Raw genomic sequence first — 55316 nt, 5'->3', positions numbered from 1 at the left:
CACGTCTAATTTCAATTCTATCTGATTTGATCGCCTGGGTTTGCGCCGGTAGCTAAAACTAACTTAGGCACATCTCCTGCGGCGCATATCATACCTTCGCTGATGCCGAACTTCATTTTTCGAGGCGCTAAGTTCGCGACCAGCATCACTATTTTACCGACCAATTCTTCGGGTTGAATGTGGGGTCTTAAGCCGGAGAACACATTGCGCTTGCCGAGTGGGCCTACATCCAGTGTTACAGCGATTAGCTTGTCTGAGCCTTCTACGGCTTTGGCTTCTACGACCAAGGCGGCTCTTAGATCGACTTTCATGAAATCGTCAATGGTGATGTTGAGAGATTCGGGGACTGGGTCCCGGGTCGGTGCCCGGGACGACATTGGGGTCTGGTCGATTTCTAGCATTTGGGTGACCTTTTTTGAGTCGATGCGTTCGAATAGGCGGGTGTAGGTTGCCAGTGCTTGGTCTGTTGGCAGCGGGGTTAAGATATTGGCGAAAGTAAAAGCGCTTAAGCCAAGCATCTTTTCGGTTTGCTCTGCGACTTGTGGCAAAATGGGTTTTAATAGACCAACACAAACCTTGCCGGCCCATAGGGCGGTGCTGAGTTGCTGGTGCGCTTGCTCGGGCGTGTTCTTTTTCCCGTCCCATGGGCTGTTATCTTGCAAATACTTGTTGGCGATGTCCGCAATTTGCACGACGTCTCTTACCACCTGCATGGTATCGCGGAGTCGGTAGGCTTGCTCAATATTGGCTGCTGCTGCGCTCACTTCGCTGACGATTTTTAAATCCAGCGCACCGGGTTTGCCGGCGTAGCCTTTGTGCAACAGGGGCACTGTTCGACTGATGAGATTGATGATCTTGTTTACTAAGTCTGCATTCACGCGTCCGATAAAATCTTCGAAGCTTAAATCGATGTCTTCGATTCTGGCTGATAGCTTACAGGCCAGATAGTAACGAAGCGCTTCAGGCTCTAGATACTCTGCGTACCTGTCCGCAAGAATAAACGTGCCTCTGGATTTGGACATTTTCTCGCCATTTACCGTTAGCATGCCATGCACCGCAATTTGGCTTGGCAACGTGTACCCTGCCCCCATCAACATGGCGGGCCAAAACAAAGTGTGGAAATAGACGATGTCTTTGCCGATAAAATGGATAATCTTGGTGTCTGGATCGCTCCATCGCTCAAGCATGCCGGCTGCTTCACTTAAGCTGATATAGCCAACAGGCGCATCCAGCCAAACATAGAAATATTTATCGGACTCGCCAGGAATCAGAAATCCGAAATAGGGAGCATCCCGGCTGATATCCCAGTCTTTGAGACCGTCGGCAAACCAGCCTTGCAGGGAGTTTTGGACTTCCGCAGGTAGCACGCCAGCTTTTTGGGTCCAAGCTTTAAGCTTGTCTGCATATTTACTCAGTTCAAAAAAGTAATGCTTCGAGCTTTTTAAGATCGGCGTTTCACCAGTAAGCGTGCTTTTGGGGTTAATCAGCTCAGTCGGACGATAAGTACTGCCGCATTTTTCACAGCTGTCGCCATATTGATCTGGCGCTTGGCATTTGGGGCACGTTCCTTTAATCAGCCTGTCGGGCAGGAAGCGACCTGCCTGTGGGTCGAAAAGTTGGTCGATGTCGCGTACTTTGATATCGACTTTGGCATTTAATTTGTTAAAAATATCTTCGGCATGTTTGCGATTTAAATCCGTGTGTGTGCTGCCATAACCATTGTCAAACATGACACCAAATCGCGCGAGGGTGGTCTCGTGGCGTGCTTGCCAAGATTTCACATAGCTGGCTGGATCTTCGCCAGCTTTCGCTGCATTGATTTCAATCGGCGTGCCGTGACTGTCCGCACCGCAAACAAATGCGACGTCTTCACCAGCCATGCGCAGTGCTCTTACGAAAACATCTACTTGAACATGTTCGACCATATGGCCAAGATGAAGGGGACCGTTCGCGTAAGGAAGAGCGGGGGTCACGAGGTATTTCATTGGTGGGCGCAACAGGATTCGAACCTGTGACTTCTACCGTGTGAAGGTAACACTCTACCGCTGAGTTATGCGCCCGAACTCGGCGGCTAAAATGCTTATAATTTATGATTTATGTCAATGGGCCTCAGGCCAAGCCCAGCTCTATCAAGCGCTCCTGAAGTAAATCACCCACCGTCCGCTGAGGGGTCAAATAAACCTCAGGTCTTGCATGCATAAAAAACGGCATGGAAAACCTAGGCTTGCTCGCCAATGGGCCTTGAGGATTCACCACCTGATGTGTGGTGGCTGGGTAGTAGCCACCGGTAGCAATATCCAACATTTCGGCAATGTTAACAATTAACGCCCCAGGATCGCAATCAAGCTCATGCCAGACACCCTCAATATCTTTTACCTGGAGGCCAGGCGCTGTCGATGCAGGCAACAACGTGATAAAATTAATATCTTCATGGGGCGCGGCTCGCAGCGCGCCCTCCACTTCTGCGCCAGTAAAGGCCGGGTAATGCATTGGTCTAAATAGATGCTTCGTACTGCCCGCGACCATTTGAGAAAGCGGCTCCGAAAGCTTTTGCTGCACCGCGGGCGGCATCTCCTGCTCAACCCAAGCTAAAAGAGCATGCGCAACCTTCAACAGCTCAGCGCGCAAGCGGCGCGTATTCTCTAGTGCATGCGGGGGGCAAACACCGCCTTCATAATAGTTAAAGAACTCTTTGAGATCAATATGATTGTAGCCCTTGGCTTTTTCTGAAAGAGCCGCAGGCCGATATCCTGTCTGACTCGCCTGATCAAACAAATAATTAAACCGACTGGGCAACGCAAAAAACCGCTGCCAGTCCGCGTAGGTATTGGCGATTAAATCTTTGGAAACCGGATGATTTACCAGCACAGCAAAGCCCGTTTGCAAAAAGGAGCCATGAAGCTGCCGCGATGCATGCGTACTTAAATAGTCAACTTTGCCTAGCATAGACTGCGCAGCATCCATGCCGTCTTTTCATGGATCTGCATGCGCTGGGTGAGTAAATCAGCGGTCACTTCATCATTCGCATCAGAAGCGAGCGGAAACATCTCTCTACAAAGCCGAATCACTGCTTCATGACCTTCAACCAATTGGGAGATCATTTCCCCTGTCGCAGGCGACTCATTAAAAGTGGGAATCTCGGTATACTTAGCTTTCCCGCCAATCGCCCGAACCCGCTCGGCAATCAAGTCAGTCGCAAGCCAAATTTCGTTATACTGACCTTCAAACATGATATGAAGCGATTGAAACTGCGGACCAGTCACATTCCAATGAAAGTAGTGTGTCTTTAGATAGAGCGCGAAGGTTTCAACCAACAAGCCATTCAACCGATCAGCAATTTCGCGACGAGACTTTTCGGCAATGCCGGTATTGATTTCCATACCGGCATTTTAGACTTAACCGGCAGTTTAAATCAAGTTATTGATGACCCTTCAAGATACTCATATCAGGATTAAGCTTTAGCTTCTGGGTGGATTCATTCGGACCGAAAAAGTTCAGATAATTAATTAAATTGTTGTTAATTTTTTTTAAGCTCTCTTTTCTGGGCGTTGGAAGCATTTTAATCACAGCGCGAGGAGTCATAAATCTCCAAGAATACATAGAATTAGGCCTATTTGCATAACCTTCAACCCTGGAAGCAAATGGTTCCCAATCAGTAGTCTGCCCTACTGATAGACGTCGCAGCTGTTCATCTCGAAACACCGCGAATGTCACCGGCTTGCCGTTCAAGGTAATGGTTGAGTTAAAACCGATAAACTTTTTAGCAAGACATAGAGGAACTGCATCGTAAAACACCCCTATTACCTTTCCCGTTCCTGGTTCTAAAGACACCTGTTGCATATTCTTTTTTATGTAGCCCATCAATTTTTCATTGCCCTTCAAGTTAGCCAAAGTATTCAAGAGCCTGGAATACCCATCTTTTTCTTGTCCGATCTCCCTCACAAACGATATGATATTATCCTGAAGCGCGCCGGCTGGCGTTTCCCTAAAGGAACAATTGTCAATCATATCTTTGAGCTGCTTAAGCTCATCTGGATTAAGCTGAGCGGCGCGATCTGATACGGGTTGATCAGAGGTAGCGTGACTAGAGGCCCTGTGACCAGGTGACGGTGGCGCCTCTTCTATAAAAGCGCTTTGATGCTGCGACGATTCCTGCACGGATTTACCATCTGATTCATCCTCATCAGGCTCATTTAAACTGTCTGATGGCGGCTGGCGAACACTTTGATCTTCTTGAGGACACGCAGTTAACAACAATGATATTGATAGCAGGTATATTAATTTCACAACCATATCTCCATTAAACAATCATAAAACAATAAATATTTGAATTTCAAATAGAATATACTTTTATGTGGAGCTAAGGTGTATTTTGCCCGCGAATTGTGGCGGGCAAAAGAGCAATTAACCGCTTAAAGTTAAAGCGAGCTGAGATTTTGAAGCTTCGAGCCTTGATTGAGCTTCTCTTTGATAAGCTTGTTCAGATCTTGCAATTCGACTTTTTTTGGCATCGGCAAAATTTCTATCACCGCTTCTGGGGTCAGGCCCTTGAAAATTGGTATTTCGCCCAGCTCATGATAATTCGCACGTCTTTCAACTATATCTATTAAATGGCCCCAATCTGTTGAACCCGTTTTCAGAATTTCTTCCAAATGCCGATCACGATAAGCCACCAGATTGTCAGCGGCCCGACTTGGATCAATAACAGGGTCCAAGGCGATAAATTGAGCTGCTTTGCACTCGGGGCCTACTTTTCTAAAACCTTTTTTGACACGATCCTGCATTAAGCTGCGCTCATTGTAGACTCGAAGCTTCCACGCATTAATTCCCTCTAATCTGGATGGGATAGCATTTGCAAACATTGCGGCTACCGGTTGATGCACCGAAGGTTTGCCGTCAAACTCGGTTGGCCAATTTTTTAAACTGTTAATGATCTTTTCAGTACCAATTGGGTCCCTTTGCAAAGATAAAAAGAGGTGGTTCAAAGAGCTCTGGGCGCACTGCTCAACAGCACCCCTAAGCGAAGCAAACTGATTTTCGTCCAGCTGATAGTCTGTATTTAATGGCTCAGCTAAAGCATATTTTGCCTGCGCAATTTTCTCCCCTTCTGCCATTCTTCGATTTGGGCTCATCCATTTGAAATAGCCTTCCGCTTTGGGCACTGATTCTCTTAAAAGATCTCTATCGAAATCATCTGATGATTGCGCCAAGCAGCTTTCAAGTTTATCATCATCATCTTCTGTCGCACTGGTATCATCGGTTAGATTGCAAGTTTTTGAAATTTCGCTAAATCGAGTGCTGAAACTGGATTCATCGGAACTACTGTCTTCTTCGACTAATTCAGGGTGCTCATCTGGGGGAGCAATTTCTGACGGCACGGTTTCCGTTGTCACCGGCTCTGGTGCAGCGGGCAGGTTTTCTTGTTGTCTATTGCCGGACGAACAAGCAATAAAAATGAGTGGGTATATTAGCGATGTCAACTTGATTAGCTTCATAACGCCTCCTTAGCTAATCGTAGTACGATAAATTCCTAGTTCAATAGATTTTTCGAAACAGTGCTCTGGTAAAAGCCCGGCGCGCGTTTGCGCTTAAACCCGTAATCCAGCCGAGCACCAAACTTAAATGATCTGCCTGCAATACACCCAGATCGACGCCTATGTCTGGATGCATCTGAGCCGCGGTGAGTAAAAAACCGTCGTTCGCGCCTTTGGCCTTTAAGTCGGAACGGGCCACTTTTAGGCCCAGACGGATGGAAAGGCTGAGATTTTCCAGCTCTTCCTGGGTACGCACATAGTAGATGCGACTGGAGATATTTTGTTGTTGCGCTTTCGTGGTCTGAGATAGATAGCTCTCGAAGGCTTCAGCAAATACCCTTCTGGCTTCTATTTGGCTTAAAGCAATCGCGTTGAAGTCTATCCATCGACTTAGATATTCGTAGGCAAACCAGCCATTTGGCTCGTTCGCGAGCGGCGTTCCCCCGATGGCGCCTTGGATGAGCACGATTTTTTCGATAAGGTTGTCTAACATGAACGCGGGCTGCTCGAGAACTAGGTAGAGGATCTCGGCTGCACCTTTGCTGTGGGCCAAAATCACTAAGGGTTTTTGCCCATTTTCAAAGAAGGCTTTAAGGACCTGGTCCCTTAAAATCACCGCGTTTTCACTGATAGAATTTTTGGATGGCGGACCGAAATAGGAACTTTTGCCGCCCAGTTCTTTTTCAACACTTTCCCTGCAATCGACAAAATAGCCTGGAATATAGCTCACCAGCTCATTCATCACCCCTGACACAAACAGGACATGTTTGTCGGCGAGTATATTTGGATCTGAGTCGGCTAAGTCGAAGTCCAGCTCTTCCTGCCACAGGTCCGCTAAGGTTGGTGTGGTAGCAAATACTGTCGCTGACAGTAAGAAGCTATATAATAGTCTGACCATCAGACCTAAACCTATTTACAACCTAGCCTATTCCCAGCCTTACCTTGGTGTTCAATTGTCTGCCGTCCATGCAACTGTGAATCGCATTGATGTCTACTTGCACCCAGTGAGGGGCTAACTCATTATATATTGTCTCGGCTATTTGCAGCGTCAGGCGCTCTTGCAGCTGCATTCTGCGGGCGAAGGCATGAATTAGTTTTTCAATGCAGCCAGCACCAATGATTGACTGGTTTGGCGAAAAATGGACGGTTACCGTGCCTAAAAACGGTAAAAAGGTATGTTCGCACAGAGATATGAAAGGTATGTCAGGGAGTTCAATGCTGCCGTTATAGCCCTTCGGTGTGCGCATGAGCTCCTGCGCAATGAGAGACTGCGGGTTCACGTTGTAGCCTTGGCTCAGCTGCTCAAAAGCTTTGGCTGCCAGCAAGGGTGTGGCCGCCAATTCGGGGCGATCTTTGTCATTGCCCATGTGACTTAACAGTTGTTCGAAGCATTCAATCATGTCTTGACAGCTAAAGGATGGCCTAGGATTAGTCTATGGGATGAATTCCATTCGATTTGAGCATATTCCTGAAGTTGGCATCACCAAGACAGAACGCCTCAGCATCGCTCAAGTCTCTGAGCTGTTGGACGAGCCGGGCCGAGAAATGGCTTTTAAAGCCCTGGCGGAAACTGAATTAAGTTTGCAGATAGACCGAAAAGGCGACAATGCAACGATCACGGGCCGGGGTGTGTTTTCTCTGTCGCATCCTTGTGTGCGATGCTTGGAGGAGATTGTGGTCGGTCTTGAGCTTGATATGAACTTGGAACTTGAAAAGCCAGACGTGATCGATTTAACCGAAGTGCTTCGGGAAGAGATGTTTTTGGAGCTGCCCCACTACCCTGCTTGCGAACCGGTTTGCATTTCACTGTGAAAAACTGGCTTTTGGCCGCGCGGCCTAAAACGTTAACGGTGGCCTTAGCGCCTGTCTTGGTAGGCAGCGCCTACTCTTGGCGAGATGGCTTTTTTTCCGCAGAGTATAGTGCGCTTATTTTTGCTACGGCGATACTCATCCAGATTGGTACCAATCTTTGCAATGACTATTATGACTTCAAAAAAGGGGCGGATACTGCGGCGCGTGTGGGGCCGGTGCGGGCGAGCGCTGGCGGTTTGATTTCGCCATTGGCCGTTCGAAATGCATTTATAGGCGTGTTTGCGGTCGCGGCGATGCTGGGCCTGGTGCTGGTTTTTAGAGGCGGCTTGCCAATCTTGGTGATCGGTGTTTTCTCGATTGCTGCTGGGATTGCTTACACAGCGGGACCTTATGCGCTGGCCTATGTTGGCCTGGGTGAGCTATTTGTGCTGATTTTTTTTGGCCCTGTTGCCGTGGCTGGAACTTATTATGTTCAAAGCTTGGCATTTAGCTGGGAGGCGGCGCTGGCTGGCATAGCCCTTGGGCTTCTTGCTTGCGCCATCTTGGTGGTTAATAACTTGCGCGATATCGACCAAGACAAAATCGCTCACAAAAAAACTTTGGCTGTTCGCTTTGGTCGGCAGTTTGCCCATGCGGAGTATGTATTTTGTTTGTTGGCGCCGGCGCTTATTGTCTGTTGGCTGGCAGCATATGGCGCGGCGTTGCTGGTTATCGTGGCATTATTTTTTATGAGAAAAAGCAAGCTCGCCCAGCTCCTGCCGCAGACGGCTTTGTTGGTGCTGGGGTTTGGCATCGTGCTTGCTTTAGAAATTACACAAAAAAGTCCGGAATCAAGTCTGTCGTTCCCGGCACACATGCGTATTGATCAAAATCCGTAATGCCTTGGGATTTTAGGAAATCATCGTCTATCAGCCACTGACCGGTTATTTCACCGCCTGGTGTCAGAAATAAGGCGTGCGCGGCATCGGACACGATGGCCGGTTTACGAGATTTATTCATTGCATCTTCGCCCATCAACATATCAATGGCAGCGGTCCAAATGGCTGTTCTTGGCCATAGTGAGTTCACGGAGATACGCTTGTCGCGAAACTCCGCTGCCATACCCACGGTGCATAAGCTCATGCCGTACTTGGTCATGGTGTAAGCCAGGTTATTTTGAAGCCATTTTGGCTCAAAAGTAATGGGCGGCGATAAATTTAAGATGTGCGCATTTTGCGATTTTTCGAGATAAGGCAAGCAGGCTTGCGAACAAAAAAACGTAGCTCGGGCATTCACGCCCATCATCAGATCGAAAGATTTGGCTGGGGTTGCATCGGTGCTGGTGAGCCTGATGGCGCCAGCGTTGTTTACCAAAACGTCAATACCGCCGAAGTGAATGGCTGCTTTTTGAACAACCTGGGCGATTTGGTCTGTGTCGCGAACATCTAGCTGGAGGGGTAACGCTTTGCCCCCGGCTTCTTCTACTTCTTTGGCCACCGAGAAAATGGTGCCTGGTAATTTAGCGTGTGGTTCGGCGCTTTTGGCAGCGATGACAATATTGGCACCGTCTCTAGCGCATCTGAGTGCGATCTCGCGGCCGATGCCACGGCTTGCTCCGGTAATAAAAATTGTGTGGTTTTTAAGAGTTTTCACGATTAATCTCCTTGATTATGACGCATTCAGAGAACGCTTTCGCGACCCGATGTATTCACGCCGGCCAACATCCTGACCTTGAGACCGGGGCCATCATGACTCCGATCTATCTGTCCTCCACCTATGTCCAAGAATCTCCCGGGAAACACAAGGGCTATGAGTACACCAGGTCGCATAATCCAACTCGAACGGCGCTGCAGGATAATTTAGCTGCGCTCGAAGGCGGCGATCACGGCTTTGCCTTCTCTTCTGGCTGCGCTGCCATGACCACTTTGTTCATGTGTCTGTCGGCAGGTGATCACATTGTGGCAGTCGATGACTTATACGGCGGAACCCGCCGGCTATTAACACAGGTATTTGGCCGCTTAGGCATTGAAAGCACTTTCGTGGATTTGAGTGATGTGAACAAGCTGGGACCTGCCCTGCGAAAAAACACCAAGCTAATTTGGCTTGAAACGCCCACCAATCCGATGCTGAAGTTAGTAGATATCGCAGCCGTATGCCAAATCGCCCATGCTCAAAAAATCCCCGTGGCAGTGGATAATACTTTTGCTAGCCCGTATTTGCAGCAACCTCTAGCGCTTGGGGCAGATTTGGTCGTGCATTCGACCACTAAATATTTGGGCGGTCATAGCGATGTGCTCGGCGGCGCCATCGTGACCAGCGATGCGGGCTGGGCTGAGCGAATCGCATTTGTTTCCAACTCAACCGGAGGCGTAGCAGCACCATTTGATTGTTTTTTAACGCTCAGAGGAACCAAAACGCTGGCCGTTCGCATGAAAGCACACTGTGAGAACACTCAAAAGATCGTCTCATTTTTAGAGAATCATTCTCAGGTCGAAAAGCTAATTTATCCAGGCCTAAAAAATCATCCGCAATACGACCTTTGCCTGAAACAAATGAAGCTACCAGGTGCTATGATCTCCTTTGTAATAAAAGGAGGCTTAAGTAAGGCTAAACAGTTTACTGAATCAACTCGATTATTTCAGTGCGCGGAAAGTTTAGGAGGCGTAGAAAGCCTAATTGGGCTGCCTGTTATGATGACCCATGCATCAGTGCCTTTGGAAGTAAGAAAAGAGCTCGGAATAGTAGATGGATTAATTCGTCTTTCAGTTGGAATAGAAGACCCAGTTGACTTATTAAAAGATTTAGACAACTCTTTTCTCGGTTTATAACAAAGAGGAATTTATGGCTACAGAAAAAACAAAAAATAAAAGAACTTTGGTTTCTTTTAAAGACATCCAAATTGCATATCTTATTGAAGGTATGGATGGCGTTGAAAGGTTATTGAAGGGTAGAAAAAACATTGCCTCTTTGCTTCGCAGAGCAGTTAAAGAGTTAAGAGCTGCCGGCAAGAAGACCGAAACTTTGGATGCTTACATTAATAAACACCACGGTCCTGGTACACGCGGACGTTCGGTGCCTTCTACCGGCCAAGAACGCTTGTACAAAGCCCAGCGCATTCATGCCGGTGGCCCTTTCTTGCGTTTGCCTTTGGCACCGCTTGGAACGGACAAAGGTGGTGTGGTTTTGGTTCGTTTTGAACGTGACCAAATCCTTGTTCGCAATGTTCCTTAACCTACCCTAATCAGCTATCCTGATTTGCTGGCTGCAAAAAGTTTTCAAACTTTTTAGCAGCCATTTTCTTATCCCATTTTCAGGGTTGATTAAAACCACCCGCTTTTGGTGTTTTGCAGCTTCTAAAGCCAAGTGCCTAAGCGCCTGTTCGAAATCCGAGAGCTTGCCGGGCATCCAAAACAAAGAATCTAATATCAACAGATCAATGCCGGGCGTTGCCAGCAACGCAGAACTCATTGCCAAGGCGCCGGTTAAACTTTCGGGTTTGCTTAATAGTAGATCTAGGCCTTCAAAGCCTGAGCCTAAATTGCCAAAAGGATCTAAATACGCAATAATTTCGCCCGATGAGACTTCTTTCAATGCAGTAAATGCCAATGGCATCTCGACTGCACCATGAAATTCCATTAACCAGCAAGCCGGGCCCCCGGCTCCCAATAAGGAATCCGAAAAATGATTCAGAATATTTTGCAAATTAAGCATCAATCCCATTTAGAGCCCTCTGAAGAACTGTCTGTCAGTCTATTAAAAGATAAGGACGGATTTTGGCTCAAAGCCCTTTTAGGAACGTCAAAGCGCGCGCATGAGTTTGTATTCGTCAGCGAAGACGCTGACCATGAGCTGCTCACTGAATATTTCGACGGCGTCTTAACTGAGTTCTTCGCTGCAGACAGACGCGCTTATTTGCCCTTAGACTTCTCCAAACGGACGTACGACGGCAAAGTTTTATGGGCTAAACAAGAATTTAGAGACTTCGAAGCAGAAGAACTTGCGGAAAAATGGTTGGGACTCTCTTGATTTTTTTCTTTGCACCGTGTTTTGATTCCCGATATGGAGAATTCCAATGGATGAAATTGAGTTAATTGCCACTTTTGATACTGATGAAACTTCGAAACAAGCCGCCAAAGCACTAAATAGCTGGTTCTCCTGGATCATGGAAGGCGACCATGAGGAAGATGTTCCTGATCTGTTCGAAGATTTCGGTGTTGCCGCTGACGAATATATTATTGAAAAAGACGAAGCCAATTGGGAAGATGCGCCGGTTGCACGCTCCAGAAGCAACCGCGTGACAATCACCTTGGATTCTGCCAATGCAGTAGATGCGCTAGAAGAGCTATTGGAAGCCTTGGGCGCATACGACGTTACAGTTTCAGGCGAAGAAGAATAATATCTAAGCAACTATGCAAGTGCAGAGCTATGATACAATAGATTTGCATGGCTGAACCAATTCGCCCGAAATCCCCTGAAATGCTTCACGAAGAAGGGCCGGACAAACCTTTGGGCACTGGTTCTGGCTTTTCATCTTTCGACTCCAATGATACCGAGCCCTACAGAGTTTCACCTTCAGAAACACCTGTCGCGGAGCCTAAAAATCCTGGTTGGTTGCAATGGGCAGCGAATTTGGCAACAGCACCTCTAAAAGCTGGCATTGACTATTTAAGCTCTATTAGCGCGCAAGCCAAGCAAGTCGGCGACCTTATCTCTGGCAAATGGAGAAGCAATCAAACGCCTGCGATTGAATATGTATCTGAGGAACATCGATTAAGAAGCGAACTCGGCTCACGAATTCCCAACACTCCTCTTGTTACTGACTCATCCAAATTGGTAAATCCAGAGGATTTATTGGCACCGCAGGTAGCCTATTTCTCAGATAAACCATCTCAGCTCCACCACCAAATCAGCAAAGACTTAAATCGGACAATGATTGTACAAATCAACAACACCCAGTTGCCGAAGGGTGATTTTGATCCGCAGCAATACCATACGCTCATGGGCGATACTGGCGCCACGGTACTGGAAGCGGACAAATACGCTCATCTTCTACACCAAGGCAGTTTCGCCCATGACGTTGGGCTTTTATTCCACCACTTTGAACCTCTGGGAATACACGTCATGCCAGATAGAAATGCTCGAATGGCCATTTCTGTCGCCGGCACAAATGGAATGCTCTCATTCACCAGCGAATGTGGTATCAGATTGACCAGTGCAGAAAATCCGGAAGTGACAATCGCAACGGGTGTATGTAAAACCACCATCCCCGATCTACACCACCCAGATCAGTGGCACAGCGAAACAGCCTTTAAGAAGCTCTAGATTGACTATTTTCTAGATAAGCCTATTTAATAGGCGCGCCATGAAAATTTGGTTTTTTATCATATTAACGCAAGCTTTAACTGCATTCGCCTTGAATCAAGCGGAAGCAACTTATAGACAGGCCGAAAAGCTCGAGACGAGGCTTTTGCTTCCGAAAGCAATTGTTAAGTATCGAGAAGTCGTTGAACAAAAGGACAGGATCTGGAGTAGACGGGCTGCTTTTAGAATGATCTGTCTTATACGCGATGTCCATTTTGCTGCCGGGCGCTCTGAAAATGTACGTCGTAAAGTGGTTTCCTTGTATAAAAGTGTCTTAGCAGACTTGCCTAATTCGAGGCACGATCCAGAACTGCAGGCGGCGCTGCTGCATGAAATCAGGTGGACGCGCCTGGGCCTTACCGCTCCAAAAATGCTTTTTTAGGTTGGTTGGGGCTTGCCAAGCTAAAAACAGTGAGCTAAGATGCCTGGCTGTTAGAACGCTTCATTCGAGTCTGTTGGCATGGTGCTTAACCTCCGGAAGCGGTCCCTATCCCCAGGAGGTGTTATGGGTAAAAAGTTATACGTTGGTAATCTCCCTTTTTCTGCCACAGACGATACATTGGCTCAAGCTTTCGCAGCATTTGGCCAAGTCGATTCAGCTCGCGTCATTATGGACCGTCATTCCGGCCGTAGCAAAGGCTTCGGTTTCGTGGAAATGTCATCCGATGATCAAGCTGAACAAGCGATTCAAAGATTGAACGGCTCAAACCTTGAAGGTAGAGCAATCACAGTTAATGAAGCACGTCCAATGGCTCCTCGTGACGACAGTCGCGGTGGTGGCTACGGTGGCGGCGGTGGTGGCGGCGGCGGCGGTCGCGGTGGAAACCGTGGCAGCGGCGGTGGCGGCGGCTACGGCAGAGATTCTTCACGTTACTAAACCAAAATTGGTACCAATATTTGCCCAGCTCATTTGAGCCTTTGACGTTTAAAACTTGGTACCGGGCTCTTCTGGTTTTCTTTGGAAAACCAGAAGGGGCTGGGCTTTTTATTTTTAAATGTCTGAAAAAGAACCCTTTTTAAAACCCCTAGGCCCCCTAGAACAAAAGATCGCCGATTACGTTGAGCCTATCTTAGCTCTCGAAAACTGCGAACTTGTATCCCTTAAAGTATCTGGACTTAAAGGCAGACCTTGTCTGGCGCTGTTTATTGACCGCTCTTCTATAGAAGAATTGAGCAGTTTAAGTCGCCTGCTCTCTAATGCCTTGGATGTCGGCAATGCCGAAGCCAATTGGTTTGCCGGAGCCTATCAACTGGAGCTTTCAAGCCCTGGCCTCGATAGACCGCTGACCAAAAAAAGCCATTTCACCAATGGCATCAGCCAAATGGCACGTGTCAAAACATCTTCAGGTACCCTGCGCGGTGTTTTGAAAAGCGTAGACCCTACCACAGGAATTTCACTCGAAGTCGACACAGTTTCAAGCCCAATTGCTTGGCATGATATTCGAGAAGCAAACATCATATATACCCCGGAGAGAGCGAAAAATGGAAAGTAGAACAAACTTAGATTTGAAGTCAGTTATTGAGCAAGTTGGTAAAGAAAAGAATATTGAGAAAGAAATTATCATCAGTGCGCTTGAATCCGCGATGCTCTCTGCTGCCCGAAAAAATCTCGGTCCCTCTGCCGATTTGGAAGCTAGATACAACCCAGACGCAGGTGAAGTCGAAGTTTACGAATTCAAAAAGATCGTTAAAGAAGTTTTAAACCCAAGCGTCGAAATCGCTTTCGAAGCTGCTAAAAAATTAGACGCAGGCCTCACCGAAGACGCCCTGGGCGAAGATTTGGGCATCAAGTTGGACTCTAACGAGTTTGGCCGTATCGCTGCGCAAAACGCCAAACAAATTATCGTTCAAAAAGTTCGCGAAGCGGAACGTTCTTTGGTCTACGAAGAATACAAAGATCGCAAAGACGAACTGGTCACCGGCATTATCAGACGCTTTGAAAAAGGCAGCGTGGTAGTAGATCTCGGTCGCGCCGAAGCCATTATCCCAACCCGCGAACAAGTGATGAAAGAAAACATCCGCGTGGGCGATCGCATTGTCGCTTATGTGCTGGATGTTCTCGAAGAAGCACGCGGCTCACAAATCATTCTTTCCAGAACGCACCCGAATGTGGTGGTGAAGTTGTTTGAACAAGAAGTGCCCGAAATCGCAGAAGGCATTGTCAGCATCGAAGCTGCAGCCAGAGAGCCAGGCTTTAGAAGTAAGATCGCGGTTCGCTCAAAGGACTCCGATGTTGATCCAGTAGGCGCCTGCGTGGGTATGAAAGGCGCTCGCGTTCAAGCTGTGGTGCAAGAGCTCAAAGGTGAGAAGATCGATATCGTTCCCTACGATCAAGATGATGCTCGCTTTGTGTGTAACGCTCTTGCTCCAGCGGAAATTACCCGCGTGCTCGTCAACGAAGCCGAACACACCATGCAAATTATCGTCCCCGATGATCAGCTTTCGCTAGCGATCGGACGAAGAGGCCAAAACGTTCGTTTGGCTGCGGAGCTTACCGGTTGGAAGATTGATATCCATTCCGAATCCAAAGCTGCCAAGGAAAGAGAAGACGCACAGTATTCGCTGTCTCAAGTCGAAGGCTTGACCGAGCTACAAATTCAAACTTTGTACAACCACGGTTTTAGAAAAGCTGAAGATATTGCTGGCGCTGATCCTGAACTGCTCAAAGGCTTGCCTGGCATGCAAGAAAACTTGATTGAAATGATTCAAAAAAGTGCTGGTTCTATTATGGCCGAAGAAAAGCTGCCTGTTTCTAGACAGAAAGCAAAATTACTTTTTGCTTTGGAAGCAAAGCCAAGTAGCGATATTAATTTACCCGAACTTAGCGCAGAAGATTTAGAAGTTCTAAACAATGCTTTTTATGCCGATTTAACGGATATCGCTTTAGATACGCCTGACCATCTGGCACAAGTGACGGGCTTTTCGATCGAAAAATCGATCGACTTGTTGAATCAAGCCAAAGAGCAGCTCGGAATTTGAAGTTGATTACTCGTATGTGCATTGCTTGTCGGTCTATCCGTGAGATAGACCAGCTGTGGCGTTTTTATCGCTTAGGTGATGGATCGGTGCAAACGGATAAACTCCATGTCCTAGATGGGCGAGGAGCTTATACGTGCAAAACTATCAAATGTTTTGAACAAGCAATTCATAGAAAAGCTTTCGCAAGGGCTTTTAAAAAGCCAATTTTGGGTATAAGCATTCCAACGGATCAGGAGTTATAAAAGAATGGCGAAAGTACGGGTACATGAACTAGCTAAACGGTTTGGCCTCTCAAATCAGGAGTTACTGAACAAGTTGGCGGTTAAGGGCATCGTCGTGAAATCGCATTCGAGTAATATCGACGAAGATCAAGTCGCAAACGCCTTGCAAGGTGGCGTCGACACTTCTGCCAAGCCCCGAACGCTTCTCAGACGTCGTAAAGACGAGCCCGAAGAAGTTGTTCCTGCTGCGGTTGAGCCTGTTCGCGAGCCCGTGCAAGAAGTATCCGCACAGCCTCAGTTTCAAACACCTACTGCACAGGCGCCATCTGAATCTGCTCCAGCTGTCAGAGCGCCCGTGACACAGGTTGCCACAAACGCTCCTGCCGCTCCAGCGACAGCGGCTGTTAACGCTCCTGCTGCGCCAGCAGGCACCGCTGCAGCGCCCCTAAAACCCCCTTTATCAGCACAAAACGTTGTGCGCGTGATTGATCCAAACGCCATCAGGGCACGACTCGCTGGCGAGAATCGTTCATTCAGACCAAGACCGCCTATGGGTGGCCCGCGTCCGGGACCATTTACTCAAGTTCGCGAAATTCGCATTGGCGCCCAGCCACCCTCCGGTGGCCCATCTGGCCCCGGCGGCCCTCCACGTCCAGGCATGCGCCCAGCCAAGAAAAAAGGCGGCACATCTTTCGGCGGAGGCCATAACAAAGATCAGCGCTCTGAAATGGGTTCTGGTGGTTATGAACTCTGGTCGAACTCTGGCAAAAAACGCCGTGGCGTTCGAAAACCTGGCAAAGCGACTGTCTTAACGCAAGCCGCTGCTCATAAACGTGTGGTCGAGCTTTCAGGGCCGATTACTGTTAATGATCTAGCGCATCAAATGTCTGTAAAAGCAGGCCAATTGGTCACCAAGCTGATGAGTATGGGCATGATGGTTACGGTCAATCAGCCGATTGATCCAGATACCGTCTCTATTATTGCCAGCGAGTTCGACTACGAAGTTAAAAATGTGGGCTTTGAAGAAACCACGTTGCTCAAAGGCGTGGAAGATACTTCTGAAAATCTCACCTCCAGGCCCCCTGTGGTTACTGTCATGGGTCACGTCGATCACGGTAAAACCAGCGTGCTGGACGCTATCCGTCAAGCCAAAGTGGCAGCAGGCGAAGCTGGTGGTATCACGCAGCATATTGGTGCTTATACCGTTCAAACCGCGCGCGGCCTGGTCACTTTCCTCGATACACCTGGCCACGAAGCATTCACCGAAATGCGTGCTCGCGGTGCTCAAGTCACCGATATCGTTATTTTGGTTGTGGCCGCTGATGATGGGGTGATGCCTCAGACCATCGAAGCCATTAATCATGCTAAAGATGCGAAGGTTCCGTTAATCGTTGCCATTAATAAAATGGACTCCGGCAATGCGAAACCAGAACGCGTCTTGCAGCAGCTTTCTGAACACGGCGTTGTCGTAGAAGAATGGGGCGGCGATACCCAAGCATTTAAAGTATCGGCTTTGAAAAAGACCGGTCTAGACGAGTTGTTGGATGGTATTTTGACTCAGTCCGAAGTGATGGAACTCAAAGCCAACTACGACAAGCCAGCCATCGGTGCTGTTATCGAAGCGAAGCTCGATAAAGGCCGTGGTCCTGTCGCAACCGTATTGTCCGAAGGTGGCACTCTGAAACAAGGCGATTGCATTGTTGCAGGCGAGCATTTCGGTCGTGTCCGCGCCATGTACGACTCCACAGGTAACCGCGTGGAATTTGCAACACCTTCAATGGCTGTGCAAGTCTTGGGTCTCTCCGGTGTTCCAATGGCCGGTGATAAGTTCAACGTGGTCGCTGACGATAAAGCGGCGAAAACCATTGCTGACCATCGCGCCATTAAGATTCGTGAACAAGAACTGCTCAAGTTCTCCCGCGTTACGCTGGAAAACTTCTTGCAAAGCTCGCCAAAAGACAAAGGCCAGTCATTGCGCTTGATCGTCAAAGCTGATGCTTACGGTTCTGTTGAAGCTTTGGTATCCTCCTTGAGAGGTCTGTCCACCAGACTGGTGACGGTCGACATCGTCCATTCGGGCGTGGGTACCATCACCGAAAACGACGTCAACTTGGCGCTTGCTTCGAAGGCGATTATCATTGGTTTTAACACCAAGCCAGACAGCAAAGCACACACGCTGGCAATGCAAGAAAAAGTGGACATTCGATCCTACAGCATTATTTACACCATGCTAGACGAAGTAAAACTCGCCATGGCAGGTATGCTCGCTCCGGTATTCGAAGAAAACTATCTCGGTAAAGCCGAAGTACGTGCGGTGTTCCCAGTGGATAAACTTGGCAAAATCGCGGGCTCTTATGTCCTCGATGGTAAGATTATCCGTTCAGGTAAGATCAGAGTCAAGCGTGGTCCTAAGACCATGCACGAAGGCACCATTGCAAGTCTTAAGCGCTTCAAAGATGACGCGAAAGAAGTCACCAATGGTTACGAGTGCGGTATTGGTCTTGATCACTTCGATGACGTGCAAATCGGCGACATTTTGGAATGCTACGAACTCAAACAAGTGGCTGCTAAACTGGACCGTGCGATTAAAGACGAGCCCAAAGTTAAAGCCCCAGCACCTGAGCAAGGAGCACAGGCTTAAATATGTCCATCCGTCCTAAACGCGTCGGGTCTGAGATCCAAAAGGTGCTCTCAGCAAAGCTTTTAAAAACCCCAGCGTTTTTGACGATCCTGGATGTAGAAGTAACGCCTGATTTAAGTGCCGCCAAAGTATTCTTTTCGCTTTTTGGCTCTGACGAAAAATGCCAGCAAACGCTGGTTTATTTGGAACAAGAGAAAAAAGCCTTAAGGCAAGAAATCGGTCGTCAGGTAAAACTACGCCTGACACCTGAGTTAATCTGGATCAGGGACGATACGCCAGAACGTGCTGACCGCATTCATCAACTGCTGAAATAATGCTCCTGACGAATGAAGGTTGCTCATATCTACCGCCACTGATATGGATTTCTGTATCCAATGCAAGACGAAATCCAACAACTCGAAGACCAGATTCGCCAGCATAATCATGCTTATTTCGTTCTCAACGCACCGACTATTTCTGACACTGAGTTTGACAGACTGGTTGAGCGTTTGCGCTCCTTGCATCCCAACTCCCCGGCATTGACCGATGTTGGCTCCGATTTAACCGGCAACCAAAAACGTATCGTCCACAGCAGGCCCATGCTTTCGCTGGATAAATGTTACGATTTAGACGCTTTCACTAAATGGTTTGACAAGATTCAGGGCGATGTCCTTGCCATGCCTAAAATCGATGGCATTGCTTGCGCCATACATTATGATGACGCAGGCCGGTTAAAACTGGCGGCCACGCGGGGAGACGGAGATCAGGGTGAAGATATCACGGCGAATGTCCGCAGGATTGCAGGTATCCCGCAGCAAATCACTTTAAAAAAAATCGAAGTTCGGGGAGAGGTTTATATGACCCTTTCCCGTTTTAGAAAGTTTTATGAAGACGAATTTTCTAACCCTCGCAACTTAGCTGGCGGCGCTCTTAAACAAAAAGAGCCAGACAAATCCGCAGCTTACGGCTTATCATTTTTTGCCTATGATGTTGATGGAAGTGGCCTTGCCACTGAAGTCGAAAAGTTTGCCTGCTTAAAAGCGCTGGGCTTTGACGCGATGCCAGTCGCCGCGCTTCATTCGCCTGATGAATGCGAGCAGGCTTATCTCGATTACAAGGAAAAACGGGCCGAGTTAGATTACGAAATCGATGGTGTGGTGTTCAGAGCCAACAACGTCAGCGAGCACGCCAGGTTAGGCATCACCGCCCATCACCCCAAATGGAGCATCGCTTATAAATTTCAAGGCGAAAGCGCCCATACCCAGCTAACAGATGTCGAATGGTCTGTGGCACGTACGGGCGTCATCACGCCGGTGGCGATTTTTGAACCCGTATGGGTCTCTGGCGCGATGGTGTCTAGAGCTTCTTTGCACAACCTGACTTTATTTAGCGCTTTAGGTTTAAGTCGCAGCGCGGTGATTGAAGTGGTCAGACGCGGGGGCGTTATCCCGCATGTGGACCAAGTCATTGAATCGGTCGGTGAGCCGCTACCCTACCCGCTGACCTGCCCCTCTTGCGGCAAAATGACAGTGATTGAGGGTGAGTTTTTACATTGCCCGGAGCCTGGAGTCTGCCCGGACATCATTGCATCTAGACTGCTACACTTTTGCTCGGTACTGGAGCTTGAAGGCTTTGGCGATAAAATCGTGCGTAAATTAATCGAAGCAGATTTACTCAAAGAACCAGTGGATTTATTCAAACTTACCCTTGAGCAACTGCTTTCTCTGGAGCGCATGGGCGAAACCCTAGCTAAGAAGCTGCTTGCTCAAATCGAGCAAAAGCGCACCATCTCATTGCCTAATTTCCTGACTGCGCTGGGTTTCGACGATTTAGGCCCCACCATTGCAGAGACCATTGCCAATCATTTTGGTTCGCTAGAGCGCTTGCGCCAAGCCAGTTTCGAAGAATTTACGAGCATCTATGGCATAGGTGAGTCTATCGCTCGCTCCATCCCCGCGGGATTTAAGGCCTTTGACAAAGAAATCGACGCGTTGCTTGGGCACATAACCATCGCTAAACCCGTTCAAGCAACGTTTGATAATACGCATCCGTTATTTGGCAAAAGTGTTGTCTTTACAGGCACACTCACGCTGTTGGATCGGAAAGAGGCTCAGAAAAAAGTGCGAGCCGCCGGCGGTCAAACCCCTGCTAGTGTCTCCACAAACACAGACTATTTGGTCGTTGGGGATGGTCCGGTCAGTACCAAGCAGAAGGCAGCTCAAAAATTGGGGGTTCCCGTGGTGACGGAAACCGATTTTGTCAAGATGATGCAATAAAAAACACTCTACTTGACGCGCAAATCGAATATGACACAATAAGACAATGTTAAAATTCGCTATATTTTACATTTTTATGTTTTCAGTCGTTGGTTCTGCGAATATTCGATCTGATTTAGTTAAACCCTTAACTGAGCTATTAGAATTAGGACCTAACCACTGGGTAAAACTGCCGACAAACCCAACCGGAAAGTATATTTACCAACGTGGCCTAAGCGGCGGCACGCTCGAAGCATTAACACTCCTATTCGGTCAAATGGAATCTACGCCTCGCACTGTGTCCTTTGTTGCGGGGATGCATCTATCAGACATTTTCGCGAAAAGCGTTAGTGCTTGGTACGGCCGGCCGTTAATTATTAGAGGACGCACCGACTCCTTCGATAAAACAACTTATTATACCGACATTGAAAATACGGACCTGCCCAAATTGCTACAGGATATCAATTTTAACAAGGGAAAATTCAACTCGATTGGCAGCCGCGCAGGGGAAATTCAGCAAATTTCAACCGGAAATACAATTGAAACTGTCGAAAGCATTGGCATGTTTTTAGGTAAGGCTCATGAAGACTTCCCTGATTGGGCGTTAGGTTACGTCTATTTTTTCGACACAATGCTAAACTTGGGTATCAGGCCAAAAATCGATAGCCGTGGCTATGCGCTCTATCAAGATCTGGTTAGAGCCGGAGCGAATGCGGAACAGCTCATAGCCATTTTCCGCAAGCTAGTGGGCTGCATCTCCTCCGTTACCCTCGATGCCATTGCGCCAGCATCGATGCATGTTTTGATCAACCATTCCAATGATTCAGGAAAGTGCTGCGTAAGCATTAAAGGCCAGTCTTTTTCCGAATGCCAAACCCAAGAATTAATCGAAAAACTACTACAAGAGAATGCTCCTCTATTTTCGGCTGAAGAAATAAGCGATTACGAACTCTGCTCTTCTATCGCTAAAAAGGACCCGACTACCCAAGGCGGTCGTTATTTTTACTCATATGTTTCATATGGTGAGGAACCGGGCGCTCATTTCTATTCCGCTTCAGATATTGGGAAACCTCGATGTAATATCAAGGCGAGCGGTAGCGCCAGATCCTTCTCCTTGTCTCGTGATCAAGACTTATAAATTTTGTGTTATCTTCACGCATGCCCGAAGGACCTGAAGTCGAAACCATCCGTCGCGATATCGAATCGCTAATTTGCGGCCGTCAAATCGTCGATATTCGCCTGAGTGGCAAAGCTTTGCGAACGCCCATATCCCTTAAAAGCTTAAAACCACTTATTGGCCAAACCATTCAGGCAGCCAATCGGCATGGAAAGCTTTTATGGTTGGAGATTAATGAAACCACCGGCGTTTTCTTCCGCTTAGGCATGACGGGCCGCATTCATATACACGAACAAAATCATCCGGGCGAAGCTCATACTCACGTTACGCTGCGATTTGATAATAACGAAGAGCTTAGGTTTATCGACCCCAGGCGATTTGGCTCTGTGGTTCCTTATTTTTCAATCGAAGAAAAAAAAGCCGAATTTGCCAAAATGGGGCCCGACCCGCTCGCGTGGGGTAGCAAGCCTCCGGCCGAAGTCGCACAGAAAATGTGCGAAAGCGCACGCCTGTTAAAAGTTTTGCTGATGGACCAAAAGCTGATTGCTGGCGTAGGCAACATCTATGCCAGCGAAGCTCTATTTTTAGCCGAGCTTTCCCCTTTTAAACGGGGCGATCAAATCACCATCAAACAAGCAACCCGTCTCTTGCAATGCTGCAGGAAAGCTATGCAAACCGCTGTAGATCAAAGAGGGACGACTTTTATGTCCTACGTGGACGGCTTTGGGCGAAAAGGTGATAACCAAAGCAGGCTGTTTGTATTTTCCAGAGCAGGAAAACCTTGTAAAAAATGCCAAACACCTATTAAGAAGTCCATCCAAGCGGGTCGGAGCACTTTTTACTGCCAAAGCTGCCAGAAATAGGGGTAGAAATGATATTGTTAATAAATGGGGTTTATGCCGGATATTGGTAGGGCGGATGGCGGGTTTCAAGACCGGGCCGCAGAGGACCTCGCAGATACGGCTACGCCTCGCCCATCTGTGACTGAAACCCCTGACAAAGCTGTTTTTGAGCCGTCTCAGCCTGTTTTAACAGTAAGAGCTCCCTTAGAAACATTTCAACATTTAAGAACCGAGGCTCATAAACAACTAGACGCCCTCAAAGAGGAAACAAAAAGTGTCGTCAAAAAGTACAGGGACGCTGAACAAACTTACACAGAAACTTCCAGCAGCTTAGGTCGATGGGTATTAAGAAAATTCCAACGTTCAAAGCTTGTTGGCTTAACTGAGAACGACTTTAAAGATTGGGAAAAATGGAAAAAGGCGAATCCCAAAGAAAATCACCGCGAATGGTTTAACGTGAAAACCGCCGATATCGGTAAGGCGAATTCTATCAGACCATATGAGACTGAAATCCAGCACCTAGATGATTTAAATGAGCACTTGCAAACGATTAACCAAAATCAATTAGCCGAAGAGGCAACTGCGCATTTAGAAAAAGGAAAAGAACTTGATGACCTTACGAAGCGTTTGGATGGCCTCAACAAAAAAAAAGAAGCAGTGGAAAGAGCTGCCTCTTTTAGTACCCCAGCATCAGACCTAGAGGCTCAGATTAAAACCTTAAGAGCAGAGCAAGACAATTTAGTTCTCTCAGACTCCAAAAAAAATCAGCGGCTCCCGTTCGCAGTTGATACCCGAACCAATCAATCCGGCCTATACGTGTTTTTTGAAAATGAATCTGATAAAAATAGCTTCGGAGTATTAGCAGACCAGATCAAACACCTAGAGGTCAGGCAGGGCCTGATCCAAGAACGAAACACCTTCGCAGGCGTCATTAAAATAGAGGCGACTAGAGCAATCCACTCGTTAGAAGTAGCAATCGCAGACGTCGGTCGAACATTAACTTTCGCTCGGGATTTTCAAGAACAAATAGATGCACTTGTGCCGGGGAATGAGCATTTCTTGACCGACAGGAAAAATATTGAGACCGCTATAAATCAGAACCGGGACATTTTATTTAATGAAAAGCAGAGGCTAATGGGACGTTTGAACAACCAAAAGTCCCGGCATCAAAAAATTCTCGAAAATCGACAACAGATTAGCAAATATATAAGCATACAAAAGGACCTGTGGGAAAAAGCGATGGGCCCCATACAAACCCATCCAGATATTCAGAGAATCTTGAATGAGTTTGACGAGTTAGAAAATAAACAAAAAGGAGAGAGCAGTCTCGGCATAGTTCAGTGGAAACTTGATGACGAAATTAGGCAAATTTCAATTAAGTTAAACAACGCGTCGGCAAAAGCTCTCGATGAAGTATACTCTCAACTTCTTACTCAATCGCAATCTGAGGTCATCCAACATGCAGCGGATTTGGCGAGCCGAATTATGAGGTCTTCTGAAAGCATGAGAAGTTTAGAGGCGCGTTTTGCAGAGGCCGAAAAAACGCCATCTCTCGTCGGGAATTTGGTTCCGAGCATCGATACTGAAAAGGATCTGATCCCTGAACATCGAAAGATCCTAAAGGAACGTGTACGTATTTTCGACAGAGCAGCAGAAAGTGCAGCCAAACTTAAAGAAGGTCAGAATACACCACTGGATCTGCCTGACGATGAAACAGAACTAAACTTGATCGGCAAGATGGCAGCCAACACTCTAGGAACTCAGACAAGTGCGAGCGAACTGCTCGAACGCATGGGCCTGTCACATAGTATCATTGGTAACTGGAGTTCGACCAACCGAGCGAACGTCATCTACACACCAGTGGATGCAATATCAGAAAAAAGCTTTCGGTTGAGTAGGCAACAAGCAACCGTCTTAAAAGCTTACCTCATCCAGCGGCAATCATTACTTCCTGATACTCAGCCGCTCCTAAAAACAGAATGCGAAGATGACCTGGCTCAACTGAGTGACCTTAATCAATTCACCCCAGCATCGTCTCAAATAAAAGCGCCTGCGCCTCTATCTACCGAGACCGAAAGCGATACGATTCGAGTCGTTCGCCGGAATGTAAGAAGAGCTAAACCTTAAGACTAGGCTCCCACCACATATTGCCTTTTTAAATAGAAAGCCTCAATGTGCCATCGTTCGCTTCAGTGCGAAAGATGGACGCTGGTTTGGCAACAAACGAGAGGAAAGTCCGGGCACCGTAGAGTAAGGGTGCCGGTTAACGACCGGTCAAGGTGACTTGAAGGAAAGTGCCACAGAAAATATACCGCCCGCCGAAGCTTTATGCATAGGTGGGTAAGGTTGAAAAGGTGCGGTAAGAGCGCACCGCGGGCTTGGAGACAAGCTTGGCAGGGTAAACCCCACCCGGTGAAAGATCAAGGTGAGACTCGTCGTCCTGCTGCTCGTAGGCTGAGTTTCTAATGAGATCGCTCGAGGGTTTTGGCAACGAAACCCCTAGACGAATGGCCATCTATCCTGTGGGAGCAATCCCTGGGTGGACAAAACCCGGCTTAAAGACCACTGAAACGAATGAAAGCTACCCAATAAACGCGAGTTTGGTGGGTGGCTTTTTTTATGCGAATGGATTGGGAATGGGCCCCAGCATCTTTTTAATAAATGGCAGATGCGGTATCGTTTCTTTGTAACCATTTTCAATGGCCCGAGTCAGTTCAATCGGCGAAGGCACAATGTTAATGGGCGATAGCACGCGCTGATAGGCAATGGTCAGATGAGCGGTTTTATAGCCTTCTTTACTGGATTCGGCAGCAATGCGCATGAGGGGCAAAAATAGCCAATGTCTTTTCCAATTCGGCGAAAAGCCATCTAAAGCCAGCACAAAAGGATCTGTCAAACAACTTTGAGCCTGCGCTGCGGGCAAATTATCCACAAAGCCACCGTCCAAAAAGCGGCTGACACCATGTTGGTGCATCACTTCTCGAATGAGCGGCACCATATGCGGATCATTACGCAGCACATCGTAATGAAACAAGCCCGGAACAGCAGCCGAAAAGCCAACGGCATCTAAAACATCAAAATCTTTGGTTAAGTCATCACCGCCCAGATAAATGGCTTTCAGAGACTTAGTCGCAACCTGCAGCAAAGCCTGGATAATGCCCTGCTCTCGCTTTTTGAGCTGGCTAGCATTAACGGTCTCCTCTTCCTCCAACCACTGCGTCTGTGGCAATTTCTGTACATCTTGATCAGACATGCCTGCTAAAGTAACCCTGAGAGGAATTTCAAGCTCGGACAAATACATGGTCCGATTGCCTTTTTGAAATTCTAAGCCAAACACATCGTGAAGATTCAGTCTAAAGCTAGCAGAAAGTCCAAATCGGCTGCCTTGCTCACCGTTTTGCGTCAGCCTGCTCCAAACGGTAGGGCCAGCTAAGCTCTTTAAACGATCCAAATCAAATTCACGATATTTAGCACGGTACAAACCGAGCACAGCGCCCATAGAGCTGCCAGCGATGGCATCAGGGATAATGCCAGCTTCATGCAGGGCGGCGAATGCCCCGGTGAATACGAAAGAAGTACCGCCTCCACCACCTAAAGCGAGCGCCAAGGGGCGTTTCGAAACCGCGTCCTCCAAAGCTTTCACATCTAAGCGACTGCCATACAGAGCCAGAAGTTCCTGTTGTTCGCTTAAAGCAAGTTTATAAATGGCTGGAATACATTCCTTAATGCCTGACCAGTTGGGCGCGTTGGTTAATAGCCCGAACAGCTTGGTGCGATAGATGTCTGTACCAGGGCCAATCTCGACTGGCTTATCGCCTAACACTTTGGATACTCGCCCAAGCGATAGCGCCCATCTTAAAACAGACTCGTCTTTTGAATTCAGGATCAACGAGCCGTCCACCATCCCTCGAACCACGCGGCATTCCAAATGCGTTAGTTCTTTAATAAAAGCTCTGGTATCCTGACTCACCAACTTAGTTTACCCAATCAAACACCCATATGACAAGCATTGCATTTTTAGATCTCACAGTCATCCAAGGACCAGACACTGGAATGCGCTATAGCATTCCCAAGGACAGCTTCCGCTTGATAGGGCGTTACGAGCCAGGCCTCATTGCTGATGAGAGGCTATTAAACCCTGATCAGCGTGAGCTGGTCATGAAATATGTACCGAAAGAAATCCTTATAAATCAAGGGCCTGATATCCTTTTAGAGGACGCCATTCTAAATCCGGTGCAGGGGCTGGTTATTTTTTGTGACCGTGGCAGAGTATGGGTTGATTTATCGATTGAAGAATCCAGGCTTCTGCAAAGCTCAGATTCTATCTCCATTGGCAACACCAGATTGAAAGTATCATAAATATGTCTCAACTCTCTTTTTTTGAAAACTCCGCGCCTAAAGATCCTCATTGGTCAGACATGCCCTTTTTGGTGGTTGATACCGAAACCACGGGCCTCAATCATCAGCAGAACCGTGTGATTGAAATTGCTTGGGTCTTATTTGACAAGCAACTCGAAGTGGCGTCGGATGCGAGGCTCTGTGCCATTGAAGGTCCTTTGCCTGCCGAAATTACGACTTTGACTGGCATCCATAGCGATATGCTTGTTGGCCAGCCGGCATTTTCGGACCATATGGCTGATTTTTTGGAGGCTTGCTCCAAGGCTTCATACCTGGTTGCGTACAACGCGAATTTTGATCGATCTTTTATCGAATCCGAGTTTGGGCGTGCTGGGCACACTTTCCCGGAAGTACACTGGGTGGATCCATGCATTCATATCCGTGAAATCGACCGATATAAAAAAGGCAAGCGACTGAGCGATGCCGCTGCTCGTTGGGGCGTGCAAATGGACGGCGCTCACCGGGCGTTGGCAGACGCCAAGGCCGCTGGACATCTGTTTTTGAAGCTGGCCCCCCATTTGAAAGCCGCCTCACTTAAAGAACTTTTGATTTTGGAAAACGGCTGGCGTAGCGAGCAAGAGCGCCAATATCGTGCTTATAAAGCGCGCAACCCTTCCTAAAGATTATCCACAGCAACGCGAGCAGTATCAAAGTGAGATTGGATACTTGTGTGCTCGCGCAACCTGTGGCCAATTGGCGTTTTTTCATGCCAGTTTGCAAAGAGACGGTTTCTGCTTCTAGCGAGCATTCACGCCAAGGCGAAGCGATATTATTTTCACAAAAGCCCAATGGCAGACCTGGCGATGCGAAAAAGCCGGGGCTTAACTCACAGGTCTCTGTTATCCAGGAACCGGGGATGAGATTTCGAGAATGATCTTTTTCGATTTTCTTTGAATCAGACAAAAGACTGCAGCTCTCTGCCTCCCCGTCAGGCATGATACATACGCTTTGGGTTCCTGAAGCTTTGAACGCAAACTGCTTTTCTTTTACTTCGAGAACTGTGATATCCGAGCAGAGCATTCTGCCAAGATCTCCGCGTTGCGCGATGATGGCATATTGGCGAGGTGCTAAATGCAAATCATTAAAGGGAAGCGCCACGCGCCAAGCCTCTTTTTGGTCTTTTCCGTCTAGCCTTCTTAAAGTGGCAGCATTTAAGTTAACGGGCTTTTCGCTGACATTTACTATTTCCAACCATTGTCTGCCCTTTTTTCGCTCATTGCCATGCACATACACTTCTGTGATATATACCGGCCCAAGCAACAATAGAGCCAACAGCGTCATTTAAATATTGCTTTCGAAATGGAAATATTCCAGACAAGCTTTCTGTTCACAAGGCTCCCCGTTCACTCACTAACATTTCGGGCACCCAGTGCTGGGTCGAATATTTACACTGAATGTGAAATTTCTCTTGTTTTGGCCAAAATGTGGTGCTATTGGGTGAAAAATAGGCAGGACTCATCTTGTCTACTAAACGTTTATTAGATTGGGGATATTCATGAAAGCTCGTTATTTGTTGTTGACCATCGTTACCTTGGCTCTTTTCGCTACTTCTGCTTGCAGCAAATGCAGCAGAAACTCTGAAGAAGTTCCAGTAGAATTGGCTCCTGAAGCTGCTCCTGCTGAAGTTGCTCCTGCAGCTCCAGTTGAAGTTGTTCCAGCTCCAGCTGCTGACGCTCCTGCAGAAGCAGTTCCTGCTAACTAATTTGTTGCCAGGTAGAATTTTCCCTCTTTCGACTAATTTTTGAAAGAGGGTTTTTTTATGCCTGCATGGGCGCTTCGTTCATCGCGCTGCGCCAAGTTGGTAATGGACCAACCAGTTTCGCCTGTAGGCCTTGCAGTACAAACTCTCTGATCGATTTAATTTCTTGCGACACGAAAGTTTGACCCAGTCTCACCTCCATAAACTGTCCGAACAGTTTCATTAAAATCTCTTCGATTTCGTCTAGATTCGCCATGCGCAGCAAGATATCGGCTTCTTGATCTTCGCCTGTGCTCTTGCCATGGCCGTTGCTGCGAACACCGCTAATGGTGCCGTCTGTGGCATTCAGCGTGAACGCATGGACGCGTTCATCAATGACATACTCAAGCGCCAGCGTCTCAACGTGATAGCCAGAACGGATTGCTTGCAGCACTTCACCGCTGTCATCAAGATTGGGCGTGGAAATAGTCACCTTGCGATCTTCGCCGTTTAGTGGCTTCAACGAGACTTTTTTACCTAGCGTTACCTGAGGCAATTCTTCTATTCTAAAATAAAGCCAAGTTAAGAATTCAGCGCCTAAAAAATCAAGTTGAATCATGTGAATATCTCCTGCGGCATTAGCGTTTCCAGATAGCCTTTATCTTTTAAAGAAAGCTGCTGAGATAGCGCGATTTCTGGGTAAGTTAACTGTTTTAATTTTGCTTGAAAAGTTTGTTCAAAAAGTTTTTCGAATTTCTCGCACATGCCTTTGCCTCGAGCAAACAGCCGCACTTGGCCTTTAGACAAGTCCCACAGGACTTCGGTCACTTTGCTCTTAGGCAAGATACGCTGGCGCAGTTCAGCAATCACGGCCGCTTCTACAACTTGCCTATTTTTGTCGGGGAACTCTTGGAGGCGACGTGAGACCAAATCTCTGAGCATGGCTTTGGGGATGCTAATCTTATCTTCTCTAAAGCCAAGAACGATCAGATCACCATACATAAATTGATTATTTAAAATGCGTTCATCATCCAAATAAGGATTTTGAATGGAAACCCAACCAGAGCTTTCGATATCGCGGCCTTCTTCATGCAAAGGCACGAAGCGCCTGATTGCCAAAGCCTTTTCGAAATATTCAGCCAGTGAGTTTGGCAAATTCGCCAATACAGAAAAACGGGTATAGGTAATAGAGCCTGAAAGAATTGCCATGGGACTTAAAGTCCTAGCATAATCTCAGTTAAAAGAAACGCCACTTAACTTCACGTGCGCCAAGCCAGCAACAAATGCCACTGGTAACGGCTAAGATAATCGCCAGGCCAGGCGTTTGAATCAACGAAAACCAAGTGGCAATCGCGCCACTGACTGCAAACAGCCGCCAGTTAAGCACTTTGCCTTCTGCCACCGCAATATTATCCACGCCGCCCAATCCTAGCTCAAAAGACATACTAATTAATACTGGGATAATCAGCCCTGGATTATAACTGGCTGCAAACAAGGCTAAAACGCCATGGGCCAAAGCCCAAAACAGCCGCACCAGATCTTTACCGCCAAGGCCGGTGGCCCAAAACAACTTGTAACTGGTAAGCAAATAGTCGATGGCACTAAACCAAGTAATACCGACAATCACCACACACTGCAGCAAAATGGCGGTTTCAGTGGATGTCAGATTAAGCAACGCAAACCAGTAAACAAAACTACCGGCGACCTGAATAGCCCAGTGAGGCGCAGATTCTTTGCGAACAAAAACCCAATAAGCCCAAATGGCTAGAAAAAATACCATCCAAAACATCGCAACCAAACTGGCCATCTGGGGCGTTAAGAACAGTGTCATGAAAATGGTGCCAAAACCGCCCATCTGAATGATGGTCTTCATCTTGGCTAAATTGCTGGTCTTAACCTGCTGACCGCGCATGGCAACGCTGCTTCTGAGCACAGTCACAAACAGCTCTCTAGAAAGTATTGCAGCGGGTACCCAAGCCGGTACCCAACCGTTTCCGCTTAAAGATAGCGTGATGGCTGCCATCATGATTTTGTCAGCTACCGGATCCAAAAGGCCGCCAAGCTTGGTCGGCCCTTCCCGTCTGGCCATCATGCCATCAATAAAGTCGGTCATCCCTAAAAAAACGAATAGAAAAAATGCGATCCATTGCCAGGTCATGTCCGCAAACAACAGCATGGCGCAAGGAATGGGCAGTAAGAAAATGCGCGCTAGGGTGACCTGATTTGCCGTCATCGTTTGACACAAGCTCTAAGTGATAAAAGCTCACGCTTAGTCAGTGGTCTAAACTCACCAGGCTTCAAATCCATCACCGAAATGCCTGCAAAATGAGTGCGAACGATTTTGGCAACCGGATGTTCAATGCGCCAGAACATGCGCTTGATTTGGCGGTTTTTCCCTTGAGTCAGGACCACTTTAACCCAAGTGTTAATCTTGGCTTTTCTCAAAAATTCGATTTCGCAAGGGCCGGTAGGGCCATCTTCTAGATAGATCCCGCGGCGCAGCTTATTAACGGATTCTTCAGTTGGCGTGCCTTTAACCTTCACTTCATACACTTTAGGAATATGAAATTTAGGGTGAATCAGTTGATTGGTCAACTCACCATCATTGGTGAGCAGTAAGGCGCCTTCAGCATCGTAATCTAGCCGGCCAACCGGATAGATGCGTGTGCCGCTAATACCTTTAACCAAATCCACCACGGTTTTGCGATCCCCTGTGTCTTTGGTGCTGGATAGGACGCCAGTTGGTTTATAAAGTAAGAAGTATACCCGCTCGGATAGTTCATCCGTTGCAATATTGATTCGTTTGCCTTCGACGAAAACTTGATCGATTTCGGTATCTACAACCATACCCTGCTCGAGAACACGTTTATTGTTCACTCGAACGAGGCCTTGGTCTATCATTTTTTCGACTTGACGTCTGGAAGCAACACCCGCTCGGGCCAGTGCTTTGTGAAGTCTCTCTTGTGCCATAGTCCTGCTAGACTCTACTTTTTGGGGGTCTTTTGCAATACCCGCTGGCTTGCGCCCTACTGCGAATTTGAGTGCAGCCCTTGCGCTCGCCAGGAAGAATCTGCATCGTAATTAGGAGAAGCTAAATCTGACATAAGCTGGAATTCGTCTTGAACATGCATATTACCAAGATTAAGAGTGCTTAGGATCCCTAGCAATCTATTTGCAGCTGCAAATCTACGAACGTCATCCGGATCCAATGCTATTGGTCTTAATCTAAGAGCCTCTTGCGAATGACTTCCATAAAGCCTTCTAAAGTCGACGGCGAGTACCGACAAACTAAATCCTACCATAACGAGTATAAAAGATAGATTTTTCATCGGCGGAAGAAACCATAATTGCTTCCGTTTCGCAAGACAAAAAGTCCAAATTATGCCGGTTAAGAATATGCTCCGTAGGGAGTTAAACTTATGAAATTCGCTTTATTTGCTTTATGTTTAGGCATCGGCTCTTACGCATTCAGCCTCAGCAAAATCGAGTGCAAAGGACAAGGTGGCGCGCACATGCTGATCTCCGATTCACAGGTTGAGCTATGCTCAGAAGGGCTGACCGTGACCAATGGGAGAATATACACAGAAGTTACGCCAGAGGGAGAAGAAGAGATTACCGTAAACGGCTACAACCCGCCAGACGTCTATTTATTCTATTACAGTATTAATTTTAAAATTCCTAAAGGTGCCTTAGACAAATTCAAGATGCAGGTTAACCTGATGCAAGGGACTGGCCGTCAGCCGCCGCGTTATAAGGTTATGGCTATGGAGTGTGCCCGTTCAACTTGGAGATGACGAATTGAGTTCTTTTTCGGTCTGGCTCAATACACCCAAGGCGTTGTCCAAAGCACAGTATCGCTAGATTGTAACGATTGAGGGCCTTTTGCAATACCTTTGGGGAACGCGAGCGTTGCCTAACGAACTTGTGGCGTCGAACCAAAGGTGCTTGTTGATTCAGGCACAGTCTTAATGTGGACACCGGTAAGCAAATTAATACGCAGCAGTCTTGCAACCTGCACATAAAAAAGCTCTTCAGCATGCGTAGAGACATAGCAGATTGTCAGATGATTATGATTATTGAGGCCTAATAACACGTCAACTTCCCAAAGCTTAAGTCTCTTAAGCTGGCCATAAGCTAGCCTAAACTCTTTCCTGTTGGGCCTTCCTCCTCCTATTGACCGGATCTTATCTAATAATTTATGATTAGGTGTTCTAAAATGAAGTTCATAGAGTCGTTCATTTAAATTTCCGTCGCTGTCAATACAAGTACGAATGAAATCTTCAATTTTAGCATGATTAAAAAAGTATTTTGCTCTATTCTTCTTAACTTCATACTCTTCGATATCTTCGTCGCTTGCGGGCCTAGCTATTGGCAGATTAGGGCGGGCAAGCACGAAGGTACAACGCACGACTTTGCCGAGTCCCAAACCGTTAAGCTCATCTTTTTCTAACTTAACTGTCCAAGGTACAATCACCTGACTTTCATTTTCACAGTTCTCTGCTTCAAATTGCTGTTCCCCAGAATACATAGATAAAGCGACGTTTAATATCCAGTGCCCTTTTTCTTGTCTAGCTTGCGCCGCAGAATCTCCTTCAATGCTAGAGGAGCTGTTTGCTTTCTGGGTTTTACTACGCCAAGGCACCGGCTGAGCAGCATAAGGATTGCGCGAACCTCCGCTTTGAGCAAACGTCATCGAAAAACTTACAATAAGCGTTAAAAAAAGATATTTTAGCATGATTAAATAACGCATAAAACGTTTAAAATTGAAATACCCAAATACCTACAAAATTCCCGCAAGTAAAACCCTGTAGTTAATGCCAAAGAAAGCGAGACTGTTCCCTCAAGGTTGGGCCATCTGTTTTTCAGTCTGGCTTAACACACCCAAAGCCTTATCCAGAGCTTCTAAGGCCTCTTGATTTTGGCGTTCATGCTCAGCGGTTGAGTATTCTTTTTCAGCGAACAGGTCTTTAAGTAAAATTTCTTCGCCTTCTTCAGCGGTCACTGGCTCAGGTTTTTCCTTATTTAGGTCTTGGTACTCTTTGAGGGATGGGAGCTCATGCAAAGAGTTGAAACCGAAAAATTCTAAGAATTCTTTCGAGGTTCCATAAAGAAGTGGGCGGCCCATGCCTTGGGATTTGCCCATGATTTTGACGAGTTTTAGGTTCAAGAGGCGCTTCAGCGCGGAAGAGCAATCTACGCCCCGAATGTCTTCGATCTCTTGGCGAGTTACTGGCTGTCTGTAGGCAATAATTGATAGGATTTCTAACTGAGATGCTGAAAGTTTTTGCGGCTTTTCTTGTAGAAGTGCCCGGACCAGGCCTCCGTACGTGGGCACGGTTCTGAAAACGTAGCCGCCTGCAGCTTCCTGGATCGAGATGCCGGTTTCACGTATTTTAAGCTCAAGCAAAGCTTGGCCGATTTCTTCGCGGGTGTATTCATAACCCTGGTTTTCAAACACCGATACGATCTGGGTGAGAGAGATGGGCTCGGGTGAGGCAAAAATAATCGCCTCCAGCGCGTGCTCTAGATTAAAGGTCGATAGCATGAATATCTCCGTCAAATTCGTTGTCTAAAGCGGTTAAGTGAATCTCGGAGGATCCCGGTTCTTGCTTGATGTGAACCAATTTAAGCCGCGCCATTTCTAAAACGGCTAGGAAAGTAATAATTAAGTCGGATTTGGTCTTCGCGCCGAAGAAACCTAAAGCGTCTTTGAATAAATAAGTTAGTTTGAGACGGCTAAACTCGATCATTTCTGTAAGGCGCGCCCTAAGGCTTACCGGCTCAAACGAAACCGTGTGACCTGTTCTAGGTTGCATCGACTCTAAGATGCGAGCGAAGTTTTCGATCAGTTCAAAAGCTGGTACTGGCGCCACCAAACGATCTTCTTCGGGGCCAATATCCGGTTCTTCATAGATGCGACCGAAAATATTGAAGCCCAAATAATCGCGGCTGCCGAGCTGGCCGGCAACGTCCTTGAAGCGCTGGTATTCCAATAGCCTTCGAACCAACTCGGCTCTCGGATCAACGCCATCTTCTTCCTCGTCAGCAGGTTGCTCTTCTTTGGGCAGAAGCATTTTGCTTTTAATTTGGAGCAAACTGGCAGCCATCAGTAAGAATTCGCCCGCCAGATCAAGGTCCAAGTTTTGAATTTCTTCGAGATATTTCTCGGTAATCAAGACAATCGGGATATCAAAAATATCGAGCGAATGCTTTTGGATCAAATGCAATAATAGATCGAGGGGCCCTTCAAAAAAAGGCACCTCCACGTGCAGTTGTTCTGATTCTGGATTTGGTGCGTAGTCCTTGGCGTCTTCGTTGGTAAAACGGCCAGATGCATGAATGAGGCAACGCTCATCGCCCAGTTCGATGGTAGATGTTACATCAGCAACCATGACATTCCTATGAGGATGGTCCTCACGCCCAAGCCCACGACCGCTCCACCTCCGAACAGTATCACAATGAGCAGCATCCAAGACAACTGCGGCGCAAAACCTTCATACTTGTCTGCCAAATGCCTAGGTAAAATAGCCAGCAGAACTTTGGTGCCATCCAGCGGCGGGACGGGGATTAGATTAAATACAAATAAAGATACATTAATTACGATAAATGGTTGCAACAGCCCCATCAATGCGAGGCCGCTATATTTCAGTACGCCTAAAAGTAAAAAGGCCATGATCAAATTAGAAACGGGGCCCGCCATCGCGACCAAAGCTTCAGCGGTGCGAACGCGCAAAGGCTTCCCAAAAAACTTACGCTTCAAGAAATTCGGATTATACGGAGACGGTTTGCCGGCCGCAAAGATCGGCATGCCGCCTGACGAGACTGAAGACGCAATAATGAGAACAGCAGGCAACGCCACGGTCCAGATCGGATCGACATGGCTCATGGGGTTTAAAGTAAATCGGCCCATCTGCTCGCCCGTTTTATCACCCAAAAACCTCGCCATGGCCACGTGAGCAAATTCGTGCACACTGATCGCCACAATCAGTCCGCCGAGTGTCATCACCAAATTCAATCTCAAATTGTCCATTTTAAGCCCTTGGGTGGTGTTTATCATACAGCTGATGCAGCCGCTCTTGATTGATATGCATATAAATTTCGGTGGTTGACAAGTCCGCATGCCCCAGCAGCGCTTGAACCCCCCTCAAATCCGCCCCTCTTTCAACCAAATGGGTGGCAAAGCTGTGCCTAAGTTGGTGTGGATAAATGGATTTTGAGATCCCAGCCTTTTTGGCGTAACGCTTAATTAGTTTCCAAAATCCTTGCCGGCTCATGGGAAAGAGGTCAGGCGCGCAGGCTGAACCTGGAATATAGCTTTCTAAAGCGCCCAACGCCTTTTCTCCCAGGGGAATCAGCCGTTCTTTATTGCCCTTCCCAGTCACTCGCAAAAAACCCCTGGATAAATCGAGATTATCCATGCGCAAGCCAATCAGTTCAGATACTCGAAGGCCCGTAGCGTACAACGTGCATAGCATCGCATAGTCTCTGGGGTGTTCGGTCGCCGCCTGCAAAAGCCGATCTACTTCAGCCAAACTTAGAAATTCTGGCAACTTTGAAGGCATTTTCGGCCTTCTTACATCCGCGGCAGGATTTTGCTTTAATACGCCTTCGCGCATCCAAAAGCGAAAAAATTGACGCATAGAAGATAGATGCCGATTTTGACTCCTGGCATTAAGACCTAACGATAATGCGCTCAGCTGGTACCTTGTCAGATCTTCTTTGCTAAAGTTCTCAACCGTGAGATTTTGCGAGAGTGCATAAGCTGCCAGCTTACTTAAATCTCGCCGATAGGATTCCAAACTGTTTAAGCTCAAGGCTTTTTCAACCTGAGCGTAGTTTAAAAATCCTTCTATGGCATCTTTCCAATTCATGTCAGCCTAAATCTAGCATTCCCCATTTTTCGCGCTATAAGAATGACAAACAAACGCGCTACTGACCAAAAAACTGCCAATCAAAATGACTGCTGCAACAATAGCTAATACGTCTTTTGTAGAAATCCCAGATTCGGCAGGTATATCGAGCGCTGGACACCTAAATCGATGCATATGGAGAAAAGCCAAGGTATAGGGAACAAGTTGCGGCATAACGCTCGCGTTCAAAATCTGAACGTTGATATTTTCAGATGTGGATGGCTGCAAAACTCGAGCCAACGGCTGTGCTGCGCAATTGCGCAATATCACCTCTGAACCGTCTGCGTCTGAGAAAGCGACTTTAGCCAAACAAGTCCCATTTGCTTGCTGCAGCCTAAACCCGTTCGGTTCATTAACCAACGAAAACAAAATCCTTACATTGCAAACATCAACCACATTCAGATCTTTCAAACTCTGATTTTGTATGAGATCGGTGCCTGACGTAATCTTACCATTAAGTCTCTCCGTAAATCTGCCACTCATATTATGCAAACAATCGAAATTCACTTGCCAAGAGCCGTTCAGAACGGACAAACCATCATCGTGGAGAGTTAAATTATATTTTTTTCCCAGATCAACATCGGGACATGCCGCAAATAAGAGGTTTGCAAAACTCAAACAAGAAAAAACAACAAATGACAAATACTTCATTACTAAAATCGGTGAACCTAGGGCATTAACTACCTAATAGCAACCCGATCTTCAGAGTATCTATGTATGCCCTTTACAATACCTTCAGCCAATGCGCTTTGATAGTCAGTACTTTTCAAACGCTTTTCGTCCGTTTTATTCGAGATAAAAGAAGTCTCCACCAATATGGCCGGCATTTTAGCGCCCATCAGCACATAGAACATGGCGTGCTTGAGACCCAAATTACGAATGTCATCCCACTGGTTTCGCAAATTGCCACACAAAGCGTCTTGCACGATATTACCCAAACGGACACTATCGCTCACGCTAGATTTCATCGCCAAATCAGCCAAGATGAACTCTAGATTGGACGTCTCTGTTTCGCTCATGGCATTTTCGCGAGCTGCCAATCTTAAGGCATAGCGGTCATGCGCGATGTTCAGGTAATAGGTTTCAACCCCTTGGGTCTTGCGATTCAGCGAAGCATTCACATGGATAGAGATAAACAAATCCGCCTTCATGCGATTGGCGAAATCGGTGCGGCTCGGCAAAGTTAGTGTCTTATCCACATCTCGCGTCATGTAGACTTTTGCTCTTGGTATATCGCGTTCAATCATCTTTTTGACTCGTTTTGATACAGCCAACGTCACGTCTTTCTCGCGCAGACCGCCCTTTCCAATCGCGCCGGGATCATCGCCGCCGTGCCCGGGATCGAGCACAATGATTAAACTTTTGGAATCGCCGTCTGTGGCCACTGCGGCAGGTTGTTCATCCAAAACATCATTAATGATATCTTCATCAGCTTCACTGAGCTGCTCTTGGTCAGCGAGCAAAGCAGGCGGAAGCGTAAGCTTCTTTGCGCCTTTTGCGGCCTTCGCCAACAATTTGGGTTTTTCAGCTGGCACCTGTTTCATGGACAACTTAACTTTGCCTTTGAGCTCAGCGGTCACCCTGACAATATCTTTGCCTGCTTGAGCAATGCGAATTTTACCAATATTTTTATTTTGTGAAACCAATGCCTTAGGCGCTTTTTTGCCCAATTTTGCTGGTTTAATATCGAAAACGACGCGCTTATTCACTGTTTTCTGTGAAATCTTCACTTTTTGCGAAGATTCCACCTGAAATTGCAGGCCTTTCAGGTGAATATGGTCCACCTGCCCTAAAAGAGCTGCTGCCAATACTAATATGAACATATCTTAACCATGATCAAATTTCTATAAAATCGCAAGTAAATTCCGTTATCTAACTGTCCAGTTTTCGAGCCAAGGCTTGATACCTTCCCCAATTGTAACGTTTATACAGCACAAAACCGGCAATGCCAAACACGATAGTGCAAGCGCTGACCGTCGCGACAATAATGGCGCTCTTAGGCCAGTTTGCATCGGCTGCTACAGGGCGAGGAACACCATTGGCGCAAGAAAAGCCTCCGTTATCTTTCATAGCTAACAGGTACGGAATAGCCTGTGCGGCAACGCCAGTGCTCCTGATGGAAACGTCCCATTGCGCATTGGTCTCACTAACGAAGGTCTTATTGGCGAATGCCAACACATCCCCGCTTGAGCAATTCCTCAAAACCACTTGGTTAGCCAAATTGTCAGCGGGCAGTACTTTCGCCATGCAACTGCCGCCCGGATTAACAATATTAAAGCCCAGCTCTTTGCTGACCACGCCAAAAAGCATCCGGCCCGTACAGGCGCTTAAAATTGCTAAGCTATCAAAACCTGGTCCAGGTCTTTCATTGGTAAAGGTCGCAACGGTATTTTGATGATAAAGGTCAATATAACCGCCCGCAGCAGCACACCCTGGCTTAATCGTTATTTCAGTGTTCGACAAACTAAACGAGTTTTGGGAAGCATCTCCCGTAAGTCCTTCATCTAAAGTGTAATCTGATCCAAACTCAATGGGCTGACACTGCGGAGACTGAGTTTGCGCCCAAAGTGAAACACCAAAGCTGAGCAGTAGTACGATTCTCATACGAAAGCAGCTAGAGGATCGGTCCGGCGATTTCAACCCATCCGGATGTCAATACAATGTATTGACATTTATGATATCTCGGCGCAAAATGCATATATGAAGGATTCACAGCTTCAAATCAGAATTTCCGAGGCTCAAAAAGCTGCACTCAAAAAATCGGCCCAGGACAGCCAAATGGACCTGTCTAGCTATGTTCTGGCTAAACTTTTCAAAGATCCAGCGCTGCAATTCGAAGCAAAACTAGGGCGGCTTGCCTCTCACAATCGCAAGTATGCGCTGGCTGATTTAGCTGACTATCTCAATGCGCTGAGCCCAGAAGAGTTGGGACGCATATTTCTGAAGCCCTGGAAAACGCTGTTGCCAGCTCAACTATCTAACTATGTTGCTGCGATGCTTGAGTTGAGTGCGCACCAAAAAAATCTACCAACGCCTAAATGGTTGAAAAATATTGAGCCTGATAAAGAACCCTACTTTGGCACAGACCTTAAAGGCTTGCGTTTATACCTGCTGAAGGTATCACCGCCACCGTTTAAGGCGCGCAACATATTTATCGATACGAGCATCGGTGGCCGAATATGAGTCAACTTAACAAAACACAAATCCACGAGCTTTTCGCAGCGATAAACAATGAAATGAGCCGCCTGAATTTAAGTGGGGAACTCAACCTGGTAGGTGGCGCAGTGATGTGTCTGGTATTCGACGCTCGGGAAGCGACCCAAGATGTCGATGCATTTTTCGCACCTACAACTTCGCTTAGAGAAGCCGCAAAACGTGTGGCATTCGATCGCAACTTGGACCCTCATTGGCTCAATGATGGTGTTAAAGGCTTTTTAAGTCCTCAAGGAGATTTTTCTGATTATTTGGAGCTTAGTCACCTCAGGGTGATGACCGCTACCGCAGAATACATGCTGGCAATGAAATGCCTGGCCACCCGCATCGGGGATGAATTTCACGATATTGACGATATTCGATATTTATTAAAACATATGGGTATCGAAACCGTTTCGAAAGCGTATGAAATTATTGCCAACTACTATCCTTTAGATAAATTCCCATTGAAATCTAAATACATTTTGGAAGAGCTACTAGAAAATGACACTTAAAAAAGGAACTGTAAGCAATATCGCTTTTGGCGGGGATGGTGTCATTCGAGATGAAGGCAAAGTCGTCTTTACGCCCTTTGTCTTACCGGGAGAGCTGGTTGAATTTGAAATTACACAGGCAAAAAAGACGCATGCATTTGGGCGCCTGATTCAAGTTCTCACTGAGCATCCTCAGCGCATTCAGCCTAAGTGCGAGTATTACGGCCGTTGTGGTGGCTGTCAGTTGCAACATGCGAGCTATGAGCTGCAACTGAAGATTAAGCAACAGTTCGTTCAAGACGCCTTTACGCGCATTGGCAAGCTTTCGGATGTTCAAATTGAGCCGATTATCGGTACAGATAAGCAATGGGCCTATCGCAGGCGCATTAGGCTGCATGAAAGAAACGGTAAGACTGGTTTTATCGGGGTAGATGGCCATAGCCTGGTGGAAATCACGCATTGTGAGATTTTTTCGGGCGCGAGCCTGGACATGGACGATGATATCTTCGTTCAAGCTCATCCAGAACAAAGCGAAAAGCTTTATCGCGATATCGAAGCGGCGGTTGAACAGCTCTGCTCTGAAAACACGAGCATGCGACTATTAGATTTATATTGCGGCACCGGCATCTTGACTGCCCGATTGGCTGAGTTTGGCAAAGTGACTGCCGTTGAACTCAACGCTAAAGCCATTGCCTGGGCTAAAAAACACCATCCAGAGAATATCGATTGGCAAATTGCAGATGTTGCCAAAGTTTGCGCTAGTACTTTAAAACGTGAGCAGCCGGACATTGTGCTGATAAATCCACCGCGCACTGGGCTTCATCGTGAAGTCGTTGAAGCTTTATGTGAGCGGCCAGCCAAGCATGTGTTTTATACTTCTTGTATGCCAGCAACCCTAGCGCGCGACTTAAAAATATTGTGCGAAGCGGGTTACCAGATCGTCAAATGCCAGCCTTATGACTTGTTTCCGCAGACCACACATGTCGAAACCGTGGTGCAGCTATGCTTCCGTTAATCCAACAGTTTTTAGAATATCAGCAGAAAATCAGGCATATGTCTGTGCATACGCATGACGCGTATTTAAACGACCTTTCGCAATTTCAGGCCTATTTCCCAAATGCTGAGATTTCGAGCATTAACCACAGGCATATCCGTCAGTTTTTAGCGCATTTAAAAAAAGATCATCAAACCAGTTCAATGGCTCGAAAGCTCAGCGCCATTCGCTCATTCTTAAGGTGGTGCGTGCAAGAAAGCCACCTAGAAACATCGCCGGCGGATTTGATCGATAACCCTAAACTGCCTAAGCCGCTGCCTAAAAGCCTGTCGGTGGACGAAGCGTTCGCCCTTTGCGAGCCGGATGACATTAGAGACAAGGCCCTGATTGAGCTGCTTTATGCGACCGGCATCCGTATTTCGGAGCTGGTTTCGCTCAAAATCAAGCAAGTTGATTTAAGTGCGCAAATTGTTCGCGTCATGGGCAAAGGGCAAAAAGAGCGTTTGGTGCCTTTTCATGACCAATGCAAAGAGGCTTTGGAAAAGCTTATCCGGACCCTGCCAAATACAGAGCCAGAGAGCCCGGTTTTCAGGGGCAGTCGCGGAAAACAAATCGATGTGCGAGTGGTGAGGCGCATGGTAGGTGATTATGGAAAAAAGGCGGGCATTACTGGCAGCATGCACCCTCACCGCTTCAGGCATGCTTTCGCTACTCATTTACTGGAAAGCGGCGCGGATCTTCGAGCGATTCAAGAAATGCTCGGTCACGCCTCGATTTCCACCACACAACGATACACTCAAGTAAACCTGGATTATTTAATGAAAATGTACGACAAATCACATCCGCATGCAAAACAAAAATGACATATGATATATTTATCATATGGACAAATATGAGGTAAAAAAAGCGCTAGGTAAAGTTGACCAATCGGGAGTTTTTTTAGCCACCGACAAAACAACCGGCACAAAGGTCGCCCTAAAACTGTTTTCCAGCCCAAGCGATGCCGAAAGAGAGCAGCTCCTCAAAAACGCAAAAATTTTGCAAGGCATTAGTCATCCCAATGTGGTTCGTATTTTGGACGTGGGGTTGGATGACGAAAATAATGTCTTTTACGCCATGGAGTATTTGGACGGCATTCCACTGCATGATTTGATTCCGCCAGAACAGGGGATAGGCTTTGAAGACAGCATGCCTTATATCGAAAAAATCTTAGCCGGCCTATCTGCCATGCATACAGCAGGTGTGATGCATTTGGATCTCAAGCCCGGCAACATCTTGGTGGTAGCCGGTGAGCCGAAAATCATCGATTTTGGCATTATCGCTTCAAAAGGGCAATTCCGCGGCACTGCTGGTTATGTGGCCCCTGAAATTATTTTAGGCCAAAAGCCAACCATTAAAGCGGATATCTATAGCTTAGGCGCTTTGCTGGCTTTTATGTGGACCGGTCACAAACTCTTCAAAGGCACCTCCCCCGAAAATACCATGGCGCATCAACTGAAGAATTTCTCTGAGACCATCCATCAACCTGAATTGGCGGGCATCGTTCAAAGAGCCATCAGACAAGATCCCACGATTCGATATACGGACACGGCTGAACTGCGACAAGCGTTAGAGTTTTATCGCCATGAGCAGCAATTTAGGAGAGAAGAACCCAGCGAGGATATCTCCGAAAACCAATGGGGCCAATGGATGATCGCAGGCTTTCTGGTGAGCTTAGTGGGCATCGCACTAGGCATTTACTACTCACTCTTAACCTCGGTGTAGATTACCCTCTCCTGCTGAGCAGGAGAGGGAGTTTTTAGCTTGCTAAAAACGGGAGAGGTCCAGATCCCGCACGGTGAATCCTCTCCCGATTTTGACGAGTCAAAATCTCCCTCTCCATGAAATGGAGAGGGTAAAACGACGCCGTTGACAACTCTTATTGAGAATGATTCTCATTCTCAAATGAAAATACTGCTATTAACTGCTCTACTAGTTTGTAACTATTCGCACGCTCACCGAGGAAATCATACCGCGGAACAAGCAGTAACTTTGGGCTCTGTAATTTGGAACGGAATGGAAATCGCGAATCATATCAACGGTCTTATGGGCGGCCACACCACTTGTTGCGGAAAACATGCTGGCAAATTTTACCACGCAGTCGAAGTAGTAGGTCACTCATCAAACCTGGTTGAAGGCGGCTGGCATATTGTTGAAGAAAACGCGCCCCCACTTCTTCTTTCCACGGCTTCATTTGGATTTAACCTATTTGGTGCCTATGCCCAATATTGCTTAGTTAGGCAGCGGGGCGCAAGTAAGCTCGGCGTTGTGCTAGCACCATTTTCTGCCATCGATTTTTGGGGGCATATCGTCAGCTCATACGTCGCAGCCAGAGAACTCCTCTAACCAGCCCACTTGCCACCAAAGCGCCATTATGCTCTAGGCAGTGGCATGTCTCGACGAAAAATCGCACTGATCGGCGCCGGTAATATCGGCGGAACTCTCGCTCTTTTGGCCATGCAACGACAACTCGGAGACGTTGTTCTCTTTGACGTCTTCGGTGGCACGGCGAAAGGCAAGGCGCTGGATCTTGGCCAAATGGGTGCACTGCTTGATAACGATTGCAAGCTTACCGGCACCGACTCCTACGCAGATATCGCCGGCGCAGACGTTTGCATTATTACGGCCGGATTTCCGCGCAAGCCTGGCATGAGTCGTGAAGATCTTTTGGGCAAAAATCTTGAAGTTATCCACCAAGTCGCGGCTGGTGTACGTGAATACGCACCCAAAGCTTTTTGCGTGGTGGTCACCAATCCGTTAGACGCCATGGTTTACGCTTTTTACAAGGCCAGCGGCTTGCCCAAATCACACGTGGTTGGCATGGCTGGCGTTTTGGACTCCACGCGGTTTAGAATGTTTCTTTCTGAAGAGCTGGGCATTAGTCGTGAAGATATTCAGGCCTTCGTGCTGGGTGGCCACGGCGATGATATGGTGCCGCTCGCTCGCTTTTCCAATGCCGGCGGCATTCCGCTTCCTGAACTCGTCAGCATGGGCATTTTGAAGCAGGAAAAGCTAGACGCCATGATCGACAGAACCCGTAAGGGTGGCGGCGAAATCGTACAGCTCTTGGGTAATGGATCTGCTTTTTTCACGCCTGCGCTTGCAGCCATTGAAATGGCCGAAAGCTTTTTGCATAATCAAAAACGCCTATTGCCGTGTGCAGCCTATTTAGAGGGGGAATATGGCGTGGATGGACTATTCTCCGGGGTTCCAGTTGTTATCGGCGCAAAGGGGATTGAACGCGTGATTCAATTAAACTTGCAAGCTGAAGAAAAGGAAGCGTTCCTGCGCTCCACAGCATCGGTGCGAAAAACTGTGGATGAAGTGAATGGCCTCCATTAGTGCCAAGATCGCCATGGCGGTCTCTGGCCTAATGCTGATCGGCTTTATCATTGTGCATTTGCTGGGCAATCTGCAGATTTTTTACGGTGCCGAGGTTTTTAATGCCTACCCAGACGCTTTAAGGCACTACCCCATTTTGCTATGGACCGCGCGTATTGGGCTGATTGCGGCTTTTGTGGTGCATATTTTTACTTCCATCTATTTGGCCTTGAAGAATAAAGCTGCTAGGCCCGTTCGGTATGAACAGAAGCGGTCTGTCAGAGCTTCGATGGCATCTCGAACGATGCTGTATGGCGGCTTGGTGCTACTTGGCTTTTTGATGTTTCATCTGGCGCATTTGACCTGGCGTTGGGTGTTTCCCGAATATGCGGAACTCGATTTGTATTCGCTGACAGTGCTGAGCTTTCAAAATAGCTTAATTACGATGCTGTATGTTTTGTGCCAAGGTTGCTTAATTTTACATCTAAGTCATGGATTTTCGAGTGCGGCGCAAACTTTGAGTCTGACGCGCTGGCATGCTTTGGCCATTCGATGCGGCGGCAAAGTGCTGGCGGTTTTGATCGGCCTTGCTTATATTTCAATTCCGCTATCGATTTGGTTAGGGGTGGTTCATGTTTAACGCCAACATTCCAGACGGTCCCCTGGTGGATAAATGGGCTAGTTATATTGACCACTCAAAGCCCATCAATCCAGCCAATAAGCGCAGGTATCATATCATTGTTGTAGGGACCGGACTTGCTGGCGCTTCAGCAGCCGCCAGCCTTGGCGAACTTGGTTTTCGTGTGTCGACCTTTTGCTATCAAGATAGCCCGAGGCGTGCGCATAGCATTGCAGCTCAAGGCGGCATAAACGCTGCCAAAAACTATAGAAACGATGGCGACAGCGTTTATCGCCTTTTTTACGACACGATTAAAGGCGGCGATTTTAGAGCACGGGAAGCGAACGTCTATCGTCTTGCTGAACTGAGCGTCAAAATTATCGATCAATGCGTAGCGCAAGGCGTGCCATTTGCACGTGAGTACGGCGGTTTGCTCGACAATCGATCTTTTGGTGGCTCGCTGGTTTCCAGAACTTTCTACGCCAGAGGTCAAACAGGACAGCAATTATTGCTCGGTGCCTATGGAGCTTTGAATCGGCAAATTGCGGCCGGTACGGTCAAAAGCCACACGCGAACGGAAATGCAGGATTTGATCGTCGTTGACGGACAAGCCAAAGGCATCGTGACTCGCAATCTAGTGACCGGTGAGCTGAGCGCGCACATGGCAGACGCGGTTGTTTTAGCTACCGGCGGCTATGGGCCGGTGTTTTATTTATCGACCAATGCCATCGGATGTAACGTGACGGCAACTTACCGTGCTTATAAAAAAGGCGCGCTCTTTGCGAACCCTTGTTACACGCAAATCCATCCGACCTGCATACCTCAGTCGGGAGACCATCAATCAAAACTTACTTTGATGTCTGAGTCTTTGCGAAATGACGGTCGCGTTTGGGTACCGGTTAAACAAAATGACACCAGAACACCGTCGCAAATCCCGGAGACAGAGCGCGATTACTATCTTGAGCGAAAATATCCGAGCTACGGCAACTTGTGCCCTCGCGACATTGCGTCCCGAGCAGCAAAGCAAGTTTGCGACGAAGGCTTGGGTGTTGGCCCTGGGGGTCGCGGCGTTTATTTAGATTTCAGCAATTCGATTTCACGACTGGGCAAGGACGTCATTGCTGCGCGCTATGGCAACTTGTTCGACATGTATTCAAAAATCACCGGCGATAACCCCTATGAATCGCCAATGCGGATTTACCCAGCGGTTCACTACACGATGGGCGGACTATGGGTGGATTATGGCCTCATGAGCAATCTGCCGGGGCTATTCGTTCTGGGTGAAGCAAACTTTTCAGACCATGGGGCGAATCGATTAGGCGCTAGTGCACTGATGCAAGGACTAGCCGATGGCTATTTTGTGCTGCCGAACACCGTCGCGAGTTACTTAAACCAAGTAAAGCCTGGCAGCGTGACCGAAAGCGACTCATATGCATCCGGTGCTGTAAGCGAAGTTCAAAAAGGAATCAGCCGGCTGCAATCGATTCAGGGCAAGCATTCACCGGACTATTTCCACCGTGAGCTTGGCAAAATCATGTGGAACGACTGCGGTATGGGACGCACCGAAAGCAGTCTCAAAAAGGCGTTGACGGATATTCCATTGTTGCGCGAGCAGTTTTGGAAAGATGTCTGCGTGCCTGGCAGTGATAAAGACTTCAATCCAGTTTTAGAGAAAGCATCCCGAGTAGCTGATTTTCTGGAGTTCGGTGAACTGCTCTGCAGAGATGCGCTTGAGCGCAATGAGAGCTGCGGGGGCCATTTCAGGGAAGAGTATCAAACGGATGATGGCGAAGCTCAACGGGATGACGAAAACTTCTGTCACGTTGCGGCCTGGCAATATCAGGGTACAGGTAAAACCCCCATCCGGCATCAAGAACAACTGACCTTCGACAACATCGCTCTGGCGCAGAGGAGTTACAAATGAGTGGCCTTCGCAACTACACGCTGCGGGTGTGGCGTCAGAAAAATGCCAACACCAAAGGTGCTTTTGTTAATTATGACGCCTCGCAGATTTCTCCAGACATGTCCCTTTTGGAAATGCTGGATGTGGTGAACGACCGGCTTATATCAGACGGCAAAGAACCCATCGCGTTTGAATCCGATTGCCGGGAAGGCATCTGCGGCGCTTGTTCCATGGTAATCAACGGCATTGCGCACGGCAAAGAGCGTGGCACCACGGCCTGTCAACTTCACATGCGCCATTTCGCAGACGGTGAAAGTATTACACTGGAGCCTTGGCGCGCGCGGGCCTTTCCTCCGATTAAAGATTTGGTGGTCGACCGCAGCGCTTTCGACCGCATCCAACAAGCTGGCGGCTATATTTCCGTCAATACCGGATCCGCGCCAGACGCTCATGCAATTTTGGTGCACAAAGATGACGCCGATAAAGCCTTTGATGCGGCAGCTTGCATTGGTTGCGGCGCTTGTGTTGCGGCATGTAAAAATGCCTCCGCCATGCTTTTCGTTGGCGCAAAAATATCGCAGCTGGCGCATTTGCCCCAAGGAGATCCAGAGCGCAAACAACGTGCTCAGGCCATGATCATGCAAATGGACGCCGAAGGCTTTGGCTCATGCACCAATACACTAGAGTGTGAGGCTGTTTGTCCAAAAGAAATCAGCACGCGCGTAATTGCTGAAATGAATTGGGAATTCATGCGGTCTGCATAATGTTGTTTGATCTGTTGTCAGGTGTATGGCGGCTTAAAAGGCGAATCGTTGGGTCCCAAAAGGGGCTGGTGTTAGGTAAAGCGACTTTCACGCCTTTAGCTGAAGGTACTTTGACATACAAAGAACAAGGGCGTTTAAGATCCGGTGGCTTTTCTTACCAGGTTGAGCAAAACTATATCTTCGAAGTTAAGTCCGATCATAATCTCATTGTACGATTTTCGGATGGGCAGTCCTATCTGGATTTACGTTTCAATGGCGATTTAGAAGCTGAAGGTCTGCACATTTGTGGTCAAGACCGATATCAAGCGTTCTACAGGTTAAAACCAGGACAACTTGAGAGCCATGTGATCGTCCTAGGGCCCCAGAAAGATTATGAGATCTTCACTAGCCTTCACAAGGGCGAACCCCGATTTTCCCAATCTTGACATAACCTGCGCTATTTTTCTTCAGGCCAATACTCGTAATCCGCGCTTGGTCCATCACAGGTTTTACCGCAGCGGCATAAACAGACATCGTTGCAGAAATATCAGCACCACACTTGCTATAAATTGCTGGGAGTTCTTCAGGTGCAATGGTGCCAGATAATTCTTTAATGTCCGCCTCCGTCGGGTCTCCTCTTGCAATACTAAAGTATTTGTTTGTGCGAGCAGAAGTATTGTTCGCGATACGATGCGAAATATTCAGTCTGGCAATGCCGTGTTCGGATAGTTGATAATGTCCATCAATCGGAAACTCGAACCCATCCTGCTTGAAGCCATCAGCAAACTTGATTTGGTAGACGGCGCGGCAGCTTTTCTTTTCTACAAGCTCAGCATCTGCTACCGCCTGTATCGGAAAAAAGGCTGCAATAAAATATTCGCCGCCTTCTTTGACAATTTTCAGCTCGTTGTTAGCACAATCACCCACCAAGGCCGCGTTAACAATTTCGACTGGGTTAATCGCCCATCCCATCGTGGTAACCAACAGACTAAAGATCATTAAACGCATAAAATCTCCTGCCGGACCGAAAATACGGCATAGTCGTCAAAAGAACCTCGGATATTTGCCCGATTGCATTTAGTTGGCTATGTCGACTGAATGCTCGAGCTGCCCACTGAACGCCTTAGATTATTTTTGCCAAAGCCACAGCAAGCTGAGTTGGTACTGAAATATTTTATCGCCCAGCAAGAGCATTTAAGACCAACAGATCCACCACTGCCATCCGATTTTTACACTGCGTCATTTTGGCGAGAGAATTTAAAGCGCAGCATCGAAGAGTTTGAAGCAGATCGCTCTGTGCGCCTATTCATGGCTACGAAATCGAATCCGGACGAAATCATTGGCGTTGTTAATTTCACCAACTTTATTCGCGGCCCATTTCAGGCCTGTTATTTGGGCTATTCGATCGCCAAACAATGCGAGGGAAAAGGCTTAATGTTCGAGGCGCTGCAGGCTGGTATCGAATACATTTTCACGCAGAAGAAGCTGCATCGGGTCATGGCCAACCATCTTGCTGACAATCACCGTAGTGCCAAGGTCTTGCAGCGGCTTGGCTTTCACGTAGACGGCTTTTCGCCGGATTACCTTTTGATTGGCGACCGCTGGCGGGACCATGTGCTCAATAGTCTGACAAATCCCAACTGGTCGTTATAAATACTCACCCCACCACTGCCCTGCTCGGCCAGAAGTGTCGGTCCAAGAGCCATTAAACCGGCCACTTTTAGTATCAATCATCCGCCATTGAAAATTACCGCGGGCGCCACTGGCCGTCCATGCGCCTTCTAGCAGCTTGCCACCTTCAGATCTTTTCAAATCGTTTAGCTGGCCTGTAAATCCAGCACTTGACTGATATTCGCCTTTTAAGCCAACGAGTTTGATGCGCGCTTGATACGTTCGGCCATCGGGTGCTTTATAGTAGCTCTGAAACTCAGCAGCGCCGAAATAATCAGGGTCGCAAGATTTTAACTTCCAATTCCAGCTTAGGCGCTTGCCTGATTCGTCTAAACTAATGAGCGAAGTGCCTGCTGCCAAGGAATCAATGAACATGTGAATATCAGAAGAAAGAACGATTTCGGTGTCCTGTGTTTGGCACTGAGTGAAGTTTGAAGAATTCACCTTCGCGGTAAAGTTAAAATCGCCTTTGGTGTTTGGCCGAAACGCTTCAATCCAGCTGCCAATGGCGCCGGCCTGCGGCAATTCATAGGTTAGCGATATGCCGCCTTTACTGCTCGGTCCCATTAAGTAGGCACCCTCAGCGATTGCTTCCGTGGCTTGAAACTGCGCGCCCGCTGGGATTTTTATCTTAGCGGTTAAGTGGCAATTACGCTGCGGTGCTTGCAGGTTCAAGGCTTCGATGGCGAAGCTTTTAAAATACACACGGAGGCACTGAATGGCTGAATCATTTGGGTCCACATTCACTTCATGGTTTAGCTCACCGCAATCGGCCGACTGGGTCAGGTCCACCACTTCCAAAGGCTCGATGCCAGCATGCAAAAGACAGCTCGTTGCGAGTGCGCAAAATAAATATGAGCGAAACATCATGTCGGGTCCTTGAGAGGATAAATGAGAATTTTTTCGATTTGTGCGGCAACTTGAGAGGCCTTATCCAAACGATGATTCAGCATGACTTGTATTAAAATATAGGCATCTTTAACATCACTTGGGACAGCGGCTTTTAGCTCCACAGAATGAAGATCGGTACTGTAAGGCGACCACCAAAAGGTAGATTGTTTCGATTTCAAAGTACCCACTGTCAGCTTTGCGCCAATTTGGTCACCAGCATCGTCGAAAGTTGTGTTCACAAAGGCGCTCACAGAAAGCAATTGTTTGCCAGTCACCTGCAGGCGGCAACGGACAATGGTCAACTTGGCGAAAGTAACTTGTATGACGCCATCGGGCAGCACCGTGACCTGCGAGCCAGCTTCACAACCAGGTCCCACAATAACCTGGCCTAATGCAATATTAGACCAGGCCAATGTAAGAAGAAATAAACTCGCTATCGTTGGCACGGATCGACAACAATCTTGCAAAGTTTGGTGTAATGGCTGGAGACACCTTCATCTAGCGAAATCCGTGTTAAACCAGTTTGGTCAGCGGCTGGCTTGACAGCTTCTGCATAGATTGAAGTGGTGAGCGGAATGCTTGCGCCACAATGGCTATAGCTAGCTGGAATCTGATCGGCCGAAATTGCGCCAGAATAATCATGAATATCGCCCATTGCAGCATCGCCTTGCGAGGCGCTGAAAAACTTGGTTGTTCTGGCAGATGAGTTATTTACCACGCGATGGGACACAGTTAGGCGTGCGGTTCCATGCTCGGAGAGTTGATATACGCCATCCACTGAAAACTGAAATACATCAAGCTTATAATCAGGTGCCAACTGAATCTTGTAGTTCATGGTACATCGCTTTTTATCGAGAACTTTGGTTTCAGCGATGGCATCCATGTTTTGGAAATAGGCTGCGATGTAATATTCGCCGGCTTCTTCAACGACTCGAATGTCGTCCGCAGCACAGTCTCCAACAGCAACAGGGGAAGTAATTGTCACCGGGCCCAAGGCTAAGCAGGCAGAAGTGACCAATAAACTAAGTAAAATCGTGCGCATGATGATGCTCCTTTTTAAAAAGGTAGTTCATATGCTGAGTCAAAAGCCTCGGGCGAACGTCCTATTTGACAACCGTCGATGTCGATTCTAGATCTTGCGGCATGATTCCACTCAACGGCCGTGTGTTTCCCCGGTTCTCTGGCATCAAAACCTTTTTCAGGCTGCCCATATTAAGCACCGATAAGGACTTTGAAGAAGCAAACATCGCTATCCTCGGAATTCCCTTTGATGGTGGTACTTCCTACCGTCCGGGCGCACGTTTTGCGCCTGAACATGTGCGCAGCATGAGTTCCCTTGGTCGTGGCTACAATCCTGTGCAAGCCATCAATATTTTTAAAAAACATATCGTTGGAGATGCTGGCGATGTGCAGGTTTTTCCTCAAGATATCGCCCGAACACATGAGAGCATTCAGCAGCGCGTCGCGTACCTACTGCAGAAGAAATGTTTTCCGATGATTGTGGGTGGAGACCACTCCACCAGCATTGGTAGCATCCAGGCAATTGTCGATCATTACGGGCCAATCGGAATCATTCATTTTGACGCTCACACCGACGCCTACCCTGCAGCCTGGGACTGTGACATCCATCACGGCACCTTTATGCGCTTGGGGCATGAACGTGGCTGGTTCCAAAAGGACCGCGTCCTGCAAATTGGACTTAGAGGCCCTTGTTCTAGCGAAGATGACTTGGATACCGTTCGTAGTTTTGGCTACAAAATGGTGACCAGCGACGAAATACAGCTCAGCGGTTTAGACGCAGCCAAAAGTGCGATTAGAGCCTTGGGAAAAGGCCCGGTCTATTTAAGCTTTGACGTGGATTGCCTCGATCCGGCCTTTGCGCCTGGCACCGGAACACCAGTACCCGGCGGCTTAAGCTCATTCCAAGCCATGCAGCTAATTCGCGCCATGAACGACTTAGAGTTGGTCGGTGCAGATCTCGTTGAAATATCACCACCCTATGACAGTAACGATTTAACTTCCTTGGTCGCTGTCACGTTGATGGCCGAAATCATGGCAACATTATGACCACGATTAAACTGCTTCAAGTTGGATGCGGCAATATGGGCAGCGCCATGCTCAAAGCTTGGGCACGGTGTGATTTTCTGCAAGAAGCTTGGGTTATCCAGCCATCATTAACGGCGCCTGCCGCATTCGCTGAATATTCAAATGTGCATTTTGCTGCAGCGCTTTCAGGCGTTCGTGAAGACTTCATACCTGACCTTGTGGTGTTTGCCGTCAAGCCGCAAACGGCTGCCCCAATCGTCGCGCATTACACGCAATTTAAGACCGAATGTCTTTACCTGTCGGTCATGTCAGGCATTTCTTTTAAATGGTTAGGCAATATTCTAGGCGGCGAATCCGCATTCGTCCGACTCATGCCAAACCTTGCCGCTAAGCTTGGGCAAAGCATGTCACTCGCTGTTTCCAACGACCACGCGACGCCAAGACAAAGAGAAATGGCCAATCACCTGGGCAAAGCGCTTGGCTCAATCCTTTGGCTAGACAGTGAACATTTGCTCGAGGCAGGAACCCCCATCAGTGGCTCAGGCCCTGCTTATTACTTCTTGCTCACTGAATGCTTAGAACAAGCAGCGATTGATTTAGGTTTCGGTAAAGACGCTGCCAAACAACTGGCAGAACAAACACTTCTAGGGAGCGCCCTGCTTCTGCAAAACAGCGACCAATCCGCAGAAAATTTTCGCCAGCAAGTCAGCAGCAAAGGCGGCATCACTTTGGCGGCACTCGAAGTGCTGAACCAGCCACCCCTCGTGGACAAGGTCAAACTAGCCATCGCGGCAGCAATCAAGCGCGAACAAGAGTTAGCCCAATGAAACGCGTGGTCATCAAAATTGGCAGCCAAACCATTGTAGATGCCAAAGGGACGCTCAACATTCACCGAATGGCGGAGCTCATTAGGCAAATAGCGATTCTTAAAGAATCAGGTTTTGCAGTCGTTCTGGTGACCTCAGGCGCCGTTGCCTCTGGAACTGGCCTCCTGCCGATCAGCTCGTCTTCAGATGTCGTAAAAAAGCAGATTCTAGCAAGCCTAGGGCAAGCTAAGTTAATCGAGACCTATAATTTTATTCTGAAGCACTATGGCCTGATGGCATCCCAAATCCTACTGACCAAAGAAGATTTCAAAACACAAACGCACAATGAAAACATCACGCACTTATTTGGCGAGTTGCTGCTTCAGCAAAATATTTTGCCTATTGTTAATGAAAACGACACGGTGGCAATCACCGAACTGATGTTCACGGATAACGACGAGCTAGCCAGTTTAGTAGCCGAAAAAATTAACGCCGACTGCCTGGTTATTCTGACCAATGTCAACGGCGTTTATGATCAAGACCCTGCAAACCCAAGTGCCAAAGTGATCGCGCATCTTCAAGCTACTGGAGAAGCTTGGCCAGAAATTTCTGCCAGCAAAAGCCAGCACGGCAGAGGCGGCATGCAAAGCAAGCTAACTACCGCACGTAAGCTAGCCGCCTTAGGCATCAACACGCATATCGCTAACGCAGATGAACCAAACGTCTTGCTTCGCCTGATTGCCGAAAAAGAACGACTTGGTACGGAAATCACACCATGAACCCAATATTTGCCAACGCGAAACAAGCTAGTCGCAAACTCGCGCTTTTGGATGACCAAACCAATAAGCACGTCCTGCAGGCTTTTGCTGAAAACCTGCGCCTGAGGCAAGGCGAGCTCATAGCGGCCAATCTCAAAGATTTAAGCGCTGTTCCGTCTGAAAATCCCAACCACGACCGCCTGCTCCTTACTGCGGAGCGCATCGAATCCATGGCTGCGGCTGTAGAAGCCATCGCCTCGATGCATTCGCCTTGCGGCATCATATTAGACGAATCGATCAGACCCACCGGTCTGGCGATTCAGCAAATCACCGTTCCCTTAGGTGTTGTCGGTATGATTTACGAGTCCAGGCCGAATGTTACGGCAGACGCCTTCGCCCTATGTTTTCGCTCGTCCAATGCCTGCATTTTAAAAGGTGGCTCTGAAGCTCAAAACTCCAATGCCTTTATCGTACAGCTAATCCAAAATGCACTTGAAAAATTTGGTGTAGAGCCTTCGGTGATCACACTCTTGCCAGCAGATAGGGCCGCGGGCGCTGAGTTATTGAAGGCGCGTGGTTATGTCGATGTGCTCATCCCTAGGGGCAGTCAGCAGTTAATCGACTATGTCAGGCAAAATGCTGAAGTGCCGGTTATCGAGACTGGGGCCGGTGTGGTACATGTGTACTTTGATCAATACGGCGATCTGGAAAAAGGCCGTGCGATTATCGACAACGCGAAATCTAGACGGGTCAGCGTGTGTAACGCTTTGGATACGCTGTTGGTCCATGAAAGCCGCCAGGATGAACTGCCGCAATTAATAGAACCGCTACGTCAAAAAGGCCTGCTTATCTCCGAAGAATACGGCAAAGAATTTTTATCTCTGCAGCTGTCTGTTAAAATCGTTGCGAGCATTGAAGAAGCGCTCGAGCATATTGAACAATACGGTTCCAAACATAGCGAAGCCATCGTTACCGAAGATCCAAGAAACGCTGAGATTTTCCTAAAGCGGGTCGATGCAGCTGCCGTTTATGTGAATGCTTCAACCGCTTTCACCGATGGCGGTGAATTTGGCCTAGGCGCAGAGATTGGCATCAGCACCCAAAAGTTACACGCCAGAGGCCCCTTCGCGCTG

The 55316-nt window shown here is 47.7% G+C and carries 64 protein-coding genes, 1 tRNA gene, 1 other RNA gene and 1 pseudogene (2 of these 67 only partly in view); 39 read left to right on the top strand and 28 right to left on the bottom strand.

Features of this window, described 5'->3' with window-relative positions:
- A protein-coding gene (locus tag V4534_09045) for a MarC family protein (protein MES2505006.1) crosses the window boundary here: on the top strand, positions 1 to 9 show its 3' portion. The gene continues 585 nt to the left of window position 1, outside the view; the window shows 9 of its 594 coding nt (coding positions 586–594); the start codon falls outside the window, past its left edge; its stop codon occupies positions 7 to 9.
- A gap of 8 nt (positions 10 to 17) precedes the next feature.
- On the opposite strand, the gene metG is transcribed toward V4534_09045, so the two are convergent.
- The 8 genes from metG to V4534_09005 form a co-directional block, all read right to left on the bottom strand.
- A complete protein-coding gene (gene metG / locus V4534_09040; GenBank protein ID MES2505005.1) occupies positions 18 to 1985 on the bottom strand; it encodes a methionine--tRNA ligase in 1968 nt (655 codons plus the stop codon).
- Positions 1986 to 2060, bottom strand: a tRNA-Val gene (locus tag V4534_09035).
- A 49-nt stretch (positions 2061 to 2109) separates the two neighbouring features.
- Positions 2110 to 2946: a 2OG-Fe(II) oxygenase family protein gene (locus V4534_09030; GenBank protein ID MES2505004.1), complete on the bottom strand. Its 837-nt coding sequence runs from the start codon at positions 2944 to 2946 to the stop codon at positions 2110 to 2112.
- Positions 2940 to 3380 carry a Dps family protein gene (locus tag V4534_09025; protein ID MES2505003.1) on the bottom strand — a complete coding sequence of 147 codons (441 nt, stop codon included), beginning with the start codon at positions 3378 to 3380 and terminating at the stop codon, positions 2940 to 2942. The genes V4534_09030 and V4534_09025 overlap by 7 nt, the downstream gene beginning before the upstream one ends.
- A gap of 37 nt (positions 3381 to 3417) precedes the next feature.
- Positions 3418 to 4293, bottom strand: coding sequence for a hypothetical protein (locus tag V4534_09020; GenBank protein MES2505002.1), 876 nt, complete (start codon positions 4291 to 4293; stop codon positions 3418 to 3420).
- Between the two features lie 125 nt (positions 4294 to 4418).
- Positions 4419 to 5495 (bottom strand): hypothetical protein, encoded by a 1077-nt coding sequence (locus V4534_09015; GenBank protein ID MES2505001.1) that lies wholly within the window; start codon positions 5493 to 5495, stop codon positions 4419 to 4421.
- A gap of 40 nt (positions 5496 to 5535) precedes the next feature.
- Positions 5536 to 6432 (bottom strand): hypothetical protein, encoded by an 897-nt coding sequence (locus V4534_09010; protein MES2505000.1) that lies wholly within the window; start codon positions 6430 to 6432, stop codon positions 5536 to 5538.
- Positions 6433 to 6454: 22 nt separating this feature from the next.
- Positions 6455 to 6934, bottom strand: coding sequence for a GTP cyclohydrolase I (locus tag V4534_09005; protein MES2504999.1), 480 nt, complete (start codon positions 6932 to 6934; stop codon positions 6455 to 6457).
- A 40-nt stretch (positions 6935 to 6974) separates the two neighbouring features.
- Here V4534_09005 and V4534_09000 point away from each other — a divergent pair, with 40 nt between their 5' ends.
- Both V4534_09000 and V4534_08995 read left to right on the top strand, forming a co-directional pair.
- Positions 6975 to 7346, top strand: a complete 372-nt coding sequence (locus tag V4534_09000; GenBank protein MES2504998.1) for a hypothetical protein — start codon at positions 6975 to 6977, stop codon at positions 7344 to 7346.
- Complete coding sequence (locus V4534_08995; protein MES2504997.1) at positions 7343 to 8224, top strand: 1,4-dihydroxy-2-naphthoate polyprenyltransferase; 882 nt, start codon at positions 7343 to 7345, stop codon at positions 8222 to 8224. Before V4534_09000 ends, V4534_08995 begins: the two co-directional genes overlap by 4 nt.
- On the opposite strand, the gene V4534_08990 is transcribed toward V4534_08995, so the two are convergent.
- Entirely contained in the window at positions 8157 to 8978 is an 822-nt protein-coding gene (locus V4534_08990; GenBank protein ID MES2504996.1) for an NAD(P)-dependent oxidoreductase, read from the bottom strand. The genes V4534_08995 and V4534_08990 overlap by 68 nt on opposite strands.
- 17 nt (positions 8979 to 8995) lie before the next feature.
- On the opposite strand from V4534_08990, the gene V4534_08985 reads away from it, so the two are divergent.
- Both V4534_08985 and V4534_08980 read left to right on the top strand, forming a co-directional pair.
- Complete coding sequence (locus tag V4534_08985; GenBank protein ID MES2504995.1) at positions 8996 to 10153, top strand: PLP-dependent aspartate aminotransferase family protein; 1158 nt, start codon at positions 8996 to 8998, stop codon at positions 10151 to 10153.
- 13 nt (positions 10154 to 10166) lie between these two features.
- Positions 10167 to 10556 (top strand): hypothetical protein, encoded by a 390-nt coding sequence (locus V4534_08980; GenBank protein ID MES2504994.1) that lies wholly within the window; start codon positions 10167 to 10169, stop codon positions 10554 to 10556.
- A 6-nt stretch (positions 10557 to 10562) separates the two neighbouring features.
- Here V4534_08980 and V4534_08975 read toward each other — a convergent pair whose 3' ends face one another.
- A complete protein-coding gene (locus V4534_08975) occupies positions 10563 to 10937 on the bottom strand; it encodes a hypothetical protein (protein MES2504993.1) in 375 nt (124 codons plus the stop codon).
- Between the two features lie 69 nt (positions 10938 to 11006).
- On the opposite strand from V4534_08975, the gene V4534_08970 reads away from it, so the two are divergent.
- From V4534_08970 to rnpB, 14 genes and pseudogenes are all read left to right on the top strand, one after another.
- Positions 11007 to 11351 carry a hypothetical protein gene (locus V4534_08970; protein ID MES2504992.1) on the top strand — a complete coding sequence of 115 codons (345 nt, stop codon included), beginning with the start codon at positions 11007 to 11009 and terminating at the stop codon, positions 11349 to 11351.
- A 46-nt stretch (positions 11352 to 11397) separates the two neighbouring features.
- Positions 11398 to 11721, top strand: coding sequence for a hypothetical protein (locus V4534_08965; protein ID MES2504991.1), 324 nt, complete (start codon positions 11398 to 11400; stop codon positions 11719 to 11721).
- A gap of 47 nt (positions 11722 to 11768) precedes the next feature.
- Positions 11769 to 12647, top strand: coding sequence for a hypothetical protein (locus V4534_08960; GenBank protein MES2504990.1), 879 nt, complete (start codon positions 11769 to 11771; stop codon positions 12645 to 12647).
- A gap of 40 nt (positions 12648 to 12687) precedes the next feature.
- Positions 12688 to 13068, top strand: coding sequence for a hypothetical protein (locus tag V4534_08955; GenBank protein ID MES2504989.1), 381 nt, complete (start codon positions 12688 to 12690; stop codon positions 13066 to 13068).
- Between the two features lie 123 nt (positions 13069 to 13191).
- Positions 13192 to 13542, top strand: a pseudogene (locus tag V4534_08950) (RNA-binding protein).
- Between the two features lie 139 nt (positions 13543 to 13681).
- Entirely contained in the window at positions 13682 to 14179 is a 498-nt protein-coding gene (locus tag V4534_08945; GenBank protein MES2504988.1) for a hypothetical protein, read from the top strand.
- Positions 14169 to 15665 (top strand): transcription termination factor NusA, encoded by a 1497-nt coding sequence (gene nusA, locus V4534_08940; protein MES2504987.1) that lies wholly within the window; start codon positions 14169 to 14171, stop codon positions 15663 to 15665. The genes V4534_08945 and nusA overlap by 11 nt, the downstream gene beginning before the upstream one ends.
- A 246-nt stretch (positions 15666 to 15911) precedes the next feature.
- On the top strand, positions 15912 to 18527 hold the full coding sequence (gene infB, locus V4534_08935) for a translation initiation factor IF-2 (GenBank protein ID MES2504986.1): 2616 nt from the start codon (positions 15912 to 15914) through the stop codon (positions 18525 to 18527).
- Between the two features lie 2 nt (positions 18528 to 18529).
- Complete coding sequence (gene rbfA, locus V4534_08930; protein MES2504985.1) at positions 18530 to 18841, top strand: 30S ribosome-binding factor RbfA; 312 nt, start codon at positions 18530 to 18532, stop codon at positions 18839 to 18841.
- A gap of 60 nt (positions 18842 to 18901) precedes the next feature.
- Entirely contained in the window at positions 18902 to 20782 is a 1881-nt protein-coding gene (gene ligA / locus V4534_08925) for an NAD-dependent DNA ligase LigA (protein ID MES2504984.1), read from the top strand.
- Between the two features lie 76 nt (positions 20783 to 20858).
- Positions 20859 to 21899, top strand: a complete 1041-nt coding sequence (locus V4534_08920) for a hypothetical protein (protein ID MES2504983.1) — start codon at positions 20859 to 20861, stop codon at positions 21897 to 21899.
- A 20-nt stretch (positions 21900 to 21919) separates the two neighbouring features.
- Positions 21920 to 22741, top strand: coding sequence for a bifunctional DNA-formamidopyrimidine glycosylase/DNA-(apurinic or apyrimidinic site) lyase (mutM, locus tag V4534_08915; protein MES2504982.1), 822 nt, complete (start codon positions 21920 to 21922; stop codon positions 22739 to 22741).
- 24 nt (positions 22742 to 22765) lie between these two features.
- Entirely contained in the window at positions 22766 to 24847 is a 2082-nt protein-coding gene (locus tag V4534_08910; GenBank protein MES2504981.1) for a hypothetical protein, read from the top strand.
- Positions 24848 to 24909: 62 nt separating this feature from the next.
- Positions 24910 to 25293: RNase P RNA component class A (gene rnpB / locus V4534_08905), an RNA gene on the top strand.
- A 44-nt stretch (positions 25294 to 25337) separates the two neighbouring features.
- On the opposite strand, the gene V4534_08900 is transcribed toward rnpB, so the two are convergent.
- Entirely contained in the window at positions 25338 to 26690 is a 1353-nt protein-coding gene (locus tag V4534_08900; protein ID MES2504980.1) for a patatin-like phospholipase family protein, read from the bottom strand.
- 83 nt (positions 26691 to 26773) lie between these two features.
- Between V4534_08900 and V4534_08895 the strand changes: the two genes are divergently transcribed.
- Complete coding sequence (locus V4534_08895) at positions 26774 to 27079, top strand: hypothetical protein (protein MES2504979.1); 306 nt, start codon at positions 26774 to 26776, stop codon at positions 27077 to 27079.
- A gap of 2 nt (positions 27080 to 27081) precedes the next feature.
- Positions 27082 to 27738, top strand: coding sequence for a 3'-5' exonuclease (locus tag V4534_08890; GenBank protein MES2504978.1), 657 nt, complete (start codon positions 27082 to 27084; stop codon positions 27736 to 27738).
- On the opposite strand, the gene V4534_08885 is transcribed toward V4534_08890, so the two are convergent.
- Positions 27653 to 28399 carry a hypothetical protein gene (locus V4534_08885; GenBank protein MES2504977.1) on the bottom strand — a complete coding sequence of 249 codons (747 nt, stop codon included), beginning with the start codon at positions 28397 to 28399 and terminating at the stop codon, positions 27653 to 27655. The two genes, V4534_08890 and V4534_08885, sit on opposite strands and share 86 nt — an antisense overlap.
- Positions 28400 to 28613: 214 nt before the next feature.
- Here V4534_08885 and V4534_08880 point away from each other — a divergent pair, with 214 nt between their 5' ends.
- Complete coding sequence (locus V4534_08880) at positions 28614 to 28820, top strand: hypothetical protein (GenBank protein ID MES2504976.1); 207 nt, start codon at positions 28614 to 28616, stop codon at positions 28818 to 28820.
- A 55-nt stretch (positions 28821 to 28875) separates the two neighbouring features.
- Here the strand turns inward: V4534_08880 and V4534_08875 are convergent, their stop codons facing one another.
- The 4 genes from V4534_08875 to V4534_08860 are packed head-to-tail and all read right to left on the bottom strand — an operon-like array spanning position 28876 to position 31766.
- Positions 28876 to 29415, bottom strand: coding sequence for a hypothetical protein (locus tag V4534_08875; protein ID MES2504975.1), 540 nt, complete (start codon positions 29413 to 29415; stop codon positions 28876 to 28878).
- Positions 29412 to 30005: a hypothetical protein gene (locus V4534_08870; GenBank protein MES2504974.1), complete on the bottom strand. Its 594-nt coding sequence runs from the start codon at positions 30003 to 30005 to the stop codon at positions 29412 to 29414. The genes V4534_08875 and V4534_08870 overlap by 4 nt, the downstream gene beginning before the upstream one ends.
- A 28-nt stretch (positions 30006 to 30033) precedes the next feature.
- Positions 30034 to 31029, bottom strand: coding sequence for a CDP-alcohol phosphatidyltransferase family protein (locus V4534_08865; protein MES2504973.1), 996 nt, complete (start codon positions 31027 to 31029; stop codon positions 30034 to 30036).
- The gene (locus V4534_08860) at positions 31026 to 31766 is read right to left on the bottom strand and encodes a pseudouridine synthase (protein ID MES2504972.1); all 741 of its coding nucleotides are present in this window, start codon (positions 31764 to 31766) and stop codon (positions 31026 to 31028) included. The genes V4534_08865 and V4534_08860 overlap by 4 nt, the downstream gene beginning before the upstream one ends.
- Before the next feature lie 449 nt (positions 31767 to 32215).
- Here V4534_08860 and V4534_08855 point away from each other — a divergent pair, with 449 nt between their 5' ends.
- Positions 32216 to 32590 (top strand): hypothetical protein, encoded by a 375-nt coding sequence (locus V4534_08855; protein ID MES2504971.1) that lies wholly within the window; start codon positions 32216 to 32218, stop codon positions 32588 to 32590.
- A gap of 119 nt (positions 32591 to 32709) precedes the next feature.
- On the opposite strand, the gene V4534_08850 is transcribed toward V4534_08855, so the two are convergent.
- The 8 genes from V4534_08850 to V4534_08815 all read right to left on the bottom strand — a co-directional run bounded on the left by V4534_08850 (position 32710) and on the right by V4534_08815 (position 39310).
- Positions 32710 to 33546, bottom strand: coding sequence for a hypothetical protein (locus V4534_08850; GenBank protein MES2504970.1), 837 nt, complete (start codon positions 33544 to 33546; stop codon positions 32710 to 32712).
- A gap of 90 nt (positions 33547 to 33636) precedes the next feature.
- Positions 33637 to 34341 carry an SMC-Scp complex subunit ScpB gene (scpB, locus tag V4534_08845; protein ID MES2504969.1) on the bottom strand — a complete coding sequence of 235 codons (705 nt, stop codon included), beginning with the start codon at positions 34339 to 34341 and terminating at the stop codon, positions 33637 to 33639.
- The gene (locus V4534_08840; GenBank protein ID MES2504968.1) at positions 34325 to 35188 is read right to left on the bottom strand and encodes a segregation/condensation protein A; all 864 of its coding nucleotides are present in this window, start codon (positions 35186 to 35188) and stop codon (positions 34325 to 34327) included. Before V4534_08840 ends, scpB begins: the two co-directional genes overlap by 17 nt.
- Entirely contained in the window at positions 35173 to 35853 is a 681-nt protein-coding gene (locus V4534_08835) for a site-2 protease family protein (protein ID MES2504967.1), read from the bottom strand. The genes V4534_08840 and V4534_08835 overlap by 16 nt, the downstream gene beginning before the upstream one ends.
- Positions 35828 to 36667 (bottom strand): site-specific tyrosine recombinase XerD, encoded by an 840-nt coding sequence (locus V4534_08830; protein MES2504966.1) that lies wholly within the window; start codon positions 36665 to 36667, stop codon positions 35828 to 35830. The genes V4534_08835 and V4534_08830 overlap by 26 nt, the downstream gene beginning before the upstream one ends.
- A 12-nt stretch (positions 36668 to 36679) precedes the next feature.
- A complete protein-coding gene (locus V4534_08825; protein ID MES2504965.1) occupies positions 36680 to 37357 on the bottom strand; it encodes a hypothetical protein in 678 nt (225 codons plus the stop codon).
- Between the two features lie 29 nt (positions 37358 to 37386).
- Complete coding sequence (locus V4534_08820) at positions 37387 to 38529, bottom strand: N-acetylmuramoyl-L-alanine amidase (GenBank protein MES2504964.1); 1143 nt, start codon at positions 38527 to 38529, stop codon at positions 37387 to 37389.
- Positions 38530 to 38578: 49 nt separating this feature from the next.
- Positions 38579 to 39310: a hypothetical protein gene (locus V4534_08815; GenBank protein MES2504963.1), complete on the bottom strand. Its 732-nt coding sequence runs from the start codon at positions 39308 to 39310 to the stop codon at positions 38579 to 38581.
- Between the two features lie 96 nt (positions 39311 to 39406).
- Here V4534_08815 and V4534_08810 point away from each other — a divergent pair, with 96 nt between their 5' ends.
- The 11 genes from V4534_08810 (at position 39407) to V4534_08760 (ending at position 48457) form a co-directional block, all read left to right on the top strand.
- Complete coding sequence (locus V4534_08810; GenBank protein MES2504962.1) at positions 39407 to 39889, top strand: hypothetical protein; 483 nt, start codon at positions 39407 to 39409, stop codon at positions 39887 to 39889.
- Entirely contained in the window at positions 39886 to 40413 is a 528-nt protein-coding gene (locus V4534_08805) for a hypothetical protein (GenBank protein MES2504961.1), read from the top strand. The genes V4534_08810 and V4534_08805 overlap by 4 nt, the downstream gene beginning before the upstream one ends.
- Complete coding sequence (locus V4534_08800; GenBank protein MES2504960.1) at positions 40403 to 41407, top strand: methyltransferase; 1005 nt, start codon at positions 40403 to 40405, stop codon at positions 41405 to 41407. The genes V4534_08805 and V4534_08800 overlap by 11 nt, the downstream gene beginning before the upstream one ends.
- A complete protein-coding gene (xerA, locus tag V4534_08795; GenBank protein ID MES2504959.1) occupies positions 41395 to 42249 on the top strand; it encodes a site-specific tyrosine recombinase/integron integrase in 855 nt (284 codons plus the stop codon). Before V4534_08800 ends, xerA begins: the two co-directional genes overlap by 13 nt.
- Positions 42250 to 42268: 19 nt before the next feature.
- Positions 42269 to 43150, top strand: a complete 882-nt coding sequence (locus V4534_08790) for a serine/threonine-protein kinase (protein MES2504958.1) — start codon at positions 42269 to 42271, stop codon at positions 43148 to 43150.
- 180 nt (positions 43151 to 43330) lie between these two features.
- Positions 43331 to 43771 (top strand): hypothetical protein, encoded by a 441-nt coding sequence (locus V4534_08785; protein MES2504957.1) that lies wholly within the window; start codon positions 43331 to 43333, stop codon positions 43769 to 43771.
- A 45-nt stretch (positions 43772 to 43816) separates the two neighbouring features.
- Positions 43817 to 44767, top strand: coding sequence for a malate dehydrogenase (mdh, locus tag V4534_08780; protein ID MES2504956.1), 951 nt, complete (start codon positions 43817 to 43819; stop codon positions 44765 to 44767).
- Positions 44754 to 45386 (top strand): succinate dehydrogenase cytochrome b subunit, encoded by a 633-nt coding sequence (locus V4534_08775; GenBank protein MES2504955.1) that lies wholly within the window; start codon positions 44754 to 44756, stop codon positions 45384 to 45386. The genes mdh and V4534_08775 overlap by 14 nt, the downstream gene beginning before the upstream one ends.
- Entirely contained in the window at positions 45379 to 47289 is a 1911-nt protein-coding gene (locus tag V4534_08770; GenBank protein MES2504954.1) for a fumarate reductase/succinate dehydrogenase flavoprotein subunit, read from the top strand. Before V4534_08775 ends, V4534_08770 begins: the two co-directional genes overlap by 8 nt.
- Positions 47286 to 48032 carry a succinate dehydrogenase/fumarate reductase iron-sulfur subunit gene (locus V4534_08765; GenBank protein MES2504953.1) on the top strand — a complete coding sequence of 249 codons (747 nt, stop codon included), beginning with the start codon at positions 47286 to 47288 and terminating at the stop codon, positions 48030 to 48032. Before V4534_08770 ends, V4534_08765 begins: the two co-directional genes overlap by 4 nt.
- Positions 48032 to 48457: a DUF6314 family protein gene (locus V4534_08760; protein ID MES2504952.1), complete on the top strand. Its 426-nt coding sequence runs from the start codon at positions 48032 to 48034 to the stop codon at positions 48455 to 48457. The genes V4534_08765 and V4534_08760 overlap by 1 nt, the downstream gene beginning before the upstream one ends.
- Here V4534_08760 and V4534_08755 read toward each other — a convergent pair.
- Entirely contained in the window at positions 48417 to 49019 is a 603-nt protein-coding gene (locus V4534_08755; GenBank protein MES2504951.1) for a hypothetical protein, read from the bottom strand. The two genes, V4534_08760 and V4534_08755, sit on opposite strands and share 41 nt — an antisense overlap.
- Before the next feature lie 90 nt (positions 49020 to 49109).
- Here V4534_08755 and V4534_08750 point away from each other — a divergent pair, with 90 nt between their 5' ends.
- The gene (locus tag V4534_08750; protein ID MES2504950.1) at positions 49110 to 49664 is read left to right on the top strand and encodes a GNAT family N-acetyltransferase; all 555 of its coding nucleotides are present in this window, start codon (positions 49110 to 49112) and stop codon (positions 49662 to 49664) included.
- On the opposite strand, the gene V4534_08745 is transcribed toward V4534_08750, so the two are convergent.
- The 3 genes from V4534_08745 to V4534_08735 are packed head-to-tail and all read right to left on the bottom strand — an operon-like array spanning position 49659 to position 51615.
- Positions 49659 to 50552, bottom strand: a complete 894-nt coding sequence (locus V4534_08745; GenBank protein ID MES2504949.1) for a DUF4360 domain-containing protein — start codon at positions 50550 to 50552, stop codon at positions 49659 to 49661. The two genes, V4534_08750 and V4534_08745, sit on opposite strands and share 6 nt — an antisense overlap.
- Positions 50549 to 50950, bottom strand: coding sequence for a hypothetical protein (locus V4534_08740; protein ID MES2504948.1), 402 nt, complete (start codon positions 50948 to 50950; stop codon positions 50549 to 50551). Before V4534_08740 ends, V4534_08745 begins: the two co-directional genes overlap by 4 nt.
- Before the next feature lie 56 nt (positions 50951 to 51006).
- Positions 51007 to 51615: a DUF4360 domain-containing protein gene (locus V4534_08735; GenBank protein MES2504947.1), complete on the bottom strand. Its 609-nt coding sequence runs from the start codon at positions 51613 to 51615 to the stop codon at positions 51007 to 51009.
- A 101-nt stretch (positions 51616 to 51716) separates the two neighbouring features.
- Here V4534_08735 and speB point away from each other — a divergent pair, with 101 nt between their 5' ends.
- The 4 genes in view from speB to V4534_08715 are tightly spaced (each overlapping or abutting the next) and all read left to right on the top strand, a layout consistent with a single transcriptional unit that may run on beyond the window.
- A complete protein-coding gene (speB, locus tag V4534_08730; GenBank protein MES2504946.1) occupies positions 51717 to 52640 on the top strand; it encodes an agmatinase in 924 nt (307 codons plus the stop codon).
- The gene (proC, locus tag V4534_08725; protein ID MES2504945.1) at positions 52637 to 53446 is read left to right on the top strand and encodes a pyrroline-5-carboxylate reductase; all 810 of its coding nucleotides are present in this window, start codon (positions 52637 to 52639) and stop codon (positions 53444 to 53446) included. The genes speB and proC overlap by 4 nt, the downstream gene beginning before the upstream one ends.
- Positions 53443 to 54204 (top strand): glutamate 5-kinase, encoded by a 762-nt coding sequence (gene proB / locus V4534_08720; GenBank protein ID MES2504944.1) that lies wholly within the window; start codon positions 53443 to 53445, stop codon positions 54202 to 54204. The genes proC and proB overlap by 4 nt, the downstream gene beginning before the upstream one ends.
- Positions 54201 to 55316, top strand: partial view of a glutamate-5-semialdehyde dehydrogenase gene (locus tag V4534_08715; protein MES2504943.1) — the 5' portion only. It continues 54 nt past the right edge of the window; only the first 1116 of its 1170 coding nucleotides appear in the window; the start codon lies at positions 54201 to 54203; its stop codon lies off the right edge, out of view. Before proB ends, V4534_08715 begins: the two co-directional genes overlap by 4 nt.

The organism is Myxococcota bacterium, assembly GCA_040387835.1.
In the GTDB taxonomy this organism is placed as follows: domain Bacteria; phylum Myxococcota; class UBA727; order UBA727; family JABDBI01; genus JAZKCZ01.
The sequence above is the reverse complement of the archived record's forward strand: the minus strand, read 5'-3'. Positions and strand labels throughout refer to the sequence as shown.

Bases quoted from the DNA above. Each gene is read 5' to 3' on its own strand.
- metG (MES2505005.1), bottom strand. From the start codon at position 1,985: ATGAAATACCTCGTGACCCCCGCTCTTCCTTACGCGAACGGTCCCCTT.
- V4534_09030 (MES2505004.1), bottom strand. From the start codon at position 2,946: ATGCTAGGCAAAGTTGACTATTTAAGTACGCATGCATCGCGGCAGCTT.
- V4534_09025 (MES2505003.1), bottom strand. From the start codon at position 3,380: ATGGAAATCAATACCGGCATTGCCGAAAAGTCTCGTCGCGAAATTGCT.
- V4534_09020 (MES2505002.1), bottom strand. From the start codon at position 4,293: ATGGTTGTGAAATTAATATACCTGCTATCAATATCATTGTTGTTAACT.
- V4534_09015 (MES2505001.1), bottom strand. From the start codon at position 5,495: ATGAAGCTAATCAAGTTGACATCGCTAATATACCCACTCATTTTTATT.
- V4534_09010 (MES2505000.1), bottom strand. From the start codon at position 6,432: ATGGTCAGACTATTATATAGCTTCTTACTGTCAGCGACAGTATTTGCT.
- V4534_09005 (MES2504999.1), bottom strand. From the start codon at position 6,934: ATGATTGAATGCTTCGAACAACTGTTAAGTCACATGGGCAATGACAAA.
- V4534_09000 (MES2504998.1), top strand. From the start codon at position 6,975: ATGAATTCCATTCGATTTGAGCATATTCCTGAAGTTGGCATCACCAAG.
- V4534_08985 (MES2504995.1), top strand. From the start codon at position 8,996: ATGACGCATTCAGAGAACGCTTTCGCGACCCGATGTATTCACGCCGGC.
- V4534_08980 (MES2504994.1), top strand. From the start codon at position 10,167: ATGGCTACAGAAAAAACAAAAAATAAAAGAACTTTGGTTTCTTTTAAA.
- V4534_08975 (MES2504993.1), bottom strand. From the start codon at position 10,937: ATGCCATTGGCATTTACTGCATTGAAAGAAGTCTCATCGGGCGAAATT.
- V4534_08970 (MES2504992.1), top strand. From the start codon at position 11,007: ATGATTCAGAATATTTTGCAAATTAAGCATCAATCCCATTTAGAGCCC.
- V4534_08965 (MES2504991.1), top strand. From the start codon at position 11,398: ATGGATGAAATTGAGTTAATTGCCACTTTTGATACTGATGAAACTTCG.
- V4534_08960 (MES2504990.1), top strand. From the start codon at position 11,769: ATGGCTGAACCAATTCGCCCGAAATCCCCTGAAATGCTTCACGAAGAA.
- V4534_08955 (MES2504989.1), top strand. From the start codon at position 12,688: ATGAAAATTTGGTTTTTTATCATATTAACGCAAGCTTTAACTGCATTC.
- V4534_08945 (MES2504988.1), top strand. From the start codon at position 13,682: ATGTCTGAAAAAGAACCCTTTTTAAAACCCCTAGGCCCCCTAGAACAA.
- nusA (MES2504987.1), top strand. From the start codon at position 14,169: ATGGAAAGTAGAACAAACTTAGATTTGAAGTCAGTTATTGAGCAAGTT.
- infB (MES2504986.1), top strand. From the start codon at position 15,912: ATGGCGAAAGTACGGGTACATGAACTAGCTAAACGGTTTGGCCTCTCA.
- rbfA (MES2504985.1), top strand. From the start codon at position 18,530: ATGTCCATCCGTCCTAAACGCGTCGGGTCTGAGATCCAAAAGGTGCTC.
- ligA (MES2504984.1), top strand. From the start codon at position 18,902: ATGCAAGACGAAATCCAACAACTCGAAGACCAGATTCGCCAGCATAAT.
- V4534_08920 (MES2504983.1), top strand. From the start codon at position 20,859: ATGTTTTCAGTCGTTGGTTCTGCGAATATTCGATCTGATTTAGTTAAA.
- mutM (MES2504982.1), top strand. From the start codon at position 21,920: ATGCCCGAAGGACCTGAAGTCGAAACCATCCGTCGCGATATCGAATCG.
- V4534_08910 (MES2504981.1), top strand. From the start codon at position 22,766: ATGGGGTTTATGCCGGATATTGGTAGGGCGGATGGCGGGTTTCAAGAC.
- V4534_08895 (MES2504979.1), top strand. From the start codon at position 26,774: ATGCGCTATAGCATTCCCAAGGACAGCTTCCGCTTGATAGGGCGTTAC.
- V4534_08890 (MES2504978.1), top strand. From the start codon at position 27,082: ATGTCTCAACTCTCTTTTTTTGAAAACTCCGCGCCTAAAGATCCTCAT.
- V4534_08885 (MES2504977.1), bottom strand. From the start codon at position 28,399: ATGACGCTGTTGGCTCTATTGTTGCTTGGGCCGGTATATATCACAGAA.
- V4534_08880 (MES2504976.1), top strand. From the start codon at position 28,614: ATGAAAGCTCGTTATTTGTTGTTGACCATCGTTACCTTGGCTCTTTTC.
- V4534_08875 (MES2504975.1), bottom strand. From the start codon at position 29,415: ATGATTCAACTTGATTTTTTAGGCGCTGAATTCTTAACTTGGCTTTAT.
- V4534_08870 (MES2504974.1), bottom strand. From the start codon at position 30,005: ATGGCAATTCTTTCAGGCTCTATTACCTATACCCGTTTTTCTGTATTG.
- V4534_08865 (MES2504973.1), bottom strand. From the start codon at position 31,029: ATGACGGCAAATCAGGTCACCCTAGCGCGCATTTTCTTACTGCCCATT.
- V4534_08860 (MES2504972.1), bottom strand. From the start codon at position 31,766: ATGGCACAAGAGAGACTTCACAAAGCACTGGCCCGAGCGGGTGTTGCT.
- V4534_08855 (MES2504971.1), top strand. From the start codon at position 32,216: ATGAAATTCGCTTTATTTGCTTTATGTTTAGGCATCGGCTCTTACGCA.
- V4534_08850 (MES2504970.1), bottom strand. From the start codon at position 33,546: ATGCGTTATTTAATCATGCTAAAATATCTTTTTTTAACGCTTATTGTA.
- scpB (MES2504969.1), bottom strand. From the start codon at position 34,341: ATGCTATCGACCTTTAATCTAGAGCACGCGCTGGAGGCGATTATTTTT.
- V4534_08840 (MES2504968.1), bottom strand. From the start codon at position 35,188: ATGGTTGCTGATGTAACATCTACCATCGAACTGGGCGATGAGCGTTGC.
- V4534_08835 (MES2504967.1), bottom strand. From the start codon at position 35,853: ATGATAAACACCACCCAAGGGCTTAAAATGGACAATTTGAGATTGAAT.
- V4534_08830 (MES2504966.1), bottom strand. From the start codon at position 36,667: ATGAATTGGAAAGATGCCATAGAAGGATTTTTAAACTACGCTCAGGTT.
- V4534_08825 (MES2504965.1), bottom strand. From the start codon at position 37,357: ATGAAGTATTTGTCATTTGTTGTTTTTTCTTGTTTGAGTTTTGCAAAC.
- V4534_08820 (MES2504964.1), bottom strand. From the start codon at position 38,529: ATGTTCATATTAGTATTGGCAGCAGCTCTTTTAGGGCAGGTGGACCAT.
- V4534_08815 (MES2504963.1), bottom strand. From the start codon at position 39,310: ATGAGAATCGTACTACTGCTCAGCTTTGGTGTTTCACTTTGGGCGCAA.
- V4534_08810 (MES2504962.1), top strand. From the start codon at position 39,407: ATGAAGGATTCACAGCTTCAAATCAGAATTTCCGAGGCTCAAAAAGCT.
- V4534_08805 (MES2504961.1), top strand. From the start codon at position 39,886: ATGAGTCAACTTAACAAAACACAAATCCACGAGCTTTTCGCAGCGATA.
- V4534_08800 (MES2504960.1), top strand. From the start codon at position 40,403: ATGACACTTAAAAAAGGAACTGTAAGCAATATCGCTTTTGGCGGGGAT.
- xerA (MES2504959.1), top strand. From the start codon at position 41,395: ATGCTTCCGTTAATCCAACAGTTTTTAGAATATCAGCAGAAAATCAGG.
- V4534_08790 (MES2504958.1), top strand. From the start codon at position 42,269: ATGGACAAATATGAGGTAAAAAAAGCGCTAGGTAAAGTTGACCAATCG.
- V4534_08785 (MES2504957.1), top strand. From the start codon at position 43,331: ATGAAAATACTGCTATTAACTGCTCTACTAGTTTGTAACTATTCGCAC.
- mdh (MES2504956.1), top strand. From the start codon at position 43,817: ATGTCTCGACGAAAAATCGCACTGATCGGCGCCGGTAATATCGGCGGA.
- V4534_08775 (MES2504955.1), top strand. From the start codon at position 44,754: ATGGCCTCCATTAGTGCCAAGATCGCCATGGCGGTCTCTGGCCTAATG.
- V4534_08770 (MES2504954.1), top strand. From the start codon at position 45,379: ATGTTTAACGCCAACATTCCAGACGGTCCCCTGGTGGATAAATGGGCT.
- V4534_08765 (MES2504953.1), top strand. From the start codon at position 47,286: ATGAGTGGCCTTCGCAACTACACGCTGCGGGTGTGGCGTCAGAAAAAT.
- V4534_08760 (MES2504952.1), top strand. From the start codon at position 48,032: ATGTTGTTTGATCTGTTGTCAGGTGTATGGCGGCTTAAAAGGCGAATC.
- V4534_08755 (MES2504951.1), bottom strand. From the start codon at position 49,019: ATGCGTTTAATGATCTTTAGTCTGTTGGTTACCACGATGGGATGGGCG.
- V4534_08750 (MES2504950.1), top strand. From the start codon at position 49,110: ATGCTCGAGCTGCCCACTGAACGCCTTAGATTATTTTTGCCAAAGCCA.
- V4534_08745 (MES2504949.1), bottom strand. From the start codon at position 50,552: ATGATGTTTCGCTCATATTTATTTTGCGCACTCGCAACGAGCTGTCTT.
- V4534_08735 (MES2504947.1), bottom strand. From the start codon at position 51,615: ATGCGCACGATTTTACTTAGTTTATTGGTCACTTCTGCCTGCTTAGCC.
- speB (MES2504946.1), top strand. From the start codon at position 51,717: ATGATTCCACTCAACGGCCGTGTGTTTCCCCGGTTCTCTGGCATCAAA.
- proC (MES2504945.1), top strand. From the start codon at position 52,637: ATGACCACGATTAAACTGCTTCAAGTTGGATGCGGCAATATGGGCAGC.
- proB (MES2504944.1), top strand. From the start codon at position 53,443: ATGAAACGCGTGGTCATCAAAATTGGCAGCCAAACCATTGTAGATGCC.